The sequence below is a fragment of the Nocardia noduli genome (assembly GCF_019038455.1).
In the GTDB taxonomy this organism is placed as follows: Bacteria; Actinomycetota; Actinomycetes; order Mycobacteriales; family Mycobacteriaceae; genus Nocardia; species Nocardia noduli.
Genome location: NZ_JAFMPL010000019.1, coordinates 1 through 57039, shown reverse-complemented (window position 1 = coordinate 57039; position 57039 = coordinate 1). Strand labels below are relative to the sequence as shown.

The 57039-nt window shown below is 67.8% G+C and carries 58 protein-coding genes (1 of these 58 only partly in view); 25 read left to right on the top strand and 33 right to left on the bottom strand.

From position 1 onward, the window contains the following. The 4 genes from JZ792_RS14155 to JZ792_RS14140 form a co-directional block, all read right to left on the bottom strand. Positions 1-937, bottom strand: partial view of a cobyric acid synthase gene (locus JZ792_RS14155; RefSeq protein WP_216910834.1) — the 5' portion only. It extends 701 nt beyond the left edge of the window; only the first 937 of its 1638 coding nucleotides appear in the window; the start codon lies at positions 935-937; its stop codon lies beyond the left edge, outside the window. Between the two features lie 100 nt (positions 938-1037). After that, complete coding sequence (gene map / locus JZ792_RS14150) at positions 1038-1901, bottom strand: type I methionyl aminopeptidase (protein ID WP_109529588.1); 864 nt, start codon at positions 1899-1901, stop codon at positions 1038-1040. 65 nt (positions 1902-1966) lie between these two features. After that, entirely contained in the window at positions 1967-2818 is an 852-nt protein-coding gene (locus JZ792_RS42945; protein ID WP_216910832.1) for a hotdog domain-containing protein, read from the bottom strand. A 115-nt stretch (positions 2819-2933) separates the two neighbouring features. After that, a complete protein-coding gene (locus JZ792_RS14140) occupies positions 2934-3506 on the bottom strand; it encodes a hypothetical protein (protein ID WP_216910830.1) in 573 nt (190 codons plus the stop codon). 168 nt (positions 3507-3674) lie between these two features. Between JZ792_RS14140 and JZ792_RS14135 the strand changes: the two genes are divergently transcribed. Further along, the gene (locus JZ792_RS14135; protein WP_216910828.1) at positions 3675-4802 is read left to right on the top strand and encodes an FAD-dependent oxidoreductase; all 1128 of its coding nucleotides are present in this window, start codon (positions 3675-3677) and stop codon (positions 4800-4802) included. Between the two features lie 43 nt (positions 4803-4845). On the opposite strand, the gene JZ792_RS14130 is transcribed toward JZ792_RS14135, so the two are convergent. The 3 genes from JZ792_RS14130 to JZ792_RS14120 form a co-directional block, all read right to left on the bottom strand. Next, entirely contained in the window at positions 4846-5439 is a 594-nt protein-coding gene (locus tag JZ792_RS14130) for a GNAT family N-acetyltransferase (RefSeq protein WP_216910826.1), read from the bottom strand. A gap of 84 nt (positions 5440-5523) precedes the next feature. After that, entirely contained in the window at positions 5524-6126 is a 603-nt protein-coding gene (locus JZ792_RS14125; protein ID WP_216910824.1) for a DUF4126 domain-containing protein, read from the bottom strand. A 202-nt stretch (positions 6127-6328) separates the two neighbouring features. After that, a complete protein-coding gene (locus tag JZ792_RS14120) occupies positions 6329-6850 on the bottom strand; it encodes a DUF4254 domain-containing protein (RefSeq protein ID WP_232840229.1) in 522 nt (173 codons plus the stop codon). 346 nt (positions 6851-7196) lie between these two features. Here JZ792_RS14120 and JZ792_RS14115 point away from each other — a divergent pair, with 346 nt between their 5' ends. Genes JZ792_RS14115 through JZ792_RS14070 form a run of 10 tightly spaced genes read left to right on the top strand, consistent with a single transcriptional unit; the run spans position 7197 to position 17129 of the window. Next, a complete protein-coding gene (locus tag JZ792_RS14115; RefSeq protein ID WP_216910912.1) occupies positions 7197-7904 on the top strand; it encodes a DUF8020 domain-containing protein in 708 nt (235 codons plus the stop codon). Next, positions 7889-9154 carry an ATP-grasp domain-containing protein gene (locus JZ792_RS14110; RefSeq protein WP_216910822.1) on the top strand — a complete coding sequence of 422 codons (1266 nt, stop codon included), beginning with the start codon at positions 7889-7891 and terminating at the stop codon, positions 9152-9154. Before JZ792_RS14115 ends, JZ792_RS14110 begins: the two co-directional genes overlap by 16 nt. Further along, positions 9151-10020, top strand: coding sequence for a Rossmann-like domain-containing protein (locus JZ792_RS14105; protein ID WP_216910820.1), 870 nt, complete (start codon positions 9151-9153; stop codon positions 10018-10020). The genes JZ792_RS14110 and JZ792_RS14105 overlap by 4 nt, the downstream gene beginning before the upstream one ends. After that, the gene (locus JZ792_RS14100) at positions 10008-11066 is read left to right on the top strand and encodes a PLP-dependent cysteine synthase family protein (protein WP_216910818.1); all 1059 of its coding nucleotides are present in this window, start codon (positions 10008-10010) and stop codon (positions 11064-11066) included. The genes JZ792_RS14105 and JZ792_RS14100 overlap by 13 nt, the downstream gene beginning before the upstream one ends. Continuing rightward, entirely contained in the window at positions 11063-12106 is a 1044-nt protein-coding gene (locus tag JZ792_RS14095; protein ID WP_216910816.1) for a dipeptide epimerase, read from the top strand. The genes JZ792_RS14100 and JZ792_RS14095 overlap by 4 nt, the downstream gene beginning before the upstream one ends. After that, on the top strand, positions 12103-13410 hold the full coding sequence (locus tag JZ792_RS14090; protein WP_216910928.1) for an MFS transporter: 1308 nt from the start codon (positions 12103-12105) through the stop codon (positions 13408-13410). Before JZ792_RS14095 ends, JZ792_RS14090 begins: the two co-directional genes overlap by 4 nt. Further along, the gene (locus JZ792_RS14085; RefSeq protein WP_216910814.1) at positions 13391-14245 is read left to right on the top strand and encodes a class I SAM-dependent methyltransferase; all 855 of its coding nucleotides are present in this window, start codon (positions 13391-13393) and stop codon (positions 14243-14245) included. Before JZ792_RS14090 ends, JZ792_RS14085 begins: the two co-directional genes overlap by 20 nt. Further along, positions 14242-15051, top strand: a complete 810-nt coding sequence (locus JZ792_RS14080) for an ABC transporter ATP-binding protein (RefSeq protein WP_216910812.1) — start codon at positions 14242-14244, stop codon at positions 15049-15051. Before JZ792_RS14085 ends, JZ792_RS14080 begins: the two co-directional genes overlap by 4 nt. Then, a complete protein-coding gene (locus JZ792_RS14075; RefSeq protein ID WP_216910810.1) occupies positions 15048-16130 on the top strand; it encodes a FecCD family ABC transporter permease in 1083 nt (360 codons plus the stop codon). Before JZ792_RS14080 ends, JZ792_RS14075 begins: the two co-directional genes overlap by 4 nt. 30 nt (positions 16131-16160) lie before the next feature. Beyond that, positions 16161-17129 (top strand): ABC transporter substrate-binding protein, encoded by a 969-nt coding sequence (locus JZ792_RS14070; RefSeq protein WP_216910808.1) that lies wholly within the window; start codon positions 16161-16163, stop codon positions 17127-17129. A gap of 134 nt (positions 17130-17263) precedes the next feature. Here JZ792_RS14070 and JZ792_RS14065 read toward each other — a convergent pair whose 3' ends face one another. Beyond that, entirely contained in the window at positions 17264-17743 is a 480-nt protein-coding gene (locus JZ792_RS14065) for a Dps family protein (protein ID WP_216910806.1), read from the bottom strand. Between the two features lie 117 nt (positions 17744-17860). Beyond that, complete coding sequence (locus JZ792_RS14060; protein WP_254189790.1) at positions 17861-18325, bottom strand: hypothetical protein; 465 nt, start codon at positions 18323-18325, stop codon at positions 17861-17863. Positions 18326-18589: 264 nt separating this feature from the next. Here JZ792_RS14060 and JZ792_RS14055 point away from each other — a divergent pair, with 264 nt between their 5' ends. Then, on the top strand, positions 18590-19693 hold the full coding sequence (locus JZ792_RS14055; RefSeq protein WP_216910802.1) for a glutamate--cysteine ligase 2: 1104 nt from the start codon (positions 18590-18592) through the stop codon (positions 19691-19693). A gap of 107 nt (positions 19694-19800) precedes the next feature. After that, complete coding sequence (locus JZ792_RS14050; protein WP_216910800.1) at positions 19801-21315, top strand: catalase; 1515 nt, start codon at positions 19801-19803, stop codon at positions 21313-21315. Between the two features lie 85 nt (positions 21316-21400). Here the strand turns inward: JZ792_RS14050 and JZ792_RS14045 are convergent, their stop codons facing one another. After that, positions 21401-22915: a flavin-containing monooxygenase gene (locus JZ792_RS14045; protein WP_308165293.1), complete on the bottom strand. Its 1515-nt coding sequence runs from the start codon at positions 22913-22915 to the stop codon at positions 21401-21403. A gap of 444 nt (positions 22916-23359) precedes the next feature. Here JZ792_RS14045 and JZ792_RS14040 point away from each other — a divergent pair, with 444 nt between their 5' ends. Beyond that, positions 23360-24523 carry a lytic transglycosylase domain-containing protein gene (locus JZ792_RS14040; RefSeq protein ID WP_216910798.1) on the top strand — a complete coding sequence of 388 codons (1164 nt, stop codon included), beginning with the start codon at positions 23360-23362 and terminating at the stop codon, positions 24521-24523. Positions 24524-24596: 73 nt separating this feature from the next. After that, positions 24597-25466, top strand: a complete 870-nt coding sequence (locus tag JZ792_RS14035; protein WP_216910796.1) for a helix-turn-helix domain-containing protein — start codon at positions 24597-24599, stop codon at positions 25464-25466. A gap of 3 nt (positions 25467-25469) precedes the next feature. On the opposite strand, the gene JZ792_RS14030 is transcribed toward JZ792_RS14035, so the two are convergent. Both JZ792_RS14030 and JZ792_RS14025 read right to left on the bottom strand, forming a co-directional pair. Continuing rightward, complete coding sequence (locus tag JZ792_RS14030) at positions 25470-26282, bottom strand: ABC transporter permease (protein WP_109529608.1); 813 nt, start codon at positions 26280-26282, stop codon at positions 25470-25472. Continuing rightward, on the bottom strand, positions 26279-27091 hold the full coding sequence (locus tag JZ792_RS14025) for an ABC transporter permease (protein ID WP_216910794.1): 813 nt from the start codon (positions 27089-27091) through the stop codon (positions 26279-26281). The genes JZ792_RS14030 and JZ792_RS14025 overlap by 4 nt, the downstream gene beginning before the upstream one ends. Before the next feature lie 217 nt (positions 27092-27308). On the opposite strand from JZ792_RS14025, the gene JZ792_RS14020 reads away from it, so the two are divergent. Continuing rightward, the gene (locus JZ792_RS14020; RefSeq protein WP_216910792.1) at positions 27309-28718 is read left to right on the top strand and encodes an APC family permease; all 1410 of its coding nucleotides are present in this window, start codon (positions 27309-27311) and stop codon (positions 28716-28718) included. 82 nt (positions 28719-28800) lie between these two features. After that, a complete protein-coding gene (locus JZ792_RS14015; RefSeq protein WP_216910790.1) occupies positions 28801-29292 on the top strand; it encodes an ImmA/IrrE family metallo-endopeptidase in 492 nt (163 codons plus the stop codon). On the opposite strand, the gene JZ792_RS14010 is transcribed toward JZ792_RS14015, so the two are convergent. Beyond that, on the bottom strand, positions 29289-29762 hold the full coding sequence (locus JZ792_RS14010; RefSeq protein WP_254189789.1) for a hypothetical protein: 474 nt from the start codon (positions 29760-29762) through the stop codon (positions 29289-29291). The genes JZ792_RS14015 and JZ792_RS14010 overlap by 4 nt on opposite strands. A gap of 126 nt (positions 29763-29888) precedes the next feature. After that, a complete protein-coding gene (locus JZ792_RS14005; protein WP_308165292.1) occupies positions 29889-30647 on the bottom strand; it encodes an SDR family oxidoreductase in 759 nt (252 codons plus the stop codon). Positions 30648-30716: 69 nt separating this feature from the next. On the opposite strand from JZ792_RS14005, the gene JZ792_RS14000 reads away from it, so the two are divergent. Further along, positions 30717-31067, top strand: coding sequence for a winged helix-turn-helix transcriptional regulator (locus tag JZ792_RS14000; protein ID WP_216910786.1), 351 nt, complete (start codon positions 30717-30719; stop codon positions 31065-31067). 66 nt (positions 31068-31133) lie between these two features. Further along, positions 31134-31640, top strand: a complete 507-nt coding sequence (locus JZ792_RS13995; RefSeq protein ID WP_216910906.1) for a peroxynitrite isomerase — start codon at positions 31134-31136, stop codon at positions 31638-31640. Between the two features lie 15 nt (positions 31641-31655). Here JZ792_RS13995 and JZ792_RS13990 read toward each other — a convergent pair whose 3' ends face one another. The 5 genes from JZ792_RS13990 to dxr form a co-directional block, all read right to left on the bottom strand. Further along, positions 31656-33452: a penicillin-binding transpeptidase domain-containing protein gene (locus tag JZ792_RS13990; RefSeq protein WP_216910784.1), complete on the bottom strand. Its 1797-nt coding sequence runs from the start codon at positions 33450-33452 to the stop codon at positions 31656-31658. 109 nt (positions 33453-33561) lie between these two features. Continuing rightward, the gene (locus JZ792_RS13985; RefSeq protein WP_308165291.1) at positions 33562-34425 is read right to left on the bottom strand and encodes a GNAT family N-acetyltransferase; all 864 of its coding nucleotides are present in this window, start codon (positions 34423-34425) and stop codon (positions 33562-33564) included. 102 nt (positions 34426-34527) lie between these two features. After that, the gene (ispG, locus tag JZ792_RS13980) at positions 34528-35682 is read right to left on the bottom strand and encodes a flavodoxin-dependent (E)-4-hydroxy-3-methylbut-2-enyl-diphosphate synthase (RefSeq protein WP_216910780.1); all 1155 of its coding nucleotides are present in this window, start codon (positions 35680-35682) and stop codon (positions 34528-34530) included. A 184-nt stretch (positions 35683-35866) separates the two neighbouring features. Continuing rightward, on the bottom strand, positions 35867-37066 hold the full coding sequence (locus tag JZ792_RS13975; RefSeq protein WP_109529615.1) for a M50 family metallopeptidase: 1200 nt from the start codon (positions 37064-37066) through the stop codon (positions 35867-35869). A 203-nt stretch (positions 37067-37269) separates the two neighbouring features. After that, positions 37270-38409, bottom strand: a complete 1140-nt coding sequence (gene dxr / locus JZ792_RS13970; RefSeq protein ID WP_216910778.1) for a 1-deoxy-D-xylulose-5-phosphate reductoisomerase — start codon at positions 38407-38409, stop codon at positions 37270-37272. A gap of 107 nt (positions 38410-38516) precedes the next feature. Between dxr and JZ792_RS13965 the strand changes: the two genes are divergently transcribed. Beyond that, the gene (locus JZ792_RS13965) at positions 38517-38786 is read left to right on the top strand and encodes a DUF2631 domain-containing protein (protein ID WP_216910776.1); all 270 of its coding nucleotides are present in this window, start codon (positions 38517-38519) and stop codon (positions 38784-38786) included. A 64-nt stretch (positions 38787-38850) separates the two neighbouring features. Here JZ792_RS13965 and JZ792_RS13960 read toward each other — a convergent pair whose 3' ends face one another. Beyond that, complete coding sequence (locus JZ792_RS13960) at positions 38851-39777, bottom strand: LysR family transcriptional regulator (protein ID WP_216910774.1); 927 nt, start codon at positions 39775-39777, stop codon at positions 38851-38853. 103 nt (positions 39778-39880) lie between these two features. Here JZ792_RS13960 and JZ792_RS13955 point away from each other — a divergent pair, with 103 nt between their 5' ends. Next, complete coding sequence (locus JZ792_RS13955; protein WP_216910772.1) at positions 39881-40294, top strand: DUF5997 family protein; 414 nt, start codon at positions 39881-39883, stop codon at positions 40292-40294. Positions 40295-40375: 81 nt separating this feature from the next. On the opposite strand, the gene JZ792_RS13950 is transcribed toward JZ792_RS13955, so the two are convergent. The 3 genes from JZ792_RS13950 to rlmN all read right to left on the bottom strand — a co-directional run bounded on the left by JZ792_RS13950 (position 40376) and on the right by rlmN (position 44975). After that, positions 40376-42151 (bottom strand): protein kinase domain-containing protein, encoded by a 1776-nt coding sequence (locus JZ792_RS13950; protein ID WP_216910770.1) that lies wholly within the window; start codon positions 42149-42151, stop codon positions 40376-40378. Positions 42152-42294: 143 nt separating this feature from the next. Next, complete coding sequence (locus JZ792_RS13945) at positions 42295-43785, bottom strand: AAA family ATPase (RefSeq protein WP_216910768.1); 1491 nt, start codon at positions 43783-43785, stop codon at positions 42295-42297. Positions 43786-43865: 80 nt separating this feature from the next. Continuing rightward, positions 43866-44975, bottom strand: a complete 1110-nt coding sequence (gene rlmN / locus JZ792_RS13940; protein WP_216910766.1) for a dual-specificity RNA methyltransferase RlmN — start codon at positions 44973-44975, stop codon at positions 43866-43868. Between the two features lie 122 nt (positions 44976-45097). On the opposite strand from rlmN, the gene JZ792_RS13935 reads away from it, so the two are divergent. Then, positions 45098-45415 carry a LapA family protein gene (locus JZ792_RS13935; protein ID WP_216910764.1) on the top strand — a complete coding sequence of 106 codons (318 nt, stop codon included), beginning with the start codon at positions 45098-45100 and terminating at the stop codon, positions 45413-45415. A 21-nt stretch (positions 45416-45436) separates the two neighbouring features. Here JZ792_RS13935 and JZ792_RS13930 read toward each other — a convergent pair whose 3' ends face one another. From JZ792_RS13930 to rpsB, 5 genes are all read right to left on the bottom strand, one after another. Then, a complete protein-coding gene (locus JZ792_RS13930) occupies positions 45437-46549 on the bottom strand; it encodes a phosphatidate cytidylyltransferase (RefSeq protein ID WP_216910762.1) in 1113 nt (370 codons plus the stop codon). 105 nt (positions 46550-46654) lie between these two features. Beyond that, entirely contained in the window at positions 46655-47212 is a 558-nt protein-coding gene (frr, locus tag JZ792_RS13925) for a ribosome recycling factor (protein WP_216910760.1), read from the bottom strand. 50 nt (positions 47213-47262) lie between these two features. Next, positions 47263-47991, bottom strand: a complete 729-nt coding sequence (gene pyrH, locus JZ792_RS13920; RefSeq protein WP_109529622.1) for a UMP kinase — start codon at positions 47989-47991, stop codon at positions 47263-47265. Between the two features lie 286 nt (positions 47992-48277). Beyond that, entirely contained in the window at positions 48278-49102 is an 825-nt protein-coding gene (tsf, locus tag JZ792_RS13915) for a translation elongation factor Ts (RefSeq protein ID WP_216910758.1), read from the bottom strand. Positions 49103-49251: 149 nt separating this feature from the next. Then, the gene (rpsB, locus tag JZ792_RS13910) at positions 49252-50139 is read right to left on the bottom strand and encodes a 30S ribosomal protein S2 (protein ID WP_216910750.1); all 888 of its coding nucleotides are present in this window, start codon (positions 50137-50139) and stop codon (positions 49252-49254) included. A gap of 381 nt (positions 50140-50520) precedes the next feature. On the opposite strand from rpsB, the gene JZ792_RS13905 reads away from it, so the two are divergent. The 3 genes from JZ792_RS13905 (at position 50521) to JZ792_RS13895 (ending at position 52100) form a co-directional block, all read left to right on the top strand. Continuing rightward, the gene (locus tag JZ792_RS13905) at positions 50521-50778 is read left to right on the top strand and encodes a hypothetical protein (RefSeq protein ID WP_216910748.1); all 258 of its coding nucleotides are present in this window, start codon (positions 50521-50523) and stop codon (positions 50776-50778) included. 182 nt (positions 50779-50960) lie between these two features. Then, positions 50961-51479 carry a M23 family metallopeptidase gene (locus tag JZ792_RS13900; RefSeq protein ID WP_216910904.1) on the top strand — a complete coding sequence of 173 codons (519 nt, stop codon included), beginning with the start codon at positions 50961-50963 and terminating at the stop codon, positions 51477-51479. Positions 51480-51584: 105 nt separating this feature from the next. Then, entirely contained in the window at positions 51585-52100 is a 516-nt protein-coding gene (locus tag JZ792_RS13895) for a DUF1990 domain-containing protein (protein WP_216910746.1), read from the top strand. A gap of 36 nt (positions 52101-52136) precedes the next feature. On the opposite strand, the gene JZ792_RS13890 is transcribed toward JZ792_RS13895, so the two are convergent. The 5 genes from JZ792_RS13890 to JZ792_RS13870 all read right to left on the bottom strand — a co-directional run bounded on the left by JZ792_RS13890 (position 52137) and on the right by JZ792_RS13870 (position 57029). Next, positions 52137-54038: an alkyl/aryl-sulfatase gene (locus JZ792_RS13890; RefSeq protein WP_216910744.1), complete on the bottom strand. Its 1902-nt coding sequence runs from the start codon at positions 54036-54038 to the stop codon at positions 52137-52139. Positions 54039-54080: 42 nt separating this feature from the next. Beyond that, positions 54081-54425: a DUF202 domain-containing protein gene (locus JZ792_RS13885; protein WP_216910742.1), complete on the bottom strand. Its 345-nt coding sequence runs from the start codon at positions 54423-54425 to the stop codon at positions 54081-54083. After that, positions 54422-54787, bottom strand: a complete 366-nt coding sequence (locus JZ792_RS13880; RefSeq protein WP_216910740.1) for a YidH family protein — start codon at positions 54785-54787, stop codon at positions 54422-54424. The genes JZ792_RS13885 and JZ792_RS13880 overlap by 4 nt, the downstream gene beginning before the upstream one ends. Positions 54788-55293: 506 nt before the next feature. After that, positions 55294-56025, bottom strand: coding sequence for an acetoacetate decarboxylase family protein (locus tag JZ792_RS13875; protein WP_216910738.1), 732 nt, complete (start codon positions 56023-56025; stop codon positions 55294-55296). A gap of 80 nt (positions 56026-56105) precedes the next feature. Then, positions 56106-57029 carry a tyrosine recombinase XerC gene (locus JZ792_RS13870; protein WP_216910902.1) on the bottom strand — a complete coding sequence of 308 codons (924 nt, stop codon included), beginning with the start codon at positions 57027-57029 and terminating at the stop codon, positions 56106-56108. Between the last annotated feature and the right edge of the window lie 10 nt (positions 57030-57039).

The window sequence follows — 57039 nt, the reverse complement described above, 5'->3', positions numbered from 1 at the left end:
CCAGATCCGTGACGGTGGACTTGCTGCCGGGCAGCACCACCAGATCGGCGTCGGCCAGCCGGGACGGCTCGGTCACCCAGCGCACCGCGACGCCCGGTTCGCACGCCAGTGCCTCGACGTCGGTGGAATTCGAGATGCGCGGCAACCGGACGGCGGCCACGGTCAGCCACTGCGCGCCGACCGGCGACCGCGGCCTGCCGACGGCCGCGTCGCCGACCGTGCCGAGCGAATCCTCGGCGTCGATCCACAGATCGTCGGCGAAAGGGATCACCCCGAGGGTCGGGCGGCCGGTCAGCTCGGTCAGGCGTTCCAGGCCGGGACGCAACAGTTCGACGTCACCGCGGAATTTGTTGATGACGAAGGCCGAGATGAGCTGTTGATCGGCGGGGTCGAGAACCGCCACGGTGCCGAACAGGTGCGCGAGCACACCGCCTCGGTCGATATCGCCGACGACGAGCACGGGTAGTCGGGATTCCTGCGCCAGACCCATATTCGCCAGATCGGTGGCACGGAGATTGATCTCGGCGGGCGAGCCCGCACCCTCGCAGATCACCACGTCGAATTCGGCGCGCAGCGAATCCAGTTCGGTGGCGACGATTCTGCGCAGACTCTGCCGGTGCTGGAAGTAGTCGCGCGCGCCCACGGTGCCGACGGCCTTGCCGCGCACCACCAGTTGCGAGCGCCGGTCGCTGCCGGGTTTGAGCAGGACCGGGTTGAATCGGACGCTCGGCTCGAGTCCGCAGGCCTGGGCCTGCAATGCCTGCGCTCGGCCGATCTCGCCGCCGTCGAGGGTGACGACGGAATTGTTGGACATGTTCTGGGCCTTGAACGGGGCGACCTTGACGCCACGACGGGCAAGCAGGCGGCACAGCCCGGCCACCACCACGCTTTTCCCGGCGTCGGAGGTGGTGCCCGCGACCAGTAACGCTCCCTTCACGACGTGACCGTCGCCGGGATACCACCGGACCGCGCGCGCGACCGCCCCCGCGCGCCCACGCGACCACCCGACGGCGTGGGCCCCCCGCACCGCCGAACCCTCACGGCAGCGTGAGGATCTCGGCGCCGGTGTCGGTGACCACGAGGGTGTGCTCGAACTGCGCGGTCCACTTGCGGTCCTTGGTGACCACGGTCCAGCCGTCGTCCCAGATCTCGTAGTCGATGCCGCCGAGGTTGATCATCGGCTCGATGGTGAAGGTCATCCCCGGTTCGATCACCGATTCGATCGCGGGCTGGTCGTAGTGCAGGATCACCAGGCCGCTGTGGAAGGTCGGGCCGACGCCGTGACCGGTGAAATCGCGGACGACGCCGTAGCCGAATCGGTTCGCGTAGGACTCGATCACCCGCCCGATGACGTTGAGCGCCCGTCCCGGCCGCACCGCCTTGATGGCGCGCGCGGTGGCCTCCTCGGTCCGCTCGACCAGCAGCCGGACCTCCTCGTCGACATCGCCGGCGAGGTAGGTCTTGTTCGTATCGCCGTGCACGCCGTCGATGTAGGCGGTGACGTCGATATTGACGATGTCACCGTCCTCGATCACCGTCGAGTCGGGGATGCCGTGGCAGATCACCTCGTTCAGTGACGTGCAGCACGACTTCGGGAAACCCTTGTAGCCGAGCGTGGACGGGTAGGCCCCGTGATCGCACATGTACTCGTGCGCGATGCGGTCGAGTTCATCGGTGGTGACGCCGGGCGCCACCGCCTTACCCGCTTCCTCGAGCGCGCGCGCCGCGATCTTTCCCGCGAGCCGCATCTTCTCGATCGTCTCCGCGGTCTGTACCCAGGGCTCACGCCCCTCGTTCACGGTCTTCTTCCACGCGTACTCCGGGCGCTCGATCGAGCGGGGCACCTCACGCGTGGGCGACTGCGTGCCGGGTACGAGGGGTTTGCGGGTCCGAACTGCCATGGGACAAGACTATCCGGACCGGTCGATCACCACCCGGCGGTGCCGGGCGCCGCCGATGCCCGTCCTCATTCCACCTTGCGGTAGACGATCGTCGCCTCGGTGCCGACCCCGCCGTTCTCCCTGGTCGCCACGACCCGCACGACCGCCGACCGATTCGTGCGGTGTTCCACGCGCGCGGCGAAGGTGACGGAGGTGTCGACGGGGCTGTGGCGCAGGTAGGTGATGTGCAGCGAGGTCGGCCGCAGCCGTTCCGACGCCGCGGCGACGGCCTCGGCGGCGGCCAGTTCCGACAGCCACACCGAGATACCCCCGTGGATCCCGCCGCCGGGGTTGCAGATCTCCCTGTTGACACGCACGAGCAGATCGGCGGCGTCGCGGCGCGATTCGAGGTCCATGTCGAGTACCCCGAGCGGATGGGGCGCCCGGTCGAGATCCTCGCGCGAGGCCGGAGCGCGCGCCGGGCCGACTCGTTCGCCCGGGAAGAAGTGCAGTCGCACCATGCCGGTGGCGATCGCGGTGCCGTCCTCGGCGCGTATCACCCCGGCCCCGGCCCCGTACTCCTTCCCGACGTGCATCGTCCTACCCTCGGCGGTCAACACACCGCTGTCGCTCGTGACCGGGTCGCAGAATTCGAGCAGCAGTTCGGTGGTGACGGCACGCACATGCGGCTGGGCCGCCACGAACACGCTGTGACCGAAGACGATATCGGCGAGGACGCCCAGCGATCCGTGCGCGTAGTTTCCGTCGAGCCCGTGCAGCCAGGGACCGATGTCCATCACGGCGGTGGAGGTCTCCGCGTCGGCGGCGATGGTCTGCACCCGGAACAGGTGGTCGGGACGCACCGCGATCTCCGGTGCCGCCCCCTCGCCCGGGGCCGTCCCCTCGACCGAACCCTGCCCGCGCATATCGCTCGTCACCGACTGTCCTCCCGGCCGACATCCCGAAACCGTTCGTCTCGGAAACCATCTGTCTCGTAGCCATTGGACACCCTCGGTCTCCCGACCGTCGCGGCGGATCGGACCGAACGCCCGGTTATCGCAGCGCGGCCACCGCCCGCAGCCGCGCCATCGCCTCGGCGTCCGGGTGGTATTCGACCCGGTAGCGCGGCGGGTAGACGCCGGGAACCGGTCGGAGATCGACCTCGGCGCGCAGATGTTCGTACTGCGAGCCGTACACCTGTGCCGCCAACGTCGACTCGGCGGCGGTGATCTCCCGCCAGGCCCGATGGTCGCGCGCGACCCGGTACGGGACCAGCCGCCCCGCCTCGTCCACCGTGTACGGCATCGGCGACACCGGCCGCACCGCGTCGTCGTACAACCGGCGTGCCATCTCGACCAGCCGCACCACGTGCTCTTCGGAGAACTCCACCCCGATCAGGACGCCGACGTTCTGCGCGATGAACACGATCGGCCGCGCGCCCACCTTCGCGCCGATGCCGCTCAGCCAGCCGTCGACCAACGGCAGCGATCCCGCGTACAGGTCGCCGCTCAGATCGGGAATGTGCAGCATCCCCGCGCTCGAGCCCGGGTCGTAGGCGGCGACGGTGTCGAACGACTCGGCCAGATTGACACGGGCGGCGCCGAACAGGCCCCCGGGAAAACGCATGCGCCGGAGTGTATGCGGCACAGCGGATCCGACGAAAAAACGAGAGACCGCCGTTCGATGCGCGCATTGCGGGCGACCCGATTCGACGGTCGCCGGTGCGAGCACTTGTTAACCTGCCGTTCGCCCGCGCGCTGCCCGCCCTCCGAGGGACTGGCCCACGATGGGTCCATGCGATCGGTCGTCATCGGAGGCGGACACCTCGGTACCGCCCACGCGCTCGCCGCGGTGCGCCGAGGGCACGAGGTCGTGCAACTCGAGCGGGAGTCGAGTGCGCGGGGCGCGACGGTGCGCGACAGCGGACTCGTGCGGGTGTCGGGATGCGCGTCCACCGACCTGGAGGCGGCTCTGCTCGCCCGGCAACTGTGGGAGGAGATCGGCGGCAGGGTGCCGGGCATCGGGTTCCGGCCGACCGGCTCGCTCACCGTGATCCGCACCGACGCGGAACTCGCCGTCGCCGAGGCAGCGGCGGCAGACGCCGACGCGCGCTCGCGCGGCCTGGAACTGCTGGAGCCCGAAGCCGTGCGGGCGCTCACCCCGGCGCTGCGTGGCAAATTCCTCGCCGGACTGCACTGTTCGACCGATTCCGTCATCGAACCGCGCCGCGCCCTCCCCGCGCTGCGCGCCTCTCTCACCGCGACCGGGCGCTACACCTTCCACTCCGGCGCCGAGGCCAGAGCGGTCACCGATACCGGTTCGGGCGCACGGGTTCTCGACGATCACGGCCGGGTCTTCGACGCCGATCTGGTCCTGCACTGCCCCGGTGCGACCCACACCGGCCTGACCCGCGAACTCGCCGGTGTCCTGCCGTTGCGCCGGGTGCGCGCGCAGATGATGCAGACCGCACCGCTGGGCGAACCATTGACCACCGCCGTCGCCGACGGTGACAGTTTCCGCTACCACCCCGGTTTCGCGGGTCCGGCCGTCGACGCGCTGATCGCCGAACAGTCCCAGACCGCCGTCGCCGCGGAACACACGATGCAACTGCTCTGTGTCCAGCGCCTGCACGGTGGACTGACGATCGGCCGGACCCACGAATCCGCCGAACCCTTCCCCTTCGACGTGGACGAGGCCCCCTACGACCACCTCACCCAGGTCACCGAGGAACTGCTCGGCCGGAAATTGCCCCGGGTGCTGCGGCGTTGGGCCTACGTCCGGAGCCACGGCACCGACCCGTCGACGCCCGTCACCCGGATCCGGGCGAGCGACAACGTCTGGGTCGTCACCGGGGCCGGACATCTCGCGACGACACTCGGCCCACTCTTCGGCGAGGACACCGCCGACCTGCTCGGACTCTGAGCCCTGCCCGGGCGTCGATCTCGGTCGAGCGCCACGCGACAGGTCACATACCGTTCAGCGGGGTGTCCCGTACCCAGACCATGCCGTTGCCGGAGTGGGCGGGCGCGAGCCGTTCCCTTGGCTCGACCCGGTCCAGACGGTAGCCGAGCCTGCGCGGCACCGCCGCGCTACGGGTATTGGCGACGTCGCAGTGGATTTCGACGTGCCCGATATCGGGCAGTGCCAGCGCGATATCGGTGAGTGCGGCGACCGACCTGGTGATGAGCCCGCGGCCGGTGTGCGCTGAGTGGCACCAGTAGCCGATTTCCAGGGCTTTCGGGCCCAGGTGGTCGCCCAGGCCGATCGCGCCCAGCACGCCGTCCTCGGAATCGAAGATGCCGTAGGCGCATTCCCCGGTGGAGTCCGGCCAGTCCGCCGACGCCTTGGCGAGGAATTCGCGTTGCCGGTCACGCGACGGGGCGTGCGCCATCCACGGCATCCAGGCGTGCAACTGATCGAACGACGCCGTGAGCGCCGCGAACTGGGCCTCGAAGTCGGTGGTCTCCCATCGCCGCAGCAACAGGTCGCCGAGTTCGATGCGCCGGGGCGGGGCGACTCCCCGCGCCAGCGCCCGCTGAGGTGGCGTCGGCTGTTCCATGTATCGATCGTCGTCGGCGCGCCGAGCGGTCGCAAGGCGATTTCGGCGGGTGGAGGTGTCGCCCGATCTACCAGCCGAGCGGCCTCAGCCCGCCAGCGCGGCTTCCTGGCGTCGGGCGCGGCGTTCGCGCCTGCGTCGGCGGAAGCGGCGAATCCTGCTCGCCGCCAACAGGACCAGTAGTGCGCCGATGAGCAACAGGGTTCCGGCGATACTCGCGGCGAGGACCGGATGGAAGACGGCGAGGGTGATGATCGCCGCGACACCGAAATCCTCGGCGGTGCTGACGACGATATTGCTCGCCGGTTCCGGCGAGGTGTTGATCGCCATCCGTAGCCCGGCTTTGACGAGATGACTGACCAGTGCCGAGGTCCCGCCGACCGCCGCCGCGGCCAACTGCGGCAGCGACCCGTCCGGTCCCGCGATCAGCGCGGCCACGACCGCGCCGGAGGCTGGGCGCACCACGGTGTGGAAGGAATCCCAGAACGAATCGAGATACGGGACCTTGTCCGCCACCGCCTCGATCAGGAACAGCACGGCCGCCGCGATCAGGACATCGGTACGTTGCAAACCGACTGGTACGTCATCGGATAACCCGGTCAGACCGTAGAGCCCGAATAACAGGACTACCGCGTAGGCATTGATTCCACTGGCCCAGCCCGCGGTGAAGATCAAAGGAAGCAGCGACACCCCGTCGATCGTAATCAGGTCCCGGCGAATGAGCACAAAGCGAGACCGCTGCCACACGATCATCGTGGCAGCGGTCCGTGCGGAGAAATCGTTGTCGCCGAATCGAATACAATTTCATAACGAGACGATAAAAATTCGATTCACGACATCCGACCGATTCCGTGTCGCTTCCGGAGTGACGCCCCCGGGTCGCTTCCCGGCGTTACTTCTCGGGCAATCGACGACGACCACCGGCGACGTCGGTGACCAGATCCGTGTAACCGTCGACGAGTTCGGCCAAGTGATACCAATGCTTGTGCGTGCTGTCGCTGCGCGGACCGTCGACATCGATCGCCTGGTTGGCATCGACCCAGCTACGCGCCATCCGATCGACGACGGACCCGAGGCTTTCGGTATGCAATGACGCACCTTGCCGATGCTGCGGGACCTCCTGCGAGATCCAGTCGTTGATATCGTCGACGAGCTCTACCCGCCGACAGTCGATTTCGGCGACAAGAAAGGCATCGCGTATCTGGGCGCGACGGGCATGCAGTTCGGCGAGGGCGTGGGCGGATCGCAACAGTTCGCGATCCAGGAAACGTCGCCCCTGGAATGCGCACAGTATTTGCGGAGCGGTCGGCAGTACCCCTACAGTCGGCGCGCTCATCGCATCCCCCGAAAATCGCCCGACACCAATGCTCTCAGTACCAACATTATTGGCTCTCGATTCGGTTTTCCCGGTCATCGGATCAGTTGTTCTCGCATCAGGCTAGCGGCATCCGGCGCTCACGGATACCAGAACGCAAGATTGCGTTCTACTTGCTGCAACCGACATGTTCTTACAGATGCAATCTCGAAGTCATCGCACGGCCGTGACCACGGGAAGTCCACGAAACAGACGGAACGGCATGTGCAAGAGGGGTTTCCGGCCTTCCGGCACCCGAGGAGCAACAGACCGCGCGGTCCGCGTGGATCGGCGGCGCGACACCCCTCCACCTCCCCCGGACTATGCAAACGACATTCATTGTCATTAAGATCCGATGCGGCGCACTCGCCAGATCCACCGATCGATGAGGAACCCGCACATGCCGATGAGGAAAACCGCCCCCGCCCCGATCGTGGGCGCGGTACTGCTGATCACCGCAATGACATTCGGCCACGCGACCGCCGACGCGACGCCCACCGACGCGGTCTCGTATCGAGCCGACACCACCTCGACCGCGACCGTCATCACCACCGATTCCGGCTCGATGGCCGCCGAGAACGGAATATTCACGATCAGGGCGGCGGACGGATCCGTGCTCGCGGGCGCCGAACTGTCCTTCCGCGTCGACGATTTCGTCTTCCCGATCGCCGCCGACATCGCCGGCGACACCGCGACGCTGACGCCGAGGTTCGACCTCGCGCACGCGACGTACCGCCCGGTCGCCCTGCCGTACGAGGACAAGGCGCCGTGGAAGAACGAGTACGACCGGGAACAGGCGGCGTGGAGCCGGATGACCAGCACCATCTCGATGGGCGCGACCATCGGCACCCTCACCGGCGGGCTCGCGGGCGCGGCGGTGGGCTGCGTACTCGGCGGCATCGCGGGGGCCACCGTCGCCGCCGCGACGATCGTCGGCCTGTTCGGCCCCTTCGTCCCCGCCGCCGCGGTCGGCTGCCTCGGCGGAATCGTCGCGGTCGGCGCACTCGGCACGGTCGCCGGGCAACTGCTCGTGACCGGACCGGTCGCGATCATGGCCGCCGCGCAGTACTTCACGACGATCAACGATGTGGAGACCCCGTGGGGCACCTACTGATGGTGGAGAGCTGGGTCGGGTCGATGAGCACCCTGCTCCCGCACGGCATCGACGACCGCGGACACCGGTTCAGCTTCCTGACCCGCGACCTCGGGCACTACCTGCGGGCGACGCCCGACACTCGCCATCCACTGCTCGGCGCGGCGAATATCCTGACCGCCGAGACCAACGACGAATCGGCCCTGGTCCCCCTGGCGCGCCGCCTGCACCGGGCTCTCGATTTCGACGGGGTGCTGTCGTCGTGTGACTACTACCTACCCACCGTCGCCGCGATCGCCGCCGATCTCGGACTCCCCGGACCGACCCGCGACGCGATGCGCGGGGCGTGCGACAAGGCGGTGACCCGCCGGATCTGTTCGGCCGCCGGGGTTCCCGGCCCGGTCTTCGCGGTGGCGGCGACCTGGGAGGAGATCGCCGCCTCGGCGGCGGAGATCGGCTATCCGGTCGTCGTCAAACCGGTCGACCTCTGCGGTGGGATGTTCGTACGCCGCGTCGAGAACGTCGACCGGTTGCGCGACGCGGTCGAGGCCATCGCGGGATTCCCCGTCAACGCGCGCGGGCAGGTCCGCGCGCCCGAGATCCTGGTCGAGGAATGTCTCGACGGTCCCGAATACAGCGTCGAGACCGTCACCCACCGCGGCCGGACCACCGTCGTCGGCATCACCGACAAATACGTGGTGGGTTCGGACTGCTTCATCGAGGCCGGGCACATGTTCCCCGCCGCGACCGACCCCGAGCAGTCGGCGGTCATCGGCGCGGTCGCCGTCGCCGCGATCGAGGCGCTCGGACTCGACGGCACGGTCGCCCACACCGAGGTCGTCGTGACCGCGCGGGGTCCACGCCTGGTCGAGGTCAATCCGCGACCGGCGGGCAATCGGATCACCGAATTGGTGCGCCGGGTCACCGGTATCGATCTCGCGGCGGTCCACGCGGATCTGGCCGCCGGGATCGAACCCGTCCTCGCACCGGTCGACACCGAAATCGGCAGCGCGGCCATCGCCTTCCTGGTACCCGAGCGCGCCGGGCGACTGGAATCCATCCTCGGTGCGGGCGAGTGGTCCTCCGACGACCGGATCGTCGATCATCACCTCGCCGCGGCGGGCAGGAACGTGCGCGTCGCCGACAACAACAACGAATACCTCGGCTACGTCATGGTCGTCGACGAGAAGCCGCGCGCAGCGAGCGAACTCGCCCAGCGGTCGATCGCCGGACTACGCGTCGCCTATCACGATCCCGGTACCCGGACATGACGGCCGCGGACACCCCCGCGACCGGACGACGGCCGCGCTCGGTCGCCGAACTCATCGACCTGGTCCGGGCGGGCGTGCTCGGCCCGCCGCCGGAGACGGTCACGGTCGCGAGCGCGTTCCTCACCGTGCACCGCACCAGGCACGCGGGCCGGACACAGCGCTATCGCAACGAGATCATCAGTGTGCGTGTCGGTTCCGCGGTCGGCTCGTGCGGACTCGAACCCGATCGGCGCGTCGACCACGCGGAGATCGTCTCCGACTGTGTCGGCGCGACGGTGGCCGCACTGCTCGACCACGCCGTTCCCGCGGTGAGGATCGCGGCACTCGACGGCTACCTCATGCACCGGCACCCGCATCCCTCGGCGGCGGGACGAACGGGCCGGACGATCGTGGTCGACGGCGCGTCGTCACTGATCAAATCGCGGAACCGGGCCCGCACGGTCGTCGACCTGCTGCCCACGCGGGGCATCCGGACCGTGCTCGTGGTCGGTGTCGTCAACTCCCTGCTCGCCGAATTGCGCGCGCGGGGAATCGGTTACATCCCGTGCGACCGCGCGGGCGGGACGACCGAATGGGACGAACCCGTCCTGAGGTCCACCGAGGCGATCACCACCCCCTACGACGCCATGCTCGTCACCGGGATGACGCTGGTCAACGGCAGTTTCGATCCTCTGCTCGAGCACGCGGGCCGCCACGGCATGCCCCTGGTGATGTTCGCGCAGACCGGCAGCGCGGTACTGCCGTGGTTCCTCGGAGACGACGCCGTCACGGCGATATCGGCCGAACCGTATCCGTTCTTCTCCCTCGACGGCGGCCCGAGCACTCATATCCACTACGACCTTTCGGAGTCCACGTGCGCACGGTAGAGCCACACGGCGGTCGATCCGGACTGCTCCGACTGATCGGCGGGACACCGGTCACCCCGATCCCGACCGAGTCCGGAAACTACTGGGCGAAAATAGAATCCGCGGGGGTGGGCGGCATGAAGGCGCGCGCCGCCGCGTCCATGCTGCTGGCCGCCATCGATCGCGGGGAACTCGCGCCCGGCGCGCCGATCATCGAATCGACCAGCGGCACACTGGGTGTGGGACTGGCACTGGCGGGGCGTGCGCTCGGCCATCCGGTCACACTCGTCGTCGACGCGGAACTCGAGCCGGATATGCGGACGCTGTTCGGCCGCTACGGCGTCGCCCTCGCCGTCGCCGAGCATCCGCATCCCGAGGGCGGCTGGCAACGCGCCCGCCTCGATCGGCTCGCGGTCCTGCGCGCGGCGACACCCGGCGCGTACTGGCCCGACCAGTACAACAACCCCGACAACGCGCTCGGCTATCTCGACATGGCCCGCGAGATTCTCGACCAGACCGAACCGATGGACGTGCTCGTCGTCACCGTCGGTTCGGGCGGTCACTCCGCGGGCCTGACCCGGGCGCTGCGCCGGTACTGGCCGCGACTGCGCGTCGTCGGCGTCGACGCGGTCGGCTCGCGGATCTTCGGCCAGCCCGCGCGCAGCCGGGTGATGCGCGGCCTCGGCAGCAGTATCCTGCCGCGCAACGTCGCCTACGCCGATTTCGACGAGGTGCACTGGGTCGGCCCGACCGAATCGGTCGCTGCCTGCCGCGACCTCGCCGCTCGTACCTGCCTCGGGGGCGGCTGGAGCACCGGCGCCGCCGCGCTCGTCTCCGACTGGGTGTCGCGCCGCGAACCGGGATCGCGGGTGCTGACCGTCTTCCCGGACGGACCGCACCGATATCTGCGCACCATCTACGACGACGACTGGTGCGCCGAGCGCGGCCTGCTCGAGGCGCCGCGTACCGAACCCGTCGAATTCGGCGACCCCGACGAATCCGAGGCACAGGGCTGGGCGCGCTGCCGCGTCGTCCGCGATCCGGCGACAGCGCGGGTATCGGCATGAGATTCGAATGGACGACGACGCGTATCGAACTCACCGAACCGCTGCGCATCTCGCGCGCCACCATGTCCGAACGCGACGCCGTATGCGTCACCCTGTCGCACGACGGCGTCTCCGGCCGGGGCGAAGTCGTCACCAGCCCGCGTCTGGGAATCACCGTCGCGACGATCGGTCGGGCGCTCGCGGACACCGCCGCGTGGGCGGCGGGCGTGGGCGACCCGGAAGCTCTGCGCGCGGCCCTGCCCGCCCTTCGCGCCCGCCTGGCCGACGCGCTGCCCGTGGCGGCGGCCGTCGATATCGCGGTGCACGACCATCTCGCCACCCGGGCCGGACAACCGTTGAGCGCCTATCTCGGTATGCCGCACTGGGATTCGGCGCCCACCGCCTACACGCTCGGCATCGGGGCCATCGAAACCACGGTTCGCTCGACCCGACGGCTGATCGACGCCGGTTTCTCCGTGCTCAAACTCAAACTCGGCGAACGCGATCCCGCCGCCGATATCGCCAGGGTCCGCGCGGTCAGGGCGGCAGCTCCGACCGCCACGCTGATACTCGACCCGAACGGAGCATGGGACGCCGAGACCGCCGTGCGGGTTCTCACCGAACTCGCCGACGCCGGGATCGCCGCGGTGGAACAACCCGTGCCCACGGGACGGCTCGACGACCTCGACGCCGTCGCGCGCGCGGTCCCGATGCCGGTGATCGCCGACGAGGACGCGGGTTCGGTCGAACAGTTGGCGGCACTGCCGACCACTTTGGCCGGAATCAATATCAAACTGGCCGAATGCGGCGGCCTGGACGCGGCCGCCTCGATGATCGACTGGGCGCGGCGCTCGGGTGTCGAGGTGATGCTCGGCTGCCAGGTGTCGACCTCGCTCGGTATCGCCCCCGCCGCGCATCTGAGCGGCGCCGCACGATGGATCGACCTGGACGGACATCTGCTCATCGCCGCCGATCCGTGGTGCGGGCTCGGCGATGTCGACGGTGTCCTGCGCCGTCCCGCCGGGCCCGGACTCGGAATCCGCCGACGGGAAGCCGCGTGAACACGCTGGCGTTGTTCCGGACGTTCCCGCCGTCGGTGCGCTTACTCCTGGTCAACCAGTTGGCGGGTAATACCGGGTTCTATCTGCTCATCCCGTTTCTCGCCGACTACCTGCTACACGATCTGGCGTTGTCCGCCGCGACCGTGGGCGTTGTGCTCGGGGTGCGCAATCTGAGCCAGCAGGGCTTGTTCCTGGTCGGCGGGTCGGCGGCCGATCGGCTCGGCGCGCGCCGGGTGATCGTCGTGGGCGCGGCCGTCCGCGCGGCCGGGTTCGGGCTGTTCGCGGTGGGCGGGTCCGTCACGGTCGTGCTGCTCGCCGCCGTGCTCACCGGGTTCGCCGGGGCGCTGTTCAATCCGGCGGTCCGCTCCTATATCGCCCTCGACAGCGACGACCGCGCGGCGGACGCCTTCGCGCTGTTCAACATCTTCGGCAATATCGGGTCGGCGCTCGGCCCCGTCGTCGGCACCGTCCTGGTCTCGATCGGTTTTCGGCTCACCGCCGTGGTGGCGGCGGGAATCTTCCTGGCGCTCACCGTCGCCCAACTCCTCCTGCTGCCCGATCGTCCGGTCGCGCGCGGCACGACGACCGTGGCGGGCGATATGGTCACCGTCCTCACCCATCGCGTGTTCGTGGCTTTCGCGCTCGCGTTGATGGGCATGTTCGCGTTGCAGAGCCAGATCTATTTCCTCCTGACCTTGCAGGCGCGCCGGGCGGCGGGAGCGGGCGGTGCGGCGATCGCGGTGGCGGCACTGTTCCTCACCGAGACGATCACCATTCTCCTGCTCCAGGTCCGTATCACCCGGGCGTTCGGCACCCGGGCGCGCGGACCCGCCATGGCGACGGGTATGGCGACGATGGGCGCGGCCTTCCTCGTCCCGCCGATCGCGTCGCGTGTCCTCGAATCCGGCACCGGCGGAGCACTTTATACGATCGTGTCGGTCGCGCCGGTCGCGCTCGCCGCGTCGATCCTGGCCGTCGGCGTCATGACGGTGCAACCGTTCGTCAACGAACTGATCCCGCGATTCAGCGGCCCGCGACTGACCGGAACCTACTACGGCGCATTCTATCTCGTCGCGGGCGTGTTCACCGTGACGCTCACCTCCGCCGTCGGCGCGGCCGTCGATCGCTTCGGCGGACCGCTCGCCTGGTGGCCCGCGCTGCTGTGCGCCGCGACGGGTTCGCTCTCCGCCGCGGCCGTGACGGTCCTGCACCGGCGCGGCGCGCTGCCCACCCCCGACGGCGCGCCCGGCCCGCGCACAGTACTCGTGAAAGGTGATTCCGACGATGACACCGACCAGCGCTGATCCGGTGCTCGCGGGTGAGAACCTGCTGACCGACAATCCCGCGCTCTACGAACGAACCTTCCCCGACAACGGCGAACGCAACGCGCGTTTCGTCCACGACCTGGTGACGCGATTCGCCGACACCGCGACGGATTCGAGGCGATTGCTCGATATCGGGGCCGGTACCGGACGCGACGCCGCCCGGCTGGCCGACCTCGGCTATGCGGTGAGCGCCGTCGACATCTCCGCGCGGATGGTGGCCTATGCCCGCGCGAAATACCCCGATCTGACCGTGACGGTCGGCGACGCGCGCGACATCGTGGTCGCCGCACCGGTCGATGTGGTGACCTGTCTCGGCAGCACCCTGCTACACCTGCACGACACCGCCGATATCGTCGCGGCCCTCACCCGGTTCGCCGCGTGCCTGCGCCCCGGCGGCGTGCTGATCCTCGAGATGCGCAACGGCGCGTTCCTGCTCACCGACCGGGGGCGGCGCGAACTGCTCGACCACGAATCGGTCCGCACGATCGCGTGGGAAGGCGTCGACTACACCTCGCGCACATCGCTGTCGATCGACCTGCCCGCGCAACTGCTGCGCAGGCGCCGTGTCTGGACCTGGGACGGTTGCGGCACACCGGTCGCCCAGGACACCGCGTGGCGTCTGCTGTTCCCCCGGGAGCTGCGATACCTGCTCGACCTGAGCGGATTCGAGGTTCTCGCGCTGTTCGATCGACCCGGACCGCTCACCGAACCGGCGTGGCCGGGTGACGGTGTACTCGGCGACGCACTCGACGGCGACCGCCTGCATGTCGTGGCCCGACGGCGGGGCGCGACCGCCGTCGAGGTTGTCGCGTGATCACCCTCGATGACGTCCATTTCGACTACGACGGCACCCTCGTGCTGTCGGGAATCGGCTTGGTGGCCGAACCCGGCACCACCCTCGGGCTCATCGGTCCCAACGGTTCGGGCAAGTCGACACTTTTGCGCTTGATCTACCGGGCCCTGCGGCCACGTACCGGTGTCGTCGCCATCGACGGCACTCCGGTCGCCGACCTGCGGGGACGCGATATCGCGAGCCGCCTCGCGGTGGTGACGCAGGAATCCTCGGCGGACACACCGATCACGGTCGCCGAGATGGTCCTGCTCGGCCGTTCGCCGTGGGCCGGTGCGCTGCAAGGGTATTCGCGGTCGGATCGCGTCACCGCGGCCGCCGCGATGCGCCGGGTCGGGGTGCGTACGCTCGCCGAACGTCCGTTCGCCTCGCTGTCGGGCGGTGAGCGCCAGCGGGTGCTGATCGCCCGCGCCCTCGCCCAGCGGGCCGACCACATCCTGCTCGACGAGCCGACCAATCACCTCGATATCCGCTACCAGCACGAACTCCTGGGCCTGGTCCACGATCTGGATGTCACCACCGTGGTCGTCCTGCACGACCTGAACCTCGCGGCCAGGTACTGCGACAGCCTGGTCCTGCTCGACCGGGGTCGAATCGCCGCGGCGGGCCCGGTGGACGACGTCCTCACCCCGGACGTACTCGAACCCGTCTACCAGATCACCGTGGCGCGTTCGACGGCGTTCGGCGCGATTCAGCTGCTGTTCGGGCCGAGGACGGCGAGTGTCGAGGACATCGTAACCACTTGCGCCGGAGAGGTTCTCACACCGTGACCGCGACCGTCGCACCGACCGAGGTGGACGATCTGGCGCAGCCAGGGAAGCGGTGGATCACGGCGACGTGGATCGGCGGGCTCACCGCGCTACTGTGCGTGACGATCGTCGTCGCGACAGGGATCGGGCCGGTCTCGGTGCCACCGCCGACGGTCGCTCGGATCGTCGTCCACCATCTGCTCGGCCGATCCGGCGATGTGGAATGGTCCACCGCCCAGGATTCGATCGTCTGGCTGGTGCGCGCGCCGCGCGTCCTGCTCGGCGCCTGCGTCGGCGCGGCGCTGGCGGTCAGCGGTGTCGTCCTCCAGACCATCGTCCGCAACGCGCTCGCCGATCCGCATATCCTCGGCGTCACCTCCGGAGCGTCCACCGGAGCGGCCGTCTGCCTGCTGTTCGGCTCGACCGCCACGGTGGTCACCGGCGCACTCGCCTCCAGCGCGTTCCTCGGGGCGCTGATCGCCACCGCCCTGCTGTTCACCATCGCCAGGATCAACGGACAGATGACCTCGCTGCGACTGCTGCTGGGCGGGGTCACCATCGGCTACATCTTCTCCGCGGCCACGAGTTTCCTGATCTTCGCCTCCGACTCCCCCGAAGGCGCGCGCGCCGTACTCTTCTGGCTGCTCGGATCGCTCGGGTCGGCCGCGTGGACCTCGACCGGTGTCACCGCCGTCGCCGTGGCCGTGACCCTCGGCGCGCTGTTCCTGCTCGGCACCCGGTTCGACGCGCTCGCCATCGGCGACGACACCGCGAGAACCCTCGGCTTCGCACCCATCCGGTTGCGCGTGTACGCGCTCGGCCTGGTGGCACTCGGCGTCGGCGCGGTGGTCGCGGTGGCGGGCACGATCGGTTTCGTCGGGCTGATCATCCCGCACGTCGCCCGGCTGTGTGTCGGAAGCGCGCACCGCAGGCTGATCCCGGTGTCCGCGCTGATCGGCGCGATCTTCCTGGTCGCCGCCGATGTCGTGGCGCGCACCGCGTTCGCGCCACGCGAACTGCCGCTGGGCATCGTCACCGCCGTCGTCGGAGCGCCCATGCTGCTGCTCCTCATCCGGCGACTCCGCACCGTCACCTCCTAATCCCCTGTCAGAGAGAGAATCCGACCAACCATGAGAACTCCGCACCGATTCACCGTCATGCCCGTCGCGCTGGCCGCGCTCGTCGGCCTCACCGCCTGTGGCGGATCGACCGCGCGTACCACGGCGCACCCGGAAACCGGTTTCCCGCTGACGATCTCGAGTTGCGGTCGCGACGTCACCTTCGAGGCCGCGCCACGGCGTGTCGTCACGGTCGGCTCGATCGCGGCGCCGATGATCGCCGCCGCGGGCGCCGCCGACCGGGTGATCGCCCGCACTTTCGAGACCGCCCCCTTCCCCGGCGCGTATACCGACCGGCTCGCGCACGCCGAATTCGTCGCTCCCACCGCGGAACTCGCGCGCGAGGAGATCATCGCCCGGACTCCCGACGTCGTAGTGAGTTTCGAGGGCGCCGCCGTCACCCCGAACGACCTCGCGGCCGCGCGCATCCCGCTGATCGTGACCCGCGGATACTGCAAGGACGCGGCGGGCTCCTTCGACGACGTGTTCGCCGATATCGAGCTCTACGGCAGGCTTTTCGGCACCGAGCGCGCCGCGGCCGACGAAGTCGCCGCACTGCGCGCGCGAGTCGCGACCGTCACCGCGAAACACACCCCGCAACAGCGTAAGCGCCCGGCGGCCGCGCTGATACTCTCCCGCGACGGATCGACCCTCAACGCCTACGGCGGCACCAGCACGGTCGACACCCAGATGGAGATCCTCGGACTGACCAATATCTTCGGCGATGTCGCCCAACGCGGTTTCGGCGCGAACACCGAAACTTTGATCGAGCGCGACCCCGAAATCGTGATCCTGCTGACCCAGGGCGATCAGACCCCCGACTCCGCCCGCGCCGCCCTGCGGAACCGACCGGAGTTGGCCGGTATCGACGCGATCCGCGCCGACCGCGTCGTCGCCGTCCCGTTCGGCTACACCGGCCCGGGCCCGGTCGCGGTGGAAGGGCTGGAAACGCTGTCCGACAAGCTCGAAGCCCTGCGGTGACCGTATAGACCTCGCCTCGAACCGACGAGGCGATCCGTGTCGCCGATGCCCACTACCCGAAAGCTCCTGCCCGCGCACAAGTCCGCCGTCGACGCTCGGTCGACGGCGGACGGTCCGCTCTGCTCACGCGAGAGCTACACGGTGGCGAGCTGTGCCTGCCACATCCAGTGCAGTTGTTCCAGCCGCGCCGCGATCTCGATGAAGAGATCCTGGGTGACCGGATCGGCCTTCTCGGTCGCCTCGATGCGGTCGCGCAGTCGCGCGATGACCGCGCCGAGATTGCCGACCACGGAGTCGATCACGTCGGTGTCCTGCTGCCAGCCCGCGCCGATGCCGAGCGCACCGGAATCCGTCGACACCGTCTGGGCGCGACCGTCGGGGCTGATACCGATCGCGGTGGCGCGTTCCGCGCTGCTGTCGGTGAATTCCCGTGCCACGACCACCAATTCGTCCAATGCGAGGTGGACCGAGCGGAAGTTGCGGCCGATGACGGTCCAGTGTGCCTGCTTGGCGATCAGGGTCAGGTCGATCAGATCCACCACCGTGGCCTGCAATGCCTCGCCGGCGATCCGCTGCTGTTCCTGGTCGAGTGTGCTCGTGATCGGTTTGGTCATCGTTCACGCCTTTCTCGTGTCGCGACGCTTTCGCCGTACTCACGGACCGAACTACCCGGCCTCACCGAGCCGAAACCGGGGTGTCGCGAGTCACGAGCGTCGCCGACACGACACTTCTCAGCAGGCGATGCCGACGATCCGCGCCCGGCGCGAGGCCGCGCGCACAGCCGCCGCGACGGCGACCAGCGGCGGCATCCAGCGGGCCTCGGCGGGGGCGATCCCCCAGGTGAGGGCCCCGGTCGACAGGGCGCTCGGCGGCAGCGGGACACCGGCGCCGTCGCTGTGAACGACAGCTCCCGCGTTCCGCAGTGCCGCGATCGCCCCGTCGACCCGCTTCAGGCCGGTGACGAGATGGATTTCACGACGCTGCGCGCCCGGGATCTCGATCACCGGACCGGACAGATTGTTCGCACGCAGGAAGCGGCGCACATTCGCGGCCAACTCCCCCGTCAGTTCGATCCCGGCGACCCGGTCGTCGGTGATCAGGCAGGCGCCGTTGGCCGTCGCCGCGACCGTCCACCCGAAACGGGTGTAATCCTGCGTGGTGTCCTGGCTCGCCACCGTGACGGAAGTCGGAAACATCGTCGGCACTGTCTTCTCCTTTTCTCCATCGGATCCGGATCTCGTATCGGCATCCGTGCGACCTTCCGGGAGCGAATCCCCGGTCGAGGCGAACCCCACTGTGGTGTTCGTACCTGTGAATCAAATCCATTGGAGCTAGGAGTTTTCCTACGGAATCCTTACAGGCGCGGCCCCGGCGGCGAGGTGCCCGCGACGATCCCCGACGGCACGCTTTCGACCAGCCGTTATAGCCGAACAGGCATGAAAGCGGCGTAGCCTACAGGCATGGACGCAGCCGCACCGACCGTCGGCGTCGAGGAGGAGTTCCTGCTGGCGGACCCGGTCACCGGCGCACCCGCCGCCAAGAACCTGGCGGTGGCCGACGCGGCGAAACAGGCGGGGATCGCGCTGCAACTGGAACTGACCCGCTGTCAGGTGGAGACCAGCACGAGCGTGCACACGCGGATCCCGGCGCTGCTCGATGAACTGCGCGAGCAGCGCCGCACGGTCGCGGACTGCGCCGAGGACAACGACGCGCGGCTGATCGCGGTGGCCATCCCCCCGACCGTCCCCGAACACTTTCCGGTGACCGACACCCCGCGGTATCGGCGGATCGAGCACGCCTACGGCATGCTCGCCCACGAACAGGGCCTGTGCGGATGCCACGTCCACGTCGGTGTCCCGAATCGCGAGACGGCGGTACTCGTCGGCAACTACGTCCGCCCGTGGTTGCCCGTCCTGCTCGCGACGACGGCCAACTCGGCCATCTACCGGGGCCGCGATACCGGCTACGCCAGCTGGCGCAGCATCCTGTGGCGGCGCTGGCCGAGCGCGGGGCCGCCGCCGTATTTCGGCTCCGCCACCGAATACGAGTCGATGGTGGCGATGATGCGGGCCAGCGGCAGCATTCTCGACAACAAGATGGTGTATTGGGATATCCGTCCCTCGGAGACGTTTCCCACCGTCGAGGTGCGTGTCAGCGACGTTCCGGCGACCGCCGAGGAATCGGCCCTGCTGGCGGCGTTGATCCGGGCGACGGTGACGATGGGGTTGCGTTCCATAGTTCGCGGGGTCCGCGCGCCCGCGGTCCCCGCCGAAGTCCTGCGCGCCGCCTACTGGAAAGCCGCCCACTCCGGACTCGACGGTGACGGGCTCGACCCGGTGACCGGTCGTGTCAGGCCGCATCGCGAACTACTGGCCGATCTCGTCGAACAGATCGAACCCGCGTTGCGCGACACCGGCGACCACGACTTCGTCGCCGAGGCGATCGCGGCGCTCCACAGCAGGGGTAACGGCGCCCGCAGGCAACTGCGGGCGATGCGAGCCCGCGGGGAGGTCACCGATGTCATCGCCGAACTCTCGCGCGCGACGCTGGAGGGATGCGTCTGAGCGCGGCGGCCGGTTTCACCGCTCGAGGCGGGGGTAGGCGGCAACTGTCACGGCCGGACGCGAGCTACGGCTCGATCTCCCGGCTACCTGAGGTAGAAGGGAGCAAGATGTCGAATTTCACCACCGATGACGCGGGTATTCCGGTACCGAGCGACGAACATTCACTCACGGTGGGGCCCGACGGCCCGATCCTGTTGAACGACGCCTATCTCATCGAGAAGATGGCCGCCTTCAACCGGGAGCGGGTGCCCGAGCGGCAACCGCACGCCAAAGGCGGCGGCGCCTTCGGCACCTTCGAGGTGACTGCGGATGTCAGCGCCTACACCAGGGCCGATCTGTTCCAGCCCGGTAAGAAGACCGAGGTACTCGCGCGCTTCTCGACGGTGGCGGGTGAGCGCGGCAGCCCCGATACCTGGCGCGATCCGCGCGGCTTCGCGCTGAAGTTCTACACCGAACAGGGCAATTTCGACATGGTCGGCAACAACACGCCGATCTTCTTCGTGCGCGACCCCATGAAATTCCAGGATTTCATCCGTTCGCAGAAACGACGGGCCGACAACAACCTGCGCGACCACGATATGCAATGGGATTTCTGGACGCTGTCACCGGAATCCGCGCACCAGGTCACCTGGTTGATGGGCGATCGCGGCATTCCGCGCACCTGGCGGCACATGAACGGCTATTCCAGCCACACCTACCTCTGGTACAACGCCGCGAACGAGCGTTTCTGGGTCAAATACCATTTCAAGACCGATCAGGGCATCGAGTTCTTCACCCAGGACGAGGCCGACCAGATGGCCTCGATCGATACCGATTACCACACCAGGGATCTGTGGGAGGCGATCGATCGCGGCGACCATCCGAGTTGGACGCTGAACATGCAGATCATGCCGTTCGACGACGCGAAGACCTACCGGTTCAATCCCTTCGACCTGACCAAGGTCTGGCCGCACAGCGACTACCCGCTGATCGAGGTCGGCAGGATGACGTTGAATCGCAATCCGGCCGACTATCACACCGAGATCGAGCAGGCCGCGTTCGAACCGAGTAATTCCGTGCCGGGCACCGGCCCGAGTCCGGACAAGATGTTGCTCGGGCGCTGGTTCTCGTATCCGGACGCGCACCGCCATCGGATCGGTGTGAACTACAAGGAACTTCCGGTCAACTCGCCGCACGCCACCACGGTCCGTTCGTATTCCAAGGACGGGGCGATGCGCCATCACAATCCCGGCGATCCGGTCTACGTCCCCAATTCCAAGGGCGGTCCGCACGCCGATCCCCAGGTGTCGGGGCCGCCCGTCGGGTGGCATACCGACGGGGAGATGGTCAGGCAGGCCTATACGGTCCGCGCCGAGGACGACGACTGGGGCCAAGCGGGCACCATGGTGCGCGATGTGCTCGACGACCCGGCCAGACAGCGACTGGTGGACAATATCGTCGGCCATCTGCTCAATGGCGTGAGCGAACCGGTGCTGGGACGCGCGTTCGAGTACTGGCGCAATGTCGACAAGGATCTCGGTGACCGGATCGAGGCCGGGGTCAGGGACAAACAGGACGAACTCGACCCCAAAGCCGCCGAACAGGCCAATCCGGCCCGCTCCTCGGCACAGCGCAAGGCCTGACCGCGCGCCGTTTCGCCCCCGGGCGCGCGTACCGCGCACCGGGGGCGAAACCGTTCGGCCGTCCACGCCGACGTGGTACCGATGGCTAGGACCGGCGGTCGCTCTGCTCGGCATCCGCCCTCGCGTTCGACGCGATGCCCGCACCGGCCGGGACCACGGTGAACGCGTCCGCCGGATGATGCGCGAGCATGCGCGCGAAACTCCGCGTCGTCCCCGGCCACGGATTGACCACGCGGCCGTTGGCGTGTTTGAACCAGCTGTCGACCGAACCGGACCAGATCGTCTTCGCCATCGCCCCCTGTAACCAGGTGCGGTACCGCGCCATCGCCGTCGCGCCGACCTCGATCGCGGGAGCGCCGATCTCCTCGCGCCAGCGCAGGCATTCCATGATGTAGCCGATCTGGTACTCCTTCATGGTGGGATTGCTCCCCGCGGGTGTGAAGGAATTCGGTCCGGCGATGAGGAACGCGTTCGGGTATCCGGGCACGGCCAATCCCATGAAGGCGTCCGCACCGTCGGACCACTGTTCCTGGAGCACCTGTCCGCCGCGACCGCGGACCGAGATCGGCACCATGAACTCCGCGGCCCGAAAGCCGGTGGCGTAGATGAGGATATCCGCGCGGCGGTGCGCGCCGTCGACGGTCTCGACACCGTCGGCGACGATGCGCTGGATGGGGTCGGTGACGAGTTTGACGTTGTGGCGGGCCAGCGTCGCGTAGTAGGCATTGTCGAAGATGATCCGTTTGCCACCGATCGGGTAGTCCGGCGTCACCGCCGCGCGCAGCCCCGGATCGGTGACCCGGCGATGCAGGTACGCGCGCGCGAACCATTGCGCGGGCCGCGCCGACCAGCCGCGATGCATGATCGGCGCGAGCAGGGTGTCCGCGCCCCGGTGCAATGCCCTGCGGTAGACCTGATGCGCGCCGGGCACGTGCAGCGCCAGTCGCGACACCGGACCGAATTCGCGTGCGGGTTTGGGCAGCAGCCACTGCGGCGTGCGCTGGTAGACGTGCACGCGCCCGGCGATCCGCGCGATCTGGGGCAGCAACTGCACCGCGCTGGAGCCGGTGCCGATCACCGCGATATCGCGGCCACGCAGATCCCGGTGGTGATCCCATCTCGCGGTGTGGAATGCCGGACCCGCGAACAGATCCCGCCCCGGGATAGTCGGGATGTAGGGCCGGTGCAGCTGGCCGAGCGCGAAGATCACGACGTCGGCGCGGATCGTCTCGCCGTCGGTGGTGGTGAGTTCCCAGCGCGCGAGATCATCGAGATAGGTCGCGCGCGACAGCGCCGAGTTCAACCGCAGATGCGGGGTGAGGCCGTGGTCGTCGGCGACCTGACGCAGGTACGACAGTATCTGTTCCTGGCCCGGATACCGTTGCTTCGCACTGCGATACGGGGCGAAGGAGAACGAGTAGAGATGTGAGGGCACATCACAGTCACAGCCGGGATAGGTGTTCTCCCGCCACACACCGCCGACCCGGTCGCCCTTCTCGAGGATGACGAAATCCTCGTATCCGGCCCGCTTCAGCGCCACCCCCATACCGATCCCACCGAATCCCGCGCCCACTACCGCCACTTTCAGGTCAAGCACCACGTCGACGTCCAACCTCTCTCACTCAGTCAACATTCAGCAATCTCTATTCGCGTGGCGAGCCCGAATGGATTGATTGCGATATGAAAACGGCACCGAATCGAATAAACCGAGCTAGAGGCAGGGAAATTCGATGCGAGCGGAATCTCTTCCGTCATGCGAAAACCGAACACGAGGAATTGTTGCGCAATGTTTCAGATTGCCGAATAGCTATAGCAGATATTCAGCTAATCAGACCCGACCGGTCGGTAATCCGAACCCGCATCGCGACGCCGAACCCGCACGAACCATGTGATCAGGGCTTCGCTCAAGCACAAGCTATCTACATGGACTGATTATGCGATATGTTACTGACTGTTCTTGTTCTCTGGACGGCGTCGTCCGGGACGGCGTCCGACCGGACACGGTCACGCCGCGAGCCCGCGACGTCGGGATAGGTGTGGCCGCATGCGTTTATCCGCCCCGATCACCGCGTCGACCCTGATCGCGGTCGGCGTCGTCGTCTCGGGTTCCGTACCCGCGACGGTGATTTCGGCGCCCCGCGACATCGCGGCCACGGCGGCGACCGCGGCCGCCGCGCCGGAGGGATCGGCGGATACCGCCGTCGGACTGCTGCCCGCGGTGCCGTACTCGCCGCGCACCCTGCACGCGATAGCCCCCGCCGACGACCGGACACCGACGGGAACCGCCGTCTCGCTGCACGAGATCGCCCTGTCCGAAAACACCGGGGCGCTGGGTATTCCGGAGATCGTGCTCGCGGCCTATCGCAATGCCGAACTCGCGTTGGCATCATCGAAACCCGGCTGCGGACTGACCTGGAACCTCCTCGCCGGCATCGGACGGATCGAATCCGGGCACGCTTTCGGCGGGCGCACCGATGAGGCGGGCACCACGACGCAGCCGATCCTCGGCCCCGCGCTGGACGGCACGCTGCCGGCCAACGAGATCATCGCCGCCCCCGGCGGCGGGTACGTGCGCGCGCTCGGGCCGATGCAATTCCTGCCCGGAACCTGGGATCACTACGCCGCCGACGGCAACGGCGACCGAATTCGGGACCCGCACAACGTCTTCGACGCCGCGCTCGGCGCCGGGCAGTACCTGTGCTCGGGCGATCTCGATCTGCGCGATCCAGCCCAGGAATCGCGAGCGGTCCTGCGCTACAACAATTCGAGGTCCTACGCCGCGGACGTACTGAGCTGGTCGGCGGCCTACCGGACCGGTGGCGCGCCGAGCCGGGTCACCATCGCCCCCGATCTCGTCACGCCGGGCACGATGTCACCCGCGCCGGGGCCGGACGTGCTCGCGACCCGCGCCGTACGGGCCGATCGCCCGCTTCCGCTGGAACCGATGACCGAGACCAGCGCACCGGTCCGCGCGACGCCGCCGCTGGTGACCATGCCCGGCGTCACCGTCGAATGCGGAATCCTCTGTGCCCCGGTCCGGCCCGACCCCGTCGATCCACCCGCCGTGCGCGCACCCGAGCAGCCGCCGTTCCGCCTCGAGGAGCAGCAGCCGCACGAGCAGGAACAACCCGCACCGCCCGCCACCCATCAGCCGAGCATCACGCTGCCGTTCGGCGTCGTCGTCCCGCTGCCGATGCCGCAGACCTGACCCGATATCCGAGCGCCCAGGTGCCGACCCGATTTCCGGCCCGAATACCGCGCGAGGTGAAAGGATTGGCGGCATGGCAGGCAAGCGCACCGTTCTCACCGCCGGTCTACGCCGCTTGGCCGCTTTGCTGACCGAGATGCGCGACGGCGTCGGGCTCAGCAAGGAAGAGGTCAGCGGCCGGACCGGTATCAATGTCACCACCCTGTACCGGATCGAGCAGGCGCAGGCCCGCCCGCAACGGCGCACCCTGATGACACTTCTCGACCTGTACGCAATCGACCCGGACAAGCGCCGATACGTCATGGACCTGCTCTCGGACGCGCAGAAACCCGGGATGTCCCGGCCTTACGAAGAGAATTTGTCCGAGGTCTACTCCGCGTACATCAATTTCGAGTCCGCGGCACTGTCCGCGCGGCACTACGAGACCTCCTACATTCCCGGTCTCCTACAGACCCCGCAATACGCGAGCGCCGTCATCGATACTTCGATGCCGAAACTCGAGGCGGCCGTCACCGAGAGTAAGGTGTCGGCGCGAATGAGCCGAGGCAGCGTGCTCACCAAGGCCGAGCCCTTGGAGCTGTGGGTGGTGCTCGACGAGGCCGCTATCCGCCGGGTCGTCGGCGGGCACGAGGTCATGCAGGGCCAGCTGAAGCAGCTCATCGAACACAGCAAGATGAATAACATTATCCTGCAAATACTTCCGTTCGAAGCAGGTGCGCACCCCGGCATGCTCGGATCGTTCACACTCCTCGATTTCCCCCAACCTGACGACCCCGAACTGGTGTATGTCGAAGGGATCACGGGCGACGCGCTGATCGAGGGTCACCTCGAGATCCGGCGCTTCGGTGTGATCTTCGACCAACTGCGTGCGATGGCGTTGAGCCCGCGCGATTCCATCGCCCATATCGAGAAGGTCGCGCAGGACAGGGAGCGCAGGGGCTGAGCCTCAGGCGCGACTGGCACGCCGGTAGCCGAATACCGCCGGGATCGCGAACACCACGATCGTGCCGAGCGACCACGCCGTGGTAGCCAACAGCGGCCCACGCACCGGACCGCCCGCCGACAACCCGCGCATCGCGTCGATGGCATGGCTCATCGGCTGGTTCGCGACGATCGGCTGCGCCCATCCCGGGTAGGCGGCCAGCGGCACGAATCCGGTGCTGAAGAACATCAGCAGCGACGATCCGAGCGAGATGGCCTCGACCAGGGCGGCCTTGGCGGAATAGGTGGCTACGGCCGTGACGAGAGTCGCGAATCCCAAACCGAACATCAACGGCACGCCGAACAGCGCGACGCCCGCGAGGAAACCCTGCTCGAATCGGAAGCCGAGCGCGGTGCCCACCGCGAACATGACCGCCGTGCACAGCAGGATCCTGACGCCTTCGGCCAGGATCCGCGCGGCGAGTCCCGACGCGCGGTGCACCGGTAGCACCCAGAATCGGGCGAGCAGCCCGTCGTCGCGTTCGCGTCCGAGCGTCACCGCACCGGCGAGAGATCCCGACATCACCCCGACCAGGGCGACCATCGGCACCGACCCGTAGAGCGCGTTCATCCCCGACGCCGCCGAGATCTGCTTGCCGAGGACCGTATTCAACATGACCAGCAGCAGCGCGGGAAAGATCAGCGACTGGACGACGGTGAGCGGATCGCGCCACCAGCGCAGCAGCAGCCGCTGCGTCTGGATCAGCGTCTGCGGCACCACCAGGCGCAAGGTCTCCGTCGGTCCGGAGGCCCTCGGCATCTGCGATGTCACTGTCATCCCGACCTCCGCATCACGATGACGGCGGCCCATCCGGCGAACGCGACCAGCAGGCCGCACGCCCAGGCCAACCCGGGTCCGAGCACCTCCCAGCTGACCACGCCCGCGTTACCGGACGGATCACCCGCCAGCGCCCGAAGGGCGTAGACGAACTGGGAGATCGGCTGGTTGCGCGCGAACCCCTGCAACCAGGAGGGAAACTGTTCGGCCGGGGCGAATCCGGTCGAGACCATGCCGAGGATGAGCTGGGGCATGATCAGCAACTGGGTGGTCGCCTCCGGACTCTTCGACAATGTGCCGATCACATCCGCGCCGAGAGAGAACGTCAGCGCGATGAACAGCGCGAACGCCAGGAATCCCAGCGTGTCCGCCGCCGTCCCGTAGAAGCGCACCCCGATGACGAACCCGCACACCACCGCGGCCGCTAGCGCGAGCCCCCCGCGATAGGTGGCAGCGGTCAGCCGGGCTGTCAACGGCAGCGCCAAGGGCATCGGCAGCGATCCGAAACGCGCGTTGAGCCCGTCCCGCGCGTCCGTCGCGGCACGGAACGCCGCCGCCGAGGCGCAGAACGCCACCGATTGCATGACGATCATCGGCATCAGGAACTGCGCGTAACTGCTCAGTCCGTGCCCGTACAGGTTCATCACCGTGTTCAGCGGGACGTAGAACCCGATGGTGAACACCGTCGGCGCCGCGACGGCCGTCAGCACCTCACCGTTGCGGACCGACTGCCTGATCAACCGGCTGGCCAGCACCCACCATTGCGCCACCGCCGGAAGCCGCGGCCCGGCACGCTGATCACTGGTCATCTGCACCTTCCCATCCTGTCCGAGAGACGTCCCGGCATCCGGTGGATCACCCGGAGGCGAGATGCCGGAGAATGCGCTGATCTTCGGAGGAACGCGACAGAGACGGGAGCGGTTCACGCCGAGACGGTTTCGTTGCGCGTGCGGTCACCGACCGCGACTGGTTTGCGAGAGAAATGGGTATCCCCACAATCTGTTCACGACCTGTAGGAGACACCGTATGGCCGACGTGACCGCCGGTTCGGGAACCACGCCCGAACCGGAACTGAAACGGGTGATGGGCCCGGGGCTGCTGTTGCTGTTCATCATCGGCGACATCCTCGGCACCGGCATCTACGCACTCACCGGCAAGGTGGCCAATCAGGTGGGCGGGGCGGTGTGGGTGCCGTTCCTCGTCGCGTTCCTGGTCGCGCTGGTCACCGGGTTCAGCTACCTCGAGCTGGTGACGAAATATCCGCACGCCGCGGGCGCCGCGCTCTATACGCACAAGGCGTTCGGCGTCCACTTCCTCACCTTCATGGTCGCCTTCACCGTGATGAGTTCGGGTATCACCTCGGCCGCCACCGCGTCACGCGCCTTCGCCGCGAATTTCGCCGAGGCCTTCGAGTTCGATCTGAGCACCGGGATCGGCGTCACCCTCGTCGCGCTCGCCTTCATCCTCGTCGTGGCGGCGATCAATCTGCGCGGCGTCGCCGAGGGCGTGAAACTCAATGTGGTGCTCACCTGCGTCGAATTGAGCGGGTTGCTGATCGTCATCGTCATCGGACTGTGGGCGCTCGGTTTCGGCAACGGCGATTTCGGGCGCATCGTCGAATTCGACACCGGTGACCGCAGCGCGCTCGGCGGCGTCATCGTCGCCACCACGCTGGCCTTCTACGCGATGGTCGGCTTCGAGGATTCGGTGAACATGGCCGAGGAGTGCAAGGAACCGAGCCGGATCTTCCCCAAAGTCCTGCTGGCGGGACTACTGCTCACCGGCCTGATCTACGTCGTGGTCTCGATCACCGCGATCGCGCTGGTCCCCGCCGAGGAACTCGGACAGGGCGATACGCCCCTACTGAAAGTCGTCGAAGCGGGAGCACCGGGTTTTCCGACGCATATCTTCGCGTTCATCACCATGTTCGCCGTCGCCAATTCGGCCCTGATCAATATGCTGATGGCCAGCCGCCTGCTCTACGGCATGGCACGCCAGGGCGTCATCCCGCGTCCGCTCGGCGCGGTGCACGCCTCCCGCCGCACACCGCATCTGGCCATCGCGTTCACCACGGTGCTGGCGCTGGGACTGATCCTGTTCGTCGGCGAGGTGCCCGAACTCGGCGGAACCACGGCACTGCTGCTGCTCACCGTCTTCACCATCGTGAACGTGGCGGTGCTGGTGCTGCGCCGGGACACCGTCGAGCACAAGCATTTCCGCACGCCGACGGCGCTGCCCGTGGTCGGCGCGATCACCTGCGGATTTCTCGTGACGCCGTGGACGGATCGCAATACCGATCAGTACGTCATCGCGGGGATTCTGCTCGCCATCGGCGCTGCCCTGTGGGTGGTGAACTACCTGGTGATCCGGGTTTCGCACGGCGAAAGACCTGCCGCCGAGGCGGTTCCGATACCGGAATCCGAACGGGAGGAATGACCGAACGGCCCGGCGCGGCGCGGCGGTCATGTCCGAAATGCGGAGATGACGCCGCGCAACCGGATGGGTAAGGTGGGCCCGGATGACCAGCATGGAAGCACGCATCGGTGACGCGACCCGGGCGGTGCCCCTCCCCTATCCCTGGAATGTGAACGCCTATCTCGCCGCGGTCGCGGCCCATCGCGGACGCTCGATCTCGCTGCGCCGGGTTCCCTCGGAAATGCTCGCGGAGCGGGGTTGTCGCGGCAAAGGGCTGTGGATCGCCCGCAATCACGACGACATCATCGTCTACGACGCCGACGCCACCGAACGCAATGCCGACCACATCATCCTGCACGAGATCGGCCATATGCTGCTCGGCCACGGGAGATCCGAGGACGAGCCGACCGCGCCGTTGCCGACGACGCTCGCGGCCCTGCTCCCGTCGCTGTCGATCCAGCACGCGCTCGGCCGTGGCGAATTCGGCGTCGAACGCGAACAGGAGGCCGAGGTCTTCGCCGATATGACCATGGTCTACGCGACCCTTCCCCGGAAGAAGGGACGCGGCATGCGGATCTTCGGACGCGGTCGCTAGCAGGCGTCCGGGACCCGATGGGTGCCCGCGCACAGGCCGTCCACCAGATCCTGGTAGGCGTCGGCCAATTCGTAGACTCGCGACCACGCGGTGTCGACCACCGAATCCGGCGCGTAGGCCAACGTCACGCAGACCTGGGTGACGCGTTCGGCCAGCCGGTCGACCACCTGCCCGACCGTCGCGTCGAAGGTGCCGACCTCGTGATAGGGAACCGGGGTCGTCAACGTCATCCATCGGTCGATGCTGCGCACCAGTTGTAGCCGCCGCCGATCGATCCCCGCGGCCTCGGACAGTGGTGTGCGCTCACGGATCTCGTGCAGACGCGCGAGTTGGCCCGCGGCGTCCAGCATCGGATGACCGTCGTGGGTCAACCCACCGCACACCGCGACAACCATTTCCTTGCCCGGCACCAGCCAATGATCGCCGGTACCACTCATCGCCCGCGTCGCCCGTTCATCGGTCTCCGACATCAACAAATCGTCTCCTAAATGTGACCGAACGCGTACCGGAAACCCAGCGGACAACCCGTTCGTCCCCCATGTCCGCCCCGTCGGAACCACGAATCGCGGGAATTCGAGGTATGGGACGCTCGAGCGTCAGGTAGCGGAAAGTGCCAGGTAGTCGGGTCCGCCGACGTATACGGTGTGCCCCGACTCCGCGACGCCTTCGGTCGCGGCGGCCACGGCGGCGGCGAATTCGGCCACGGTCGGCAGTTCGCCGTGTTCCTTGCGCGCCGACACCGCGTCCGGATTCCTGCGCTCCAGCAGTCGGACGATGATGGTGCCGTCGATCATGTCCCCCGACACCACGCACAGATCGACACCGTGCGCGGCCAGTCGCGGGATCATCGCGCGCAGTTCGTCCTCGCCCGCGCGTTTGCTCGCCGCGATGGGCTCGTAGTCGGCGGGCACCGGTTTGCGCCCGTGGAAGTGGGCCTGATGGCTGGTGACGAAGACGACCCGGCCGCCGGATCGTAGGAACGGCAACGCCGTTCGCACCAATCGCCGCTGCGCGTCGCGATTGATCGCCATCGCGTATCCGGGGGCCGCGTCGCGTTCCAGCCCGCCCGAGGCATTGAGGACCAGTACATCCAAACCGCCGAATTCGGCCACGACCCGGTCGATCAGGCTGCGCGCGGCGTCGGGTTCGGCGATATCGGCGCCCGCGACCGACGCGCTGCCGCCCGCCGCCGCGATCCGCGCGGCGAGGTCGTCGGCGCGTTTGCGCTTCTCCCGATAGTTGATGACGACGTGGTCGCCGCGCGCCGCGAGAACGCGCGCCGTTTCCGCGCCGATCCCCCTGGAAGCTCCCGTGATCAGGACGATCCGCCGTCCCGTGCTGTCCGTCGTATCCACCCTCGGCCCTCCTGTCGTCGGTCGACCCATGTCAATGCTTCTGAATCAGAATCACTATCGTAGTTCGAAATGAGAAGCGCAAGCGGAGCCAAACCGCCGAGGGGCCGTGCCGACCCGGCCGACGAACCGGTGCTGGCGGTCATGGAACTGCTGGGCCAGCGGTGGATGATGCGCGTGCTCTGGGAGTTGGAACCGGCGCCGCTGGGGTTCCTGGAGTTGCGTCGCCGCATGGGGCAGTGCTCGTCGAGTGTGCTCTCGGTCCGCCTGCACAATCTCCAGACCTCGGGGTTGATTGTGAAAACCCCCGGCAAGGTCTACGAACTGACGGCGGCGGGCACCGAACTCGCCGCGGCCATGCGACCGCTCTGGACCTGGTCGCGGAGCTGGGCGGCGAGGACGGGCGGGGAGCGGTCCGAGTAATCCGATAAAACGGACAGGTTCGGCCGACTCCGCGTTCAGGGGGCGACCCGGGCGGCCATGCGCAGTATGCTCTCGCGCGTGGTACCTCAACCGTCCGTCGCCCCCCATCCGGATATCGCACCGCTGGCGCCGCTGCTCGGCATCTGGCGCGGTGGCGGGCACGGTGTGTACCCGACCATCGAATCCTTCGACTACCTGGAGGAAGTGCGGTTCGGCCACCTCGGCCGCCCCTTCCTCACCTATCGGCAGCGCACCCGCGCCGCCGACGGCAGCAGACCGATGCACGCCGAAACCGGTTACCTGCGCTGCCCGAGCCCCGACCACGTCGAATTGATCCTGGCCCACCCGACGGGGATCACCGAGATCTGCGAAGGCGGGCTCGTCGTCAGTGACGGCTCGCTGCGGATGGAATTCGATTCGACCAGCATCGGGCGCAGCAGCACCGCGAAGCTGGTCACCGCGCTGGGCCGGTCGTTCACCCTCGCGGGCGACACCATCGACTACACCCTGCGCATGGCCGCGGTCGGCGAACCGTTGACCCACCACCTCGCGGCCACGCTGCGCCGGGCCTGAGACTCCAGGACTCGATCAGTAGTCCGGCGGCAGCATCGCGAACATATCCCGGGTCACGCCCACCGCGTTGTCGGAACTGCCGCCCCTGACCAGCAGCGTGGCGAAGGCGATATCGCCGCGGTAGCCGACGAACCACGAATGCGATCCGCCTTCGACCTCGGCTTCCCCCGTCTTGCCGTACACCTCGCCCTGATCGACGATCCGTTCGGCCGTACCGCCGGTGACGACCTTGCGCATCATCAGCCGCAATCCGTCGATGACCTCCGGGGTGAGCGCGGCCCGATCACCGTCGACGACGGTGGGCCGACCGGCGATCAGATACGGCACCGGCGCGGTGCCCTTGGCGATCGTCGCGGCCATCACCGCCATGCCGAACGGGCTCACCACCACCTTGCCCTGCCCGATTCCGTCCTCCGCGCGCTGCACCAGATCGTCGGCGGGCGGCACCGAACCCGTCGCGGTCGGCAACCCGACCACGGAATAGCCGGGACCGACCCCGAGTTTGGCGGCGGTGTCGTGCAGAGCGGAGCCGGGCAATTCGCTGGCGAGTTCGGCGAAGGAGGTGTTGCAGGAACGTTCGTAGGCGGTCGCCATCGGCACGCTGCCGACGCCGAACAGGTTGTAGTTGGGGATGGTGCGCTCACCGATCGTGATTCGGCTCGGACACGGCAGGATGGTGTCCGGGGTGGCCAGACCGGTCGACATGGCCGCGGCGGCGGTCACGGTCTTGAAGACCGAACCCGGCGGATACTGCCCGATCGTCGCCACCGGACCGTCACGGTCGGCCGCCTTGTTCTGGGCCACGGCGAGCACCGCGCCGGTGGAGGGTTTCAGCACCACCATCATGGTCTGCTCGGTGGGCACGTCGACGGCCCGCTGCGCCGCCGCCTGCACGAACCGGTCGATACTGAGCGCGAACGACGGGGCGGGCTGGGACGGAACCTCTTTCAGCACGTCGGTGTCGACGCCGTTGGAGTTCATGGTGACCACGCTCCACCCCGCCTTGCCGTCCACCTCCTCGATCACCGTCTTGCGCACCTGCGCGAGCAGATCGGGAGCGAACCCACGCTCGGTGGGTACCAGATCCCATTCCTGGGTCAGCGTCACGCCGGATAGACCGAGCAACTGGGCGCCGACCTCGCCGTATTCGACTTCGTTGAGCAGCGCCACCGTATAGGTGCCGTCGGCGGCGCGCGCGGAGCGCAGGATGTTCTCGGGGGTCAACCGCTCGTCGAAACGGAACAGCGCCGCCGCCAACGCGTTCGACACCGAATTCCCGTCCGTCGCGGTCGCGGGCCGGAACGCCACCCGGGTGACCTTGCCCGGCACCATCACATCACTGCCGGAGGATTCGTTGACGCGCGCGCGTGGCGCCGGATTCGCGCGCAGCACCATGGTCTGGGTATCACCGAGGCGGGGATGGATATCCGAGGACGCCCAGCGCACCACCCAGCGACCGTCGCTGCGCCCCATCTGCAATTGACCGGTGTAGCGCCAGATCCGATTCTTGGGCAGTTTCCACTCGTAGGTGTATTCGACGGTCGCGGTGTCGTCACTGACCCTGGCCGCGCCGGTCTCGGCGGTCATGGATTCGGCCTGCAATTTCGTCCAGGCCGAATCCATTGCGGCAGCGGCCTTTTCGGGGACGGTGGTGAGGCGCGCGGCCCGATCGACATCGTGGTCGGCGAACGCGGCGACGAAGGCGTCGGCGGCGGGAACGGGGCCCTGCGAGCCCGCGGAGCAGCCGGTCGCGCCCGCGGCCGCGATACCGAACGCGATGATCGCGGGCGGAACGAGCATGCGGGTCCACATCGACACCGATCGTATAGCCAACAATCGGCAAACATTCGCGAAGTACGCGGATTTCGTGTCGACACGCGGCAAATCGGTGTCGGTGTGCCGCGATTCGGTCGCGCGGGATTCAGTCGAGCAGGACCGTGGCGAATGTCGCGATCTGGCGGAACCCCACGCGGCCGTATGCCCGCCTGGCCACCCTGTTGTAGTCGTTGACGTACAGACTCGCGGTCCGGCCCGACGCGACGATCGCGGAGGCGATCGCGGCGGTGCCCGCGGTGCCGAGGCCGTGGCCGCGATGGTCGGGATGCACCCACACGCCCTGGATCTGGCCGGTGCGCCGGGACAACGACCCGACCTCGGCTTTGAAAACCACCTCGCCGTCGTCGAAACGCGCCCAGGCGCGACCCGATTCGATCAGGCTCTGGATCCGTCGCCGGTAGCCGCGACCCCCGTCGCCCGCGCGCGGGTCGATACCGACCTCCTCGATGAACATCGAGATCGCGGCGACGAGGTAGCGGTCCAACTCGTCGGGTCTGGCCCGACGCACTTCCGGATCCGGTGTGGTCAGCGGCGCTTCGGCGAGTGCGAGCAGCGGCTGTTCGCCGCGTAGTTCGCGGGCCGGGCCCCACCGATGCGCCAACATCTCCCACAGCGGTAGCGCCAGTTCCTGCCTGCCGACCACCGAGGAACAGATCCGGGGCCAGCGCGCGGCGCGGTCGGCGAAGGCCCGCAGGGCCGCCTGGTCACCGAGCAACGGAACGAGATTGGCGCCGGAGAAGCACAGGGACTCGCTCGGGCCGCCCCGGCTCCACAGTTCACCGGTCCCGGCGCGCGCGTCGAGACCGAATTCCTGTAGTCGGGCCGCGACCATGCACGACGCCACGGGATCGGTGTCGAGGACACGGAGAACCTGTGCCAGATCTCGGTTCGCCAGCTGACGCGCGGGGGCGAATTTCGCCCGTCGCGTCGGCTCGAGCAGACTCCGCACATCGACAGCCTGCCATGAAAACCGCGACTGCGGTATGCGCATCCGAAAAGAACTTCTTCCGTGGCGTGGCCACGCGACCCGCGCGCGGCCACATTTCCGGACTCAGCCGACGGTGACCACCGGCTCACCCGACGCTTCTTCACCCATCTGCTCGGCGATTCGCAGGGCTTCCTCGATGAGGGTCTCGACGATCTTCGCCTCGGGCACCGTCTTGATGACCTCACCCTTGACGAAGATCTGGCCCTTGCCGTTACCGGAGGCGACACCGAGATCGGCCTCGCGCGCTTCGCCAGGACCGTTCACCACGCAGCCCATCACGGCGACGCGCAGCGGCACCTCCATGCCTTCGAGCCCCGCCGACACCTCGTTGGCCAGCGTGTACACGTCCACCTGTGCGCGTCCACAGGACGGACAGGAGACGATCTCGAGTTTGCGCGGGCGCAGATTCAGCGATTGCAGGATCTGCCCGCCGACCTTGATCTCCTCGGCGGGCGGCGCGGACAGCGAGACCCGGATGGTGTCGCCGATGCCCTCGCTGAGCAACGCGCCGAACGCGACCGCGGATTTGATCGTGCCCTGGAACGCCGGACCGGCCTCGGTGACGCCGAGGTGCAGCGGGTAGTCCGAGCGCGCCGCCAACTGCCGGTAGGCCTCGACCATGATCACCGGATCGTTGTGCTTGACCGAGATCTTGATATCGCCGAACCCGTGTTCCTCGAACAGGCTCGCCTCCCACAGCGCCGACTCGACCAGCGCTTCCGGGGTGGCCTTGCCGTACTTCTCCAACATGCGCTTGTCCAGCGAGCCCGCGTTGACGCCGATGCGGATGGGGATGCCCGCCGCGCCCGCCGCCTTGGCCACCTCGCCGACGCGGCCGTCGAACTCCTTGATATTGCCGGGGTTGACCCGTACCGCCGCGCAGCCCGCGTCGATCGCCGCGAAGATGTAGCGCGGCTGGAAGTGGATATCGGCGATCACCGGGATCTGCGATTTGCGCGCGATCGTGGCGAGCGCGTCGGCGTCCTCCTGCCGGGGGCAGGCCACGCGGACGATATCGCAGCCGGACGCGGTCAGTTCCGCGATCTGCTGGAGCGTCGCGTTGACGTCGTGGGTTTTGGTGGTGGTCATCGACTGCACGGAGATCGGGTGGTCGCTACCGACACCGACACCGCCCACCATCAACTGGCGGGTCTTTCGGCGGGGCGCGAGAACGGCCGCCGGTGCGGCGGGCATCCCCAATCCGATTGTGCTGGTCACTTTCGGCTGCCTTCTTTCCTGCGTTCCCTGAGCGTGATTCTGTGAGCGTGCCGTTCGCCTGCCAAGCTTAGTCGCGCATTTCCCGACGTCGCCCTGTGAGAGCGATGACATGCGTGCTGACAGGCCGGTGTCCCCCCGTTGCCCACGTGGAATCGATCACGGTCGGGCCGCGAGGGGGTACCGATCAGAAGAGTTTGACCGGATTCACGATGTCGGCGACCAGGGTGAGCACCATGTAGGCGCCGCCGATCACCACCGCGACGTAGGTCAAGGGCAAGAGTTTGAGGTAGTCCACCGGCGCGCCGGGGGCCAGACCCTTCCAGCCACGGATGGAGTTGCGGATCTTCTCGTACAGCACCACCGCGATATGACCGCCGTCCAGCGGCAGCAGCGGCAGGATGTTGAACGCGCCGAGGAAGAAGTTCAGGCTGGCCAGCATCAGGATGAAGACGCTCCACAGCCCGCGTTCGGCGGTCTCACCGCCGATGCGGCTCGCGCCGTACACGCTGATCGGCGCCTCCGGATCGCGCTCGCCGCCGGTGACCGCGGTCCACAGCGCCGAGACCTTCTGCGGCATCTGGGCCAGCGACTGGAAGGTGCGAACGAACATGTCGCCGGTGAACGCCACCGACGCCGGGATCGCCGCGAGCACGCCGTACTGCACCGGCTCGTAGAAGTCGGCGCCGACACCGACCGCGCTGACCTCCTTGCCGGGGCCGCCGTCTGCCGGGTAGCGCATCACCCGGACCGGATCGACCGGGATGGTGAGCGTCTGTCCGTCGCGATCGACGGTGTAGCTGAAGGGGCCGGTCTGTTTCTGGGTCTCGGCCTGGAACTCCTTCCAGGTGTCGACCGGCACGCCGTTGACCTTCTCGACGACATCGCCGCGTCGCAGGCCCGCCAGTTGCGCCGGTCCGGTGCCGGTACACGGCTGGGTGGTGCCGTCGGGGTTCTGCTGCGGAACGCAGCCCATCGTGCCGAGCGCGGTGGCGGGCGGCTGATCGAAACGCGGGAGTCCCCAGCCGATGGCCAGCACGGCGACCAGCAGGAAGCCGAGCAGGAAGTTCATCGCGATACCGCCGGACATGACGACCAAGCGCTTCCAGGTGGACTGCCGGTACATCGCGCGGTCCAGATCTTCCGGCGCCAGTTCGTCGAGCGCCGTCATTCCCGCGATATCGCAGAAACCGCCCAGCGGCAGCGCCTTGAGGCCGTATTCGGTCTCACCGCGCTGGAACGAGAACACCTTGGGGCCGAAGCCGATGAAATAGCGGCGCACCTTCATGCCGGTCGCCTGTGCGGTCCACATGTGCCCGCATTCGTGTAGCGCGATCGAAATCGTGATACCGAGGGCGAACAACGCGAAACCCAACGCGAACACCATTGATGTACAGCCCTCCTGCGTTACGCAGCTCGCCTCGACACGACCGCCGGTCGGCCGCGATCATCGACCACGCCCGCATCCGGTTCCGGCCGCGAACACCCGACCACAGTAACCGGACGCAGACCGACCTCACGTCACAGTCTGCCAGGCGCGGCAGGCGCCGGACGCCCGAGCGCCGGTCGACACCGCGAGAGCGACCGTGATCACGCGCTGATCAGCGCACCGGCGTATTCGCGCGCCCAGCTGTCCGCGGCGAGTACATCGGCGAGCGATTCGGGTTCGGCGCGCCACCGCGACGCCGCCTCGACCGCCCGCGCGACGGTGCGCACGATGTCCGGGAAGCGGATATGTCCGTCGAGGAACGCCTGCACCGCGACCTCGTTGGCCGCGTTGTAGACGGCGGTGACACTGCCGCCCGCCTCACCGGCCTGCCTGGCCAGGTCGATCGCGGGGAAGACCTCGGTGTCGACGGGTTCGAAGGTCCACGTCGACGCCGTGCCGAAATTACACGCGGCCGCCGCCCCCGGCACCCGGTGCGGCCAGCCCAGGGCGAGGGCGATGGGCAACTTCATATCGGGCGGGCTGGCCTGGGCCAGGGTCGAACCGTCGGTGAAGGTGACCATCGAGTGCACGATCGACTGCGGGTGCACGGTGACATCGATCCGGTCGTACGGGATGCCGAACAGCAGGTGCGTCTCGATCAGTTCCAGGCCCTTGTTCACCAGTGACGCCGAGTTCAGGGTGTTCATCGGGCCCATGGACCAGGTCGGATGCGTTTTCGCCTCCTCCGGGTTCACCGATTCCAACATCTGCGCGGTCCACCCGCGGAACGGGCCGCCGGACGCGGTGAGAACGAGCCGGTCCACTTCCTCGGCGCGCCCGCCGCGCAGACATTGCGCCAGTGCCGAATGTTCCGAATCGACGGGGACGATCTGGCCCGGCGCCGCCGCCCGCGTCACCAGCGACCCACCGGCGACCAACGACTCCTTGTTCGCCAGCGCCAATCGGGTCCCCGATTCCAGGGTCGCCAGGGTCGGGCCGAGACCGAGCGAGCCGACCAGCGCGTTCAGCACCACGTCGGCCTCGGTGCGGCGCACCAGTTCGGTGGCCGCGTCCGGACCGCCGAGTTCGACATCGAGCGCCCGCGCGGCCGCGGGATCGGCGATCGCGACGTTGCGAGTTCCGGTCGCGGCCATCTGCGCGGCGAACAGTTCGGCGTTGCCGCCGCGCGCGGCCAGCCCGACCACCTCGAACTTGTCGGGGTTCGCGGCGATCACCTCGAGCGCTTGGGTGCCAATGGATCCGGTGCTGCCGAGCAGCAGAACTCTCACGATGTCGGACACCGGCCCATTGTGGCAGGGTCGCTGGCTACGACGGACGGTCGTATGCCACGATATCGGTGAAGTACCCGGAATCGGGATCACCCCGAACCTCGAGCTAAGGAGCGATCGTGGCCGCCACGGAACTCGAACCCGCCAACACCGAGCGCGCCCTCGTCTCCCATGTCGATACCGCCGAAGTTCCTTCGGCCGCGTGGGGCTGGAGCGGTGAGTCGCCGCGCACTTTCAAGATCGCCGCCGTCGTCGTCGCGATCATCCTGCTCGCGATGCTCGTCGGCAATCACAAGGGCCGCGTCGAGGACATCTTCCTCGTCGGCTTCGCCGTCGCCCTGCTCGGCATCGTCGGCTACGACAAGATCCTGTCGCGCAAACCTCGCTGACTCCGATCGCCCCCACGTCGCCGCCCCGCTCCACGCGAGGGCGGCGTTCGTGTTTCCTCCTGGCTCAGCGACCGCGGCGCTTCACCGGCTTCTTCTTGGCGGAATGCTTTGCCGAAGAAGGTTTCTTGGCGGCGACACGCTCGGTCCGGGCCGGGCGAGCGCGAGGTGATTCCGGCGCGCGGGAGCTGTGCGCGGAGCGACCGCGCACGATACCGATGAATTCCTCGACCAGATCGGTGGTTCGGTCCGCGGGCCAGGCCAGGGCGATCTCGGTATCGGGGGCATCGGTCACCGTGCGGTAGACGAGGTCGCGGCGGGCGTGCAGGCGGGCGATGGAATGCGGGACGACGGCGTGGCCGACGCCCGCGGCGACCATCTCCAGGGTGACCGCCGCGTCATCGATCGCGTGGGTCTCCTGCATCCGCTCGTCGGCCAGGTCGGCCGTGCTGACCTCGGTGAACACCGAGATCGGGTGATCCTTCGGCACCACGACCACCGGCACCTCCCGGTAGAGCGGAATCGCGTTGAGGCCGTCCCGATCGATCGGGAGGCGAACGAAGCACATGTCGACGCGGTCCTCGCGCAGCGCGTCCTCCTGGTCGGCCGCCGTCAGCGCGACCACCCGCAGCGGGGTCTCCGGGAAACGTTCACCCCAGATCCTGGTCCACTTGGACACCGTCACCCCGGGCGCGAAGCCGACGCGCAACCCGGCGTCGGTGTCCGGAACCTGTTGCGCGGCGGATGCTTCGGCGGCATCGATCAACCCGGGAGCCGCCGCGAGGAATTCGCGCCCGTCCTCGGTCAGTTCGGTCGGCTGGGCTCCCGGCACGAACAGTTTCGTGCCGAGTTCCTCTTCCAGATCGAGGACGGTGCGACTCAGCCGCTGCCGGGAGATGTTCAGCGATTTCGCCGCCCGCGCGAAATGCAATTCCTGGGCGACCGCGGCGAACCAGCGCACGCGGGTCACGTCGATCGAGTCGAACCGGCTCATTGCATGAAGGTTAGCCGCTTCGACCTGCGGCGAATCGGACAGGCCGCGTCGAGGTCGGCCCGCGGTGGCGAAAGGTTCGCGCGGCGTCGATTAAACTCGCCGGGTGAGCCAGGAGAAGAAACCGCAGACCATGAAGCCGCTGACGGCGGCGAACAAGCTCGGCATCTACCTCCCCGCGACCCCCGAGGAATTCCGCGCCGCCGAGATCTCCCGCGCCGACCTGGAGAAATTGCGCACCGATCCGCCCGAGTGGCTGACCGAACTGCGCAGCAACGGGCCCTTCCCGCGCGATGTCGTCGCCCGCAAACTCGGTATATCCAACAGTGGATTGGCTCGCGCCGACGTCGCCGACGCCATGACCGCCGACGAGATCGAGACACTGCTCGCCGATCCGCCCGCCTGGCTCGTACGTGAGCGCGAAACGCATGCCGCCACGCGCGCGGAGAGCGAACGCGTCAAGGCGAGGGATGCCGAGCGCAGGGCGGCGACCAACCGTCCGGCCAAGAATCGCGGCTGACAAACGGGTTCGCGCGGGATTTCGGCTGCCACGGCATCGAAGGTCGGCCGATCCGGCCTCGGCACGAATTACCGGCCGGGGTCAGCCGAGCGGTGCGTTTTTCACCCTTTCGACAATTTCGTCGATTTTCCCCGGCCCGCTTCCGAAGGTCAATATCCAGCGAGCGCGTGCCGGGTCATCGAATGTCGAGACAATCATCGGATACTTCGAGTCGGTGTAGCTGGAGTAGCTCACCCGGCGATCGGTGCGATTACCCGTGGTGCTCGTCCCCAGATCTTCGGTCACGGCCTCGAAGGCACTCAATGCCCGCCGGGCCGCATCCTCCGATTCGTAGGCATAGAAGGTGTAGACCAACGTGTTGGTCTTTCCCGTCCAGCAGTACCAACGTGCACGCCAGTGATCGAATGCGGCTTCGTCTCCGGTCTCCGCGTGGTAATCGAACCATTTGGACGACGGGTTGCATGGGACGCCGTCGTAACCGGTGCCTCTGTTTCGATTGTCGGCGGGCAGCATGCGTGGGAAAGCCGCGGACATCGCCGACAGATCCTGGTGGCCCTTCGAACGGCCCGTCAGTTGCGAGACCACGGTGGTCTCGTCCTGCCACGCGAAGATGACGAGCCCCGCCACCAGTGCCCCTATGACGCCGAACACGGTGAGAAGGATCGTCACACCGTTGCGCTGCCGCGGCGGGCGCGGGGCCGGACGTCGGGCCACCGGCGGCGGTCCGGAACGCACACCACCGTGTCCGGGTGGCGGAACGGCCTGGGGACCTCGAGCGGGGGCGCGCCCGGGAATCCGGTTCGGCGCTCCGACCATCGGCGCGTTCGGCGGCATCGGCGACGGGTGCCCCGGCACCGCATACCCCTGCCCCCACGCTCCGCCGCCGACAGGCGTGCCGCCGACTTCCCGCGCAGCGGGCGGAATTCCGGGACCCGCTCCTGCTTGCCGAGCGTGCGGGTCCACCGCGGGCACCGCCCTCGGCATCGACCGGCTCGGCATCGACCGTGGCGCGGTCCCCGTCCGAGAACCGTTCCGGCTCAACGCCGCGTGCACCGCCGCCGCGAATTCGGCGCAGCTGTCGAAGCGCTCGGTCGGCCGTTTCGCGAGTGCGCGCCCGAGTACCGCGTCCAGTTCCGCGGGCAGATCGGGTCGATAACCGGTGATCGGCGGCGGCGGTTTGCGCAGATGTCCTTCGATCACCTGCACCGCGTGCGGCGAATCGAACGGCACGGTCGCGCTCAGCAGCCAGTACAGCGTGCAGGCCAGTGAGTACTGATCGGTGCGGTGGTCCAGATGCCCGCCGGTCAACTGTTCCGGTGCCGCGTAGGCCAGAGTGGCGGTGAAACTTCCGGTCTTGGTCAGGTGCCCGACGTCCTCACGTGGCCGGGCGATACCGAAATCGGTGAGCAGCACCCGTTCCTGTCCCGCACCACGGGCGAGCAGGATATTGCCGGGTTTCACATCGCGGTGCAGGACGTCCATGGCGTGCGCGTAGTCCAGCGCCGCCGCCGTCTCGGCGACGATCTGCGCGGCCCGCTGCGGCGGCAACGTGCGCGGATCGACACCGGAGGCGTCGACACCGTCGATGTACTGCATGGAGATCCACAGTTGCTCGTCCTCGACACCCCGGTCGAAGACGGTCACCAGATTGGGATGGTCGAGCCGCGCGACCAGATCCGCCTCCCGCTCGAACCGCGCGCGGATCTCGTCGTCGGAGAACAACTCCGGATTCAGCAGCTTCAACGCGGTCAGGCGCGGCAGCCTCGGATGCCGCGCCAGGTACACCGCCCCCATCCCGCCCTGCCCGAGCAGTCGCTGGATGGTGAAACCCGCGAATACTTCACCCTCGCGCAGCACCGGGTCATCCCCCTCGAGCGTTTCCGATCAGTTCCCCCGGCAGCGCACTGCCGCGTACGGCGGACCGTATCTGCCGCCCGTCGCGCACTGTACACCGCCCACACGCGACTCTCATCCGGTCGATCATCGCCCTCCGGACCGAATCATCCGTTCTTCGAACCGTACAATTGCCCGAGTCCGACCAACAGTACGTGCGGATCCCGCTCGGCTCGATCACGCAGCGCGTCACTGAATCCGGTGCCGCTGAAACAGGCCAGCCGACAATTCGATACGTCCACTCCGCCACCCGCCAACAGGTCACGGGCACGCACGAGTCGATCCACATGGCCGACGCCCATGGTCACTCCCCACTTCGCCTCGCCCATCATCGACACCGCCGCTTTCCGACCGCCACTGCCCGGCTGCACAACGGCCACATCGACCTGAATCTGCGTACGAGCCGCCGAGTCGGGAACGATTCCACAACCGACCTCCCCGAATCCGGCCTCCGATCCGAGCATTTCGATGCCGTCCCCGATCATGAACTCCCGACACATGGCCTCGAAATGCGGACCGACGACCTGAGCGGCGAACCGCTCCCCCGATCTGGCCCACACCTGTTGTGCCTGGCCGTTTTCCAACCGCGCCCACGACGGACGCATCACGGCCTCGTAGAAGTTGATGAGCGGTTCGGTGATCCGGTACACCGATTTGCCCGCGCGGAACACGTCTTGCTCGCGCACCAACAGGTGGCAATCCTCCAACACCGAGAGCGGGTGTGAGATGTCCACCGCCTTGCGGCCGATGTAACCGGCGATGCCGCCACGAGTGTTGTTGCCGTGGGCCACAGCGGCGAGCACCGAATGGTAGAGCGCGGTATCACGGATTTCGGCTTCTTCGGCCAACAGGTAGCGCGCCTCTCGAAACAGCGGACTCAGCGGCGACAGCACGGTGCGCGCCAACCACGGATCGAAGTCGGACAGCGTCGCGGGAACATCGTCGGCCAAGAACTGCCGTCGGTAAGCCGGTGTCCCGCCCAGCACGGCATGCAGTCGTACCGCCAACGCCGGGTCGGATCGCACCCCCCAGAACTCCGCGGCCTCGCGATACCCGAACGGGCGCACCACCATCTCCATCTGCGCACGCCCGCGCAGCGGCGCGGCACCGGCCAACAACCCGCCCATGACCGACATGGCGGACCCGCAGAGCAGCAACCGAACGCCGCTGGCCTCGACCTGGAACCGATCGATCTCCCGCTGGATCAAGGACGGCAGCTCCGGCACCGCCTTCACCAAGTACGAGAACTCGTCTATCACGACGAGTAGCGGCGCATCCGCGCGGTCGCGCGCCGCCAGACCGAACAGATAGACCACCGCGTGATCCCAGCTCTCGAACGAGACCGGCACCTCCGCTCCGGTGAATTCGGCGAGCGCGGCCCCGAACTGCCGCAAGGACTCCCCCGCCGTCGCGGTCGTCGCCCCGAAGTAGAACCCACCGACCTGCTCGACCAGCGCGCGCAGGAGATAGGTCTTTCCCATTCGCCGTCGACCGCTGACGATTCCCAGTTGCGCCGACGACGTCGTTCGCGTCGCGAACGATACGAGGCCGTCCCACTCCGCGAAGCGGCCGAATACGTGATGGGGCTTCGCGATCATCCAGGACCTCCCCGAGCGTTAGGACTACACCCCTAAGGAGTGTAGTCCTAACGCTCGGGACCCGTCCGAAGCGCAGGGAATCAGTTCTCGGCGGCGAGTTGGCCGCAGGCGGCGGCGATCTCCTGGCCGCGGGTGTCGCGGACGGTGCAGGGCACGCCCTGTTCGTTCACCCGGCGCACGAATTCCTGTTCGACCGGTTTGGGGCTGGCATCCCATTTGCTGCCCGGTGTGGGGTTGAGGGGGATGACGTTGACGTGGACGCGCGAGCCGAGGGCCTTGTGCAGTTTCCGGCCCAGCATGTCCGCGCGCCACGGCTGATCGTTGATATCGCGGATGAGCGCGTATTCGATCGACACGCGGCGGCCGGTCTTGTCGGCGTAGTACCTGGCGGCGTCGAGCACCTCGGCCACCGGCCACCGGCTGTTCACCGGAACCAGGGTGTCGCGCAATTCGTCGTCGGGGGTGTGCAGCGAGACCGCCAGCGTCACCGAGAGGCCCTCGTCGGCGAGTTTGCGGATGGCGGGAGCCAGCCCGACGGTGGAGACGACCACGCTGCGCTGGGAGATGCCGAGTCCGTCCGGGGCGGGCGAGGTGATGCGGCGGACGGCGTCGACCACCCGCTTGTAGTTCGCCAGCGGCTCACCCATGCCCATGAACACGATGTTGGACAGTCGCCCGGGGCCGCCGGCGACCTCACCGTCGCGCAGCGCCGCCGCGGCGGCGCGCACCTGGTCGACGATCTCGGCCGTGGACAGATTGCGCGTGAGCCCGCCCTGACCGGTCGCGCAGAACGGACAGGCCATACCGCACCCCGCCTGGCTGGAGATGCACAGGGTATTGCGGTCGGAATAGCGCATGAGCACGCTTTCCAGCAGCGTGCCGTCACCGGCGCGCCAGAGCGTCTTGCGCGTCTCTCCCGCGTCGCAGGTGATGTGTTTGACCACCGACAGCAGCGGCGGGAACAGCGCGGCGCCGACCTTCTCCCGCACCGGCGCGGGCAGGTCGGTCATCTGCTCCGGGTCGGCCTGCAACCTGGCGTAGTACTGCCGGGCGATCTGGTCGGCACGGAATTTGGGCAGACCCAGCGCCTCGACCGCCGCCTTCCGTCCGTCCGCGTCGAGATCGGCGAGATGCCGCGGGGGCATGCCACGGCGCGGGGCATCGAAAACGAGGGGCAGGGAGACGGTCATAGTGCACCCATTCTCTCATCAGCACGTCCGCGCGCACATTCAGGCCGAAGCGACCAGCGGGACATGGAGTTCGTCCAGGCGAAATACCCGCGTCGGCGATAGCCGTCGGCAATGATTCAGTCATGTCTACCAATGCCGACGATCTCCCCGACCCCGAAGCGTTCCAGCCGCCGCAGACGCCGATGGTCACTTCGAAGAAGTCGATTTCCTCCCGCACCGGCTACGCGTGGGTCGGCTTGGTCGCGGGCGCGCTGATCCTGATCATCCTGCTGATCTTCATCCTGCAGAACCTGGAGAGCATCCGGGTCAGCCTGTTCTTCTGGCAATTCAATCTGCCGATCGGCGTCGCGGTACTGCTGTCGGTGATCGGGGGCGCGCTGGTGATGGCGCTGGTCGGCGGCGTGCGCATCATGCAGTTGCGGCGCGCGGCCAAGCACTAGCCCGCCGACTGTCCTCGCGGGTCAGATCAGGGTGGACAGAACCAGCCAGGAGACGAAGGCCGACGGCAGCATCGAATCCAGTCGGTCCATGATGCCGCCGTGCCCCGGCAGCAGCGTCCCCATGTCCTTGATGCCCAGTTCGCGTTTGATCTGCGATTCGATGAGATCGCCGACGGTCGCCACCACGACGAGACCGACGCCGAGTACGACACCGACCATCGAATTGGCCTGGAGCAGCAACGTCACCGTCAGGAGTCCGCCGATGACGCAGAACAGCAGCGATCCGCAGAACCCTTCCCAGGACTTCTTCGGGCTGATCGACGGCACCATCGGATGCTTGCCGAACAGCACACCGGCCACATAACCGCCGACGTCGGAGCACACGACCAGGATCATGAAGGTCAGCACCCGCAGATTGCCGTCGGGTTCGAGCAGCAGCAGGGTCGCGAAGGAGGCGAGCAGCGGGATCCAGGCGAGGGTGAAAACGGTGATCGCGGTGTCGCGCAGAAAATTTCGGGGCGCCGTCCGCAGTCCGTGATCGAAGAGCCGCCACACCATGCACACCAGCGCGGTTCCGGCGAACGCCCCGGCGACGCCGCTCGCCCCGTAGGGCCAGCCCAGCCAGAACACCGCCTGACCACCCACGATGAGCGGAATCCTCGGGACGAGGACATCGGCCTCGCGCAGTCGCTTGGCGACCTCCCAGGTCGCCACACCGACCGCCGTGCCCGCCACGGCGATGAACACCTTGGGGACGAACAGCAGGATCGCGATGAGCGACAGACCGAGGCCGAATCCGACCGCGAGCGCGGCGGGCAGATTGCGGCCCGCTCGCGAGCCCGAGGGGGCGGGCTGGGGTTCGGCCGCGCGACCGGGTTCGGCGACGACCGACTCGGTGGACGGTGCGGAGTCCCCGTCCGGAACGACCGGGGACGATTCGGCGGGCGCGAGAGCGGGCGGTTCGAGTGCGGGCGCCGCACCGAGATCGGCGGCCCGCTCCTCGCCGAGGGGTCCGGCGGTCGGCGCATCGCCGGAATGCCTGTACGGCGATTCAGGTGTGCCGTTCGCCGGCTTCGGCTCCTTCGCCGCACCGGTCGCGGCGGCTTTCTCGGCCACGATTGTCCCGTCGCTCAACTCGTCGTTCCGTTCGTCCCCCACTCGAGCATGTCCTCGGCTGTTACCGATCCGCGCGCACGCGGCGGCCGTGTCGTCCGGCCCGCCGCCCACACCCGTGATGCCTCAGACCTCGAGCAGTTCAGTTTCCTTGTGCTTGACCAATTCGTCGATCTGACCGACGTACTTCGCGGTGGTCTTGTCGAGCTCCTTCTCGGCGCGCCCGACTTCGTCCTCACCCGCCTCGCCATCCTTCTGGATCCGCGACAGTTCGTCCATGGCCTTGCGGCGCACGTTGCGGATCGAGACCTTGGCGTCCTCACCCTTGCCCTTGGCCTGTTTGGCCAGTTCACGGCGCCGCTCCTCGGTGAGCTGCGGCACGGAGATTCGGATGATGTCGCCATTGTTGGTGGGATTGACCCCGAGGTCCGAATTTCGGATCGCGGTTTCGATCACATTCAGTTGCGACTGCTCGTAGGGCTTGATGACCACCATGCGCGGTTCGGGCACCGTGATGCTCGACACCTGGGTGATCGGGGTCGGAGACCCGTAGTAGTCGATGACGATCCGGGAGAACATGCCGGGGTTGGCCCGGCCGGTACGGATGCTCCCGAGATCGTCCTTCGCTACCGAGACGGCTTTCTCCATCTTCTCCTCGGCATCGAAGAGCGCTTCATCAATCACGACCGTTTCCTCCACAGCGTCGTCATCGTCATGATCCGCGGGTAGCGGGGTCAGGACCGAACCAATGTGCCGATCTTCTCACCGGCGACCGCACGGGCGATATTGCCCTTCGTCAACAAATTGAACACCAGCATCGGCATCTGGTTGTCCATACAGAGACTGAAGGCGGTGGCGTCGGCGACCTTCAGACCGCGTTCGATCACCTCTTTGTGGGTGATCTCGGTGTACATGGTCGCGTTCGCGTCGACCCGGGGGTCCGCGTTGAACACACCGTCGACGGCCTTGGCCATCAGCACCACTTCGGCGCCGATTTCCAGCGCCCGCTGCGCGGCGGTGGTGTCGGTCGAGAAGTAGGGCATGCCCATCCCCGCGCCGAAGATGACGACCCGCCCCTTCTCCAGGTGGCGTTTGGCCCGCAGCGGCAGATAGGGCTCGGCGACCTGCCCCATGGTGATCGCGGTCTGCACGCGGGTCTCGATCCCCTGCTTCTGCAGAAAATCTTGCAGCGCAAGGCTGTTCATCACGGTGCCGAGCATGCCCATGTAATCGGAGCGAGCCCGATCCATGCCGCGTTCCTCGAGTTCGGCGCCGCGGAAGAAATTCCCGCCGCCGATCACCACGGCCACCTGGATGCCGTCCTCGACCACTTCGGCGATCTGCTCGGCGACCGTCTGCACGACATCCGGGTCGAGTCCGACGGTGCCTCCGCCGAACATCTCCCCACCTAATTTCAGAAGCACACGGCGATATCCTGGACGGTCGGTCCCGGGGTCCGTCATCGGTGCTCTTCTCCCTCGGTGCTGTGCCCGCTCGGCAGGCTCGGGTGTCAACGGTAATTCGGAGTGGTTTGCGCTACACAGAGCGCTCCCATCCTGCCCTACGGGGTTTCGGCGGCCACAGAAGCCCCCCTCGGACGTGCGACCCCGCGCGGAATACGGCCTGCGCGACGCTCCGGAACCACGTTCGAAACGTACGCGCTTCAGTAATTCTCCGGCGGGTGGCCGGTACACACGCAAAAGGCCTCTCGCACATCGGGATCGACGTGCGAGAGGCCTTTCGAGTCGATCAGGCCTGACCGACCTCGAAGCGGGCGAAGCGGCTCACGGTGACACCGGCCTCGTCCAGCAGCGCCTTGACCGTCTTCTTCGAATCGGTGACGGACGACTGCTCGAGCAGCACGACATCCTTGAAGAAGCCGTTGACGCGGCCTTCGGTGATCTTCGGCAGCGCGGCCTCGGGCTTACCCTCTTCGCGAGCGGTCTGCTCGGCGATGCGGCGCTCGTTCTCCACGATGTCGGTCGGCACCTCGTCGCGGGTCACGTACTTGGCCTTGAGGGCCGCGACCTGCATGGCGGCGGCACGTGCGGCCTCGGCCGCGGCGTCACCCTCGCCGGTGTACTCGATCAGCACGCCGACGGCGGGCGGCAGATCGGTGGCACGCTTGTGCAGGTAGGTCGCGACGGGACCGTTGTAGGAGACGACGCGACGCAGTTCGAGCTTCTCGCCGATCTTGGCGGCAAGCTCCTGCAGCGCGGCGTCGACGGTCCTGCCGTCCAGCGGCAGCGCCTTGAGCTCGTCCAGATCGCCGGGCTTGGCGACGGCGGCCGCGGCCACGATCTGATCGGCCAGCGTCTGGAACTCGGCGTTCTTGGCGACGAAGTCGGTTTCGGAGTTGATCTCGACCAGGACGCCGTCCTTGGCCGCGACCAGGCCCTCGGCCGTGGCGCGCTCGGCGCGCTTGCCCACGTCCTTGGCACCCTTGATGCGCAGCACCTCGACGGCCTTGTCGAAATCACCGTCGGTCTCGGTCAGCGCGTTCTTGCAGTCCATCATCCCGGAGCCGGTGAGCTCCCGGAGCCGCTTCACATCGGCAGCGGTGTAGTTCGCCATGGGTGGCGAGCCTCCTTCGAGAGAGTGCGCGACGGGCGGCGACTGTTGTCCGCCCGAACGCTCCTGAGTACTGGGCAGCGGTGATCACGATGGCACAGCCTCGTGATCACCGCCGGAACAGTGTCTGAATACCGCGTTCCAGGTAAGTCTCAGGCCTGGGTCTCGGCAGGCGCGGCCTCGACGGAGGCGGCCTCGGCAGGGGCAGCCTCCGCGGGGGCAGCCTCGGCAGGGGCGGCTTCGGCCGGAGCGGCTTCGGCGGCGGGGGCGGCCTGCGAGAGCAGTTCCTGCTCCCACTCGGCGAGGGGCTCGCCCGCGCCGGCTTCCGGCTTGTCGTCGCTCGCGGAGCCACCGGCCCTGGCCTGCACGCCCTCGGCCACCGCGGAGGCGACGACCTTGGTCAGCAGGGCGGCCGAACGGATCGCGTCGTCGTTACCCGGGATCGGGTAGTCGACCAGGTCGGGGTCGCAGTTGGTATCCAGGATCGCGATGACCGGGATGTTCAGTTTGCGAGCCTCGCCGACGGCGATGTGCTCCTTGTTGGTGTCGACGACCCAGATGGCCGAAGGCACCTTGGCCATGTCGCGGATACCGCCGAGGGTGCGCTCGAGCTTGTTCATCTCACGCGTGAGCATGAGGATTTCCTTCTTGGTGCGACCCTCGAAACCACCGGTCTGCTCCATCGCCTCGAGCTCCTTGAGGCGCTGCAGACGCTTGTGCACGGTGGAGAAGTTGGTGAGCATGCCACCCAGCCAGCGCTGGTTGACGTAGGGCATCCCGACGCGAGTCGCCTCGGCCGCGATCGACTCCTGGGCCTGCTTCTTGGTGCCGACGAAGAGAACGGTGCCACCGTGGGCGACGGTCTCCTTGACGAACTCGTAGGCCTTGTCGATGTAGGTCAGCGTCTGCTGCAGGTCGATGATGTAGATGCCGTTGCGGTCGGTGAAGATGAACCGCTTCATCTTCGGGTTCCACCGACGGGTCTGGTGTCCGAAGTGCGCGCCGCTGTCCAGCAGCTGCTTCATTGTTACGACAGCCATAGCTCTCGTATCTCTCTTTCCTAGCCGGTTGACGCAGCGGATCGGCGATCCACTGCCCTGGCGCCTCCGAATCACCGGACCCGATCACATGGATCGGGACCAGCCGGCGATTCCCTGCTCCGCACATGCGCTGCCCCGAACGATCTCCAATGAGGTCCGGTTCGAACAGCGCCGTAACGAACAAGCACGGGCGGCGCGCGAAGTCGGTCCGTGCCAGCACAGACCGCTCGATCAGTCTACGACGCGCGGTCCCCGCGACCTAAACCGGCAGGGCGCGGAGGCCCCCGCCAGGCGAAACGCGCGGTGTTCACAGGTCGGAAAGTTGTCCACATTCGACAATTCGCGACCCCGACGGGCCGGTCGATCGGCGAATGTCGAGATATGAATCGTATCTCGGTGACGGTGACCGCGCTCGTCCCACTGATGTTCGCGTTGTCCCTGGTCCTGGCCTGTCCCGCCGTCGCGCAGCCACCCGCGCGGATCGCGACGGCGTGCGCCGGTTCGGCGTGCGTGCCGGACGGCTGGCTGCGCTCGGCGCCCTGCCGTCTTCGCGTCCTCGGACCGGCGCGGATCCCATGGACGACGATTCCCGACACCTCCCTCGATGTCGCGCGCATTCCGTGGTGCTCGTCGCGATGACGCGCACGGCGATCCGGGTCGGGGCACGCCGAACCCCGGTCTGCGACAGACCCCTTCCTCCGGCGGGCGGGCGCCCGTCGACCGCCTGGAATACGCGCCGGACCACCGAGTTCACCGTCGGAACCGCAGTCTGCGACTGGCTTGTTCGCCCGGTGGGCAGGCGCTCGTCGACCGCCCGCAATATGCGCCGGACCACCGAATTCGCCGTCGGACTCGCCGTCGCCGTAGCTCTGCATTCCTGGAATCCCGCGTCGGCGGCGCCCACCGGCGAATTCGATTGGCCGTTGCGTCCGCGTCCGCAGGTGGAGCGCCGCTTCGACAAACCGGCCCAGGACTGGCTACCGGGACATCGAGGAGTGGATCTCGCGGGCGTTCCCGGACAGGACGTGCTCGCGGCCGGGACGGGGATAGTGGTGTTCGCCGGGGAGGTGGCGGGCAGGCCGGTCGTGTCGATCGACCATCCCGGCGGGCTGCGGACGACGTATGAACCTGTGCGAGCGCGGGTTTCGATCGGCAGCCGGGTCGGGCGCGGTAGCGGGATCGGGGAGTTGGAAGCCGGGCACGAGGGGTGCGCGGCGGCGGCCTGCCTGCACTGGGGCGTGCGGCGCGAAGCGGGCGCGCGTACCCGGCGCGAATACCTCGATCCCCTTGCGCTGCTGCACTTGTCACCGTTGCGGCTGAAACCGGTCGGTGCGCGGTGAGGGCGACCGTTCCCGAACGCGAGACGACCCGGCGCGGTCGTTCGGCGGAGACCGGTTCGATACCCCGCGCTTCCTTCCCCGCCCGAATGCGACGACGATTCGCCTATGAGCAACGAATCGGGCGACGCGCTCACCTACGCGGAGGTCGGCGCGACGGCGGGCACCTTGCCGCGGGGGTACCACCACTTCACGCTGAAACGCCGGATCGGTTCGGGACGTGCGCTGTTCGAGCGGGCAGGCGTGGCGATCCTGGCCTATCGGATGCAGCAGGGCACCGGAATCTTCCACGGGGCGAGTACACCGTCAGCGGAGGTCGGCACACTGCTGACGGTCCGGCTCGGCGCCGGACCGCTGGCGATCACCGCTCCCTGCCGGGTGGTGTACCTGCTCGAGGAGTCCGACCGGAGAGGTTTCGCCTACGGCACGCTGCCCGGTCATCCGGAGATCGGCGAGGAACTGTTCGCGGTGGAATACGACGCGGCCGACGACGGCGTCTACGGGGTGGTCACCGCCTTTTCCCGACCGGGCGCCTGGTACACGAGACTCGGCGGCCCGGTCGTCCGATCGATCCAGCGATACATCGCGGGCAGATATATCGCCACGCTGCCCACCTCGCCCTGATCGACGGACGCGGCGGACCACACCGATGCGCGTCGCCTACGGCGTGACGATGGCGAAATCCGGATCGGGGGTGTCCAGGACACCCACCAGATCGGCCAGGGTGACCGGATCGCCTTCGATGGCGATATCGCCCGCGGCGACGGCGACACCGAATTCGTCGCCCGCGAGCAGCACCCGGATCAGCGTCCGGCGGGTCAGTGTGAAGACGGTGTCCGGGTCGGGCATCTTCACGTGGTCGGGCCGGTCGTAGTGGACAAGCAGGCCGTTGCGCAGTTCCACCCGGTGGGTGCGGTCCTCGTCGACGAGATGCCAGTCGGTCACCAACCGGTGCCCCCACGCCACGGGGCCGTCGACGCGCAGCGCCAGCGCGTCGAAGATCTGCTCTGTGCTCAGCGCCGCCAACACCGTCGGGGACTCCGGCGTTGTCGGCGTCCCGAAGGTGCCGTACCGCAATTCGTAGGCGCCGCTGAGGTAGAAATTGCGCCAGGTCGCGTTCTCCGCGCCGTAGCCGAGTTGTTCGAAGGTGCTGGCCTGCAATTCCTTCGCCGCGGAATTATCCGGATCGGCGAAGATCACGTAGTTGACGACCTGTGCCACCCAGCGGTAATCACCGGCCGCGTAGGACGCGCGGGCCTTGCGCAGTACCTCGTCGGCTCCGCCCATGAATTCCACGTGCCGCTCGGCGGATTCGACCGGCGGATATTCCCACAGCGTTGCCGGATTCCCGTCGAACCAGCCCATATAACGCTGGTAGATCGCCTTGACGTTATGGCTCACCGAACCGTAGAAACCGCGCGTGTGCCAGGCCGCATCGATCGCGGGCGGCAGTGCGAAACGCTCGGCGATCTCGGCGCCGACGTAGCCCTGATTCAGCAGTCGCACCGTCTGGTCGTGCAGATAGCCGTACAGATCTCGTTGCAGCGCAAGGTATTCCACCAGCCGATCGGTACCCCAGGTCGGCCAGTGGTGCGAGGCGAACACCACGTCGGCGTCACGGGCGAACAGGTTGATGGATTCGGTCAGGTATTTCGCCCAGACATGGGGATCACGCACCGACGCGCCGCGCAGGGTGAGCAGATTGTGCTGTGTGTGCGTGGCGTTCTCGGCCATGCACAGCGCCCGATGATCGGGGAGGTGGAAATTCATCTCCGCGGGCGCCTCGGTTCCCGGCGTCACCTGGAAAACCATATGCACCCCGTCGACGATCTCCCGTTGACCGGTCTCGACGATGTCGACGGTCGGGGGGATCAGGGTCACGGTGCCGAGCGAGGTGGTCTGCCCGAGACCGGCGCCCACCTGTCCGAGCGGACCGCGCGGTAGCACCGCGCCGTACATGTACGCCGCGCGCCGGGCCATCGCCGCACCGGCGTAGACGTTCTCGGCCACCGCGTGTTCCAGGAAACCCGCGGGGGCGAGTACCGGGCAGCGCCCCGCCTCGACTTCCTCCTCCGTGATGACGCCGAGCGCGCCGCCGAAATGGTCCACGTGCGAATGGGTGTAGACGAGCCCGGTCACCGGCCGGTCACCGCGGTGCGCGCGGTAGAGCGCGAGCCCGGCGGCGGCGGTTTCGGCGCACAGCAGCGGATCGATCACCACGACACCCGAATCACCTTCGACCAGCGTCATATTCGACAGATCGAGCCCTCGGATCTGATAGATCCCCTCGGTGACCTCGAACAGTCCCTGTTCCACGACCAGCCCGGATTGCCGCCACAGGCCCGGATGCACGGACGCCGGGCAGGGTTCACGCAGGAATTCGTAGGAATCGCTGTCCCACACCACGGTTCCGTCGGTCATGGTGACCACGCCCGGATCGAGCGCCGCGATGAATCCTCGGCGCGCGTCGGCCCGATCCGTCTCGTCCGCGAAAGGCAGGGCCGCGGCGGCACGCCGTTGCGCGGCCGCGATGACGGTGCTGGGTTCGGTCGCTGTGCTCATATCCGTCCTCCTGTGCTCTGCCGAATACCGTCCTGTCGTTCCTCACGGCCCCGGATACACGAATCCCAGACCCGCCGCGATCCCCGCGACCACGACCACCGCCACCGTGGCCATGACGATCGCGCCGTTCTCGATGTCGTGGCGGCCCGCGTGCAGATTGCGGCTGCGAAAGAATCCGAGCAACGCCAGCGCGATCATCGTGCCCGCCGCCGCCAGCGGCGCGGTTCCGAACGCGCGCCACCCGTTGATCGCGGCGTGGTTCAGGAACAGGACGGCGATCACCATCGCCGAGATGGCGGTGCGCCGCCAGGCCAGGGCGGTGCGCTCGGCGGCCAATCCGACATCGGGGCCCGCGCCGGGCGGCGGCGGTGTACCTGTTCCGGTCATCGCAGCAACACCGCCACGCAGGCCAGCACCGACACGACGGTGATACCCGCCGACAGGATCGGGACAAGCAGGGTCGAAGGAAGCGGCCGACCACGCCGCATCGCCTCGCGCACCCCGCGCCAGTGTCCGTAGGCCCCCACCGCGACGATCACCGCGAGCACCAGGCAGCACATCCCGATCGCCCGGCGGATGCCGGGCAGGTGCATGGGCTGGACCAGGGTGTGTACGGCCACACCACCGGCGAGCAAGCCGAGTGCGGTCCGCATCCAGGCCAGGAAGGTTCGTTCGTTGGCGAGGGTGAAGCGGTAGTCGACCTCCTCCTCGCCTTCCTCGGACTCCTCTGCCGGGCTCGGCAGGGTCATGACGCTCCACTTCCGACACCGGATCCACGGACGAACGGACGAGTACCGGATGTAAGTGCCGCGCGCGTCCGAGCCCGGCGGGCCGATCCGTCGCAGACCACGTTCAGCGGTCGTCGCTCACGGACCGTCCGCGCGAGGAAAAGGTCACGCTCGATGTTGTCCGAATAGTTGCCGGATACGGGCATACCCACCGACTCGGGCGTACTCGCGTCCCGGCGTGTCTGCGGGAAATCTCCGAGCGATTCCGCAGGGTACGACCGGCATTCGCGCACTCCAGAGGGACGAACCGCTGGACGCAGCCGGGCCTCCGGGTCCATGGACGTCTCCATCCCTTGTCGATTTCCGGATCGGAGCAAATACACCGCTACGCCAGCCTAACGCCGAGGGAAGTGACCGTCCACGCACTACGCCGTGCGGTACCGGCAAACGCGCCGCCGCGATCCCTCGATTCCCTCGGTCGAGAACCCGTCGGTCACAGCCGAATACATTACGCGTTCATCGGGCCCTCACACGGGGACGGCGTCCTGGAAGGTCATGGTGAGGCGATCGACCGTCGATGCCATCGGCGCGCGGGTGGGAAGTCCGAGACCGGCCAATTCCGCGGCGATCGGATGATCGCCGAGCCGCAACTCCACACCACCGGGGCGGGCCCGCATACCGGACGGCCCCATCTCCCATGCCGTGCACCTGGTCAGGCCGTCGATGTGGGAATAGGCATCGAAGGAGGTCCCCGCGCCGCGGCCACCGGGCGTGGACAGACCGGCTTTCACCGAGAGGTCGACGACGAGGTCGCCCTCCTGGCGGAGAACGCCGCGCCGGAGTCCGCCCTCGTGGTTCACGTCGAATTCCGCGATCTCCTTCGGGAACCCCCAGATCCCGCGTCCGGCGGCGAGGGTGAAATCGCCGTCCACCGGCAGTTGGTGGATGAAGACGCCCGCCTTCCCGGTCGCGAGTGCCCGCAGGCCCGCGAGGCCACCGTCCCGCGCGGCGGCGTGGTGGCGAACCATGAACGACACGCCGAATTCGTTGTACGGCCCGAGGTCGCCGTCGATGTACTCGACGAAGACGAGGGTGCACAGGGCCCGATCGCGCGGCACCCGCAGGACGCGGAGGCCGGAATAGTCGATGAGTCGCTGCGCGGCGTCGGCCGGAACGCGGTAGGTAGCCATGAAGGCGCGCGCGTGCCGGATCCGCACCGGCATCTGGACTTCGCGACCGAGGACGGTATGCGTGCTCATCCGGATGGATCCTCCCAAAACTAGAACTCGTTTCAGAATACGAGCTCGCTTCGCGCGTCACACCCCGTTCCGCCGGAATGTCACGCGCGCGGATGAGCCTGGTCGTGCACCTTCCGCAATCGTTCGACGGACACGTGGGTGTAGAGCTGGGTCGTCGCCATACTCGTGTGGCCGAGCAGTTCCTGGACCACCCGAAGATCGGCGCCCCCTTCGAGCAGATGCGTCGCCGCGCTGTGCCGCAAACCGTGCGGCCCGATATCCGGTGCGCCCGGAATCGCGGAAACGACTTCGTGCACAACGGTTCTGGCCTGACGTTGGTCGAGTCGACGACCTCGCCTTCCGAGCAGCAGGGCGCGACCGGAATCCGGGCAGGCGAAAGACGGGCGGCCGAAACGCAGCCACCGTTCGATCGCCTCGTCGGCGGGTCCGCCGAACGGGACCGACCGCTCCTTGTTCCCCTTGCCCAGCACCCGCACCAGCCGTCGCTCCCGATCGACATCATCGACATCGAGCCCGCACAGTTCACCGACCCTGATCCCGGTGGCGTACAGCAACTCGACGATCAGCCGGTCCCGCAACGCCATCGGATCCTGCTGGGCCGCACCCGATTGCGCCGCTTCCATCGCACCGACGGCCTGACGCTGCCCGAGGACAGCCGGAAGCACCCGATGCGACGAGGGCGAACCCAACCGCAGCCCCGGATCGACCGGGAGCCTGCCGTTCGCGGTCAGCCACGCGGTGAACGTGCGCGCCGACGACGCGCGCCGCGCCATCGTCGTGCGCGCCGCACCTCCCGCCGACTGCGCCGCCAGCCACGAACGCAGCAGACTCAGATCCAACTCCCCGATCGCCGAATCCGCCGACTGCGCGTAGAGATGCGCCAACAGCGAGCGCGCGTCCCCGAGATAGGCCCGCACGGTATGCGCCGACCTGTTCCGCCCCAACCGCAGATGCCGCCCGTATTCCCGCACCAACGCACCCAGATCCTCCGGTAACTCCTCCACCCCTACACCG

Coding starts and splice junctions, on each gene's coding strand:
- map (WP_109529588.1), bottom strand. CDS start 1,901: ATGGCAGTTCGGACCCGCAAACCCCTCGTACCCGGCACGCAGTCGCCC.
- JZ792_RS14140 (WP_216910830.1), bottom strand. CDS start 3,506: ATGCGTTTTCCCGGGGGCCTGTTCGGCGCCGCCCGTGTCAATCTGGCC.
- JZ792_RS14135 (WP_216910828.1), top strand. CDS start 3,675: ATGCGATCGGTCGTCATCGGAGGCGGACACCTCGGTACCGCCCACGCG.
- JZ792_RS14130 (WP_216910826.1), bottom strand. CDS start 5,439: ATGGAACAGCCGACGCCACCTCAGCGGGCGCTGGCGCGGGGAGTCGCC.
- JZ792_RS14120 (WP_232840229.1), bottom strand. CDS start 6,850: ATGACCGGGAAAACCGAATCGAGAGCCAATAATGTTGGTACTGAGAGC.
- JZ792_RS14115 (WP_216910912.1), top strand. CDS start 7,197: ATGAGGAAAACCGCCCCCGCCCCGATCGTGGGCGCGGTACTGCTGATC.
- JZ792_RS14105 (WP_216910820.1), top strand. CDS start 9,151: ATGACGGCCGCGGACACCCCCGCGACCGGACGACGGCCGCGCTCGGTC.
- JZ792_RS14095 (WP_216910816.1), top strand. CDS start 11,063: ATGAGATTCGAATGGACGACGACGCGTATCGAACTCACCGAACCGCTG.
- JZ792_RS14085 (WP_216910814.1), top strand. CDS start 13,391: ATGACACCGACCAGCGCTGATCCGGTGCTCGCGGGTGAGAACCTGCTG.
- JZ792_RS14070 (WP_216910808.1), top strand. CDS start 16,161: ATGAGAACTCCGCACCGATTCACCGTCATGCCCGTCGCGCTGGCCGCG.
- JZ792_RS14065 (WP_216910806.1), bottom strand. CDS start 17,743: ATGACCAAACCGATCACGAGCACACTCGACCAGGAACAGCAGCGGATC.
- JZ792_RS14060 (WP_254189790.1), bottom strand. CDS start 18,325: ATGTTTCCGACTTCCGTCACGGTGGCGAGCCAGGACACCACGCAGGAT.
- JZ792_RS14055 (WP_216910802.1), top strand. CDS start 18,590: ATGGACGCAGCCGCACCGACCGTCGGCGTCGAGGAGGAGTTCCTGCTG.
- JZ792_RS14050 (WP_216910800.1), top strand. CDS start 19,801: ATGTCGAATTTCACCACCGATGACGCGGGTATTCCGGTACCGAGCGAC.
- JZ792_RS14040 (WP_216910798.1), top strand. CDS start 23,360: ATGCGTTTATCCGCCCCGATCACCGCGTCGACCCTGATCGCGGTCGGC.
- JZ792_RS14035 (WP_216910796.1), top strand. CDS start 24,597: ATGGCAGGCAAGCGCACCGTTCTCACCGCCGGTCTACGCCGCTTGGCC.
- JZ792_RS14030 (WP_109529608.1), bottom strand. CDS start 26,282: ATGACAGTGACATCGCAGATGCCGAGGGCCTCCGGACCGACGGAGACC.
- JZ792_RS14025 (WP_216910794.1), bottom strand. CDS start 27,091: ATGACCAGTGATCAGCGTGCCGGGCCGCGGCTTCCGGCGGTGGCGCAA.
- JZ792_RS14020 (WP_216910792.1), top strand. CDS start 27,309: ATGGCCGACGTGACCGCCGGTTCGGGAACCACGCCCGAACCGGAACTG.
- JZ792_RS14015 (WP_216910790.1), top strand. CDS start 28,801: ATGACCAGCATGGAAGCACGCATCGGTGACGCGACCCGGGCGGTGCCC.
- JZ792_RS14010 (WP_254189789.1), bottom strand. CDS start 29,762: ATGTCGGAGACCGATGAACGGGCGACGCGGGCGATGAGTGGTACCGGC.
- JZ792_RS14000 (WP_216910786.1), top strand. CDS start 30,717: ATGAGAAGCGCAAGCGGAGCCAAACCGCCGAGGGGCCGTGCCGACCCG.
- JZ792_RS13995 (WP_216910906.1), top strand. CDS start 31,134: ATGCTCTCGCGCGTGGTACCTCAACCGTCCGTCGCCCCCCATCCGGAT.
- JZ792_RS13990 (WP_216910784.1), bottom strand. CDS start 33,452: ATGTGGACCCGCATGCTCGTTCCGCCCGCGATCATCGCGTTCGGTATC.
- JZ792_RS13975 (WP_109529615.1), bottom strand. CDS start 37,066: ATGGTGTTCGCGTTGGGTTTCGCGTTGTTCGCCCTCGGTATCACGATT.
- JZ792_RS13960 (WP_216910774.1), bottom strand. CDS start 39,777: ATGAGCCGGTTCGACTCGATCGACGTGACCCGCGTGCGCTGGTTCGCC.
- JZ792_RS13945 (WP_216910768.1), bottom strand. CDS start 43,785: ATGATCGCGAAGCCCCATCACGTATTCGGCCGCTTCGCGGAGTGGGAC.
- rlmN (WP_216910766.1), bottom strand. CDS start 44,975: ATGACCGTCTCCCTGCCCCTCGTTTTCGATGCCCCGCGCCGTGGCATG.
- JZ792_RS13935 (WP_216910764.1), top strand. CDS start 45,098: ATGTCTACCAATGCCGACGATCTCCCCGACCCCGAAGCGTTCCAGCCG.
- pyrH (WP_109529622.1), bottom strand. CDS start 47,991: ATGACGGACCCCGGGACCGACCGTCCAGGATATCGCCGTGTGCTTCTG.
- tsf (WP_216910758.1), bottom strand. CDS start 49,102: ATGGCGAACTACACCGCTGCCGATGTGAAGCGGCTCCGGGAGCTCACC.
- rpsB (WP_216910750.1), bottom strand. CDS start 50,139: ATGGCTGTCGTAACAATGAAGCAGCTGCTGGACAGCGGCGCGCACTTC.
- JZ792_RS13905 (WP_216910748.1), top strand. CDS start 50,521: ATGAATCGTATCTCGGTGACGGTGACCGCGCTCGTCCCACTGATGTTC.
- JZ792_RS13900 (WP_216910904.1), top strand. CDS start 50,961: ATGCGCCGGACCACCGAATTCGCCGTCGGACTCGCCGTCGCCGTAGCT.
- JZ792_RS13895 (WP_216910746.1), top strand. CDS start 51,585: ATGAGCAACGAATCGGGCGACGCGCTCACCTACGCGGAGGTCGGCGCG.
- JZ792_RS13890 (WP_216910744.1), bottom strand. CDS start 54,038: ATGAGCACAGCGACCGAACCCAGCACCGTCATCGCGGCCGCGCAACGG.
- JZ792_RS13885 (WP_216910742.1), bottom strand. CDS start 54,425: ATGACCGGAACAGGTACACCGCCGCCGCCCGGCGCGGGCCCCGATGTC.
- JZ792_RS13880 (WP_216910740.1), bottom strand. CDS start 54,787: ATGACCCTGCCGAGCCCGGCAGAGGAGTCCGAGGAAGGCGAGGAGGAG.
- JZ792_RS13875 (WP_216910738.1), bottom strand. CDS start 56,025: ATGAGCACGCATACCGTCCTCGGTCGCGAAGTCCAGATGCCGGTGCGG.